The organism is Micromonospora sp. NBRC 110037, assembly GCF_001652995.1.
In the GTDB taxonomy this organism is placed as follows: Bacteria; Actinomycetota; Actinomycetes; order Mycobacteriales; family Micromonosporaceae; genus Micromonospora; species Micromonospora chalcea.
The window spans coordinates 228802-284772 of sequence record NZ_BBVA01000005.1 but is presented as its reverse complement, the minus strand read 5'-3'; the positions used below and the strand labels follow the sequence as shown (position 1 = coordinate 284772).

Annotated in this window: 53 protein-coding genes (2 of these 53 cut by a window edge); 18 read left to right on the top strand and 35 right to left on the bottom strand. The window is 72.8% G+C overall.

Annotated elements, in window-relative coordinates:
- Positions 1–606, bottom strand: partial view of a VOC family protein gene (locus tag A4R25_RS17565; protein WP_064447433.1) — the 5' portion only. It extends 132 nt beyond the left edge of the window; the window shows 606 of its 738 coding nt (coding positions 1–606); its start codon is at positions 604–606; its stop codon lies off the left edge, out of view.
- A 144-nt stretch (positions 607–750) separates the two neighbouring features.
- Here A4R25_RS17565 and A4R25_RS17560 point away from each other — a divergent pair, with 144 nt between their 5' ends.
- Complete coding sequence (locus tag A4R25_RS17560) at positions 751–1176, top strand: iron chaperone (protein ID WP_043325168.1); 426 nt, start codon at positions 751–753, stop codon at positions 1174–1176.
- Positions 1177–1184: 8 nt separating this feature from the next.
- Here the strand turns inward: A4R25_RS17560 and A4R25_RS17555 are convergent, their stop codons facing one another.
- The gene (locus A4R25_RS17555; RefSeq protein WP_043325169.1) at positions 1185–2138 is read right to left on the bottom strand and encodes an FAD-dependent oxidoreductase; all 954 of its coding nucleotides are present in this window, start codon (positions 2136–2138) and stop codon (positions 1185–1187) included.
- A gap of 92 nt (positions 2139–2230) precedes the next feature.
- On the bottom strand, positions 2231–2941 hold the full coding sequence (locus tag A4R25_RS17550) for a hypothetical protein (RefSeq protein ID WP_064447432.1): 711 nt from the start codon (positions 2939–2941) through the stop codon (positions 2231–2233).
- 196 nt (positions 2942–3137) lie between these two features.
- Between A4R25_RS17550 and A4R25_RS17545 the strand changes: the two genes are divergently transcribed.
- The 5 genes from A4R25_RS17545 to A4R25_RS17525 all read left to right on the top strand — a co-directional run bounded on the left by A4R25_RS17545 (position 3138) and on the right by A4R25_RS17525 (position 5607).
- Entirely contained in the window at positions 3138–3587 is a 450-nt protein-coding gene (locus A4R25_RS17545) for a MarR family winged helix-turn-helix transcriptional regulator (protein WP_043325171.1), read from the top strand.
- Positions 3584–4399: an NAD(P)-dependent oxidoreductase gene (locus A4R25_RS17540; RefSeq protein WP_064447431.1), complete on the top strand. Its 816-nt coding sequence runs from the start codon at positions 3584–3586 to the stop codon at positions 4397–4399. The genes A4R25_RS17545 and A4R25_RS17540 overlap by 4 nt, the downstream gene beginning before the upstream one ends.
- A 62-nt stretch (positions 4400–4461) precedes the next feature.
- Positions 4462–4794, top strand: a complete 333-nt coding sequence (locus A4R25_RS17535) for a helix-turn-helix transcriptional regulator (RefSeq protein WP_064447430.1) — start codon at positions 4462–4464, stop codon at positions 4792–4794.
- Positions 4791–5267, top strand: a complete 477-nt coding sequence (locus A4R25_RS17530) for an SRPBCC domain-containing protein (RefSeq protein ID WP_064447429.1) — start codon at positions 4791–4793, stop codon at positions 5265–5267. Before A4R25_RS17535 ends, A4R25_RS17530 begins: the two co-directional genes overlap by 4 nt.
- The gene (locus A4R25_RS17525; RefSeq protein ID WP_043325175.1) at positions 5245–5607 is read left to right on the top strand and encodes a nuclear transport factor 2 family protein; all 363 of its coding nucleotides are present in this window, start codon (positions 5245–5247) and stop codon (positions 5605–5607) included. The genes A4R25_RS17530 and A4R25_RS17525 overlap by 23 nt, the downstream gene beginning before the upstream one ends.
- On the opposite strand, the gene ftrA is transcribed toward A4R25_RS17525, so the two are convergent.
- On the bottom strand, positions 5580–6572 hold the full coding sequence (gene ftrA, locus A4R25_RS17520) for a transcriptional regulator FtrA (protein ID WP_064447428.1): 993 nt from the start codon (positions 6570–6572) through the stop codon (positions 5580–5582). The two genes, A4R25_RS17525 and ftrA, sit on opposite strands and share 28 nt — an antisense overlap.
- 62 nt (positions 6573–6634) lie before the next feature.
- On the opposite strand from ftrA, the gene A4R25_RS17515 reads away from it, so the two are divergent.
- Together A4R25_RS17515 and A4R25_RS17510 are read left to right on the top strand one after the other, a co-directional pair.
- On the top strand, positions 6635–7099 hold the full coding sequence (locus A4R25_RS17515) for a rhodanese-like domain-containing protein (RefSeq protein ID WP_064447427.1): 465 nt from the start codon (positions 6635–6637) through the stop codon (positions 7097–7099).
- A 55-nt stretch (positions 7100–7154) separates the two neighbouring features.
- Positions 7155–7733: a dihydrofolate reductase family protein gene (locus A4R25_RS17510; RefSeq protein WP_064447426.1), complete on the top strand. Its 579-nt coding sequence runs from the start codon at positions 7155–7157 to the stop codon at positions 7731–7733.
- Here the strand turns inward: A4R25_RS17510 and A4R25_RS17505 are convergent.
- Positions 7715–8425 carry a helix-turn-helix domain-containing protein gene (locus A4R25_RS17505; protein ID WP_064447425.1) on the bottom strand — a complete coding sequence of 237 codons (711 nt, stop codon included), beginning with the start codon at positions 8423–8425 and terminating at the stop codon, positions 7715–7717. The two genes, A4R25_RS17510 and A4R25_RS17505, sit on opposite strands and share 19 nt — an antisense overlap.
- 84 nt (positions 8426–8509) lie before the next feature.
- Here A4R25_RS17505 and A4R25_RS17500 point away from each other — a divergent pair, with 84 nt between their 5' ends.
- The gene (locus tag A4R25_RS17500; RefSeq protein WP_064447424.1) at positions 8510–8974 is read left to right on the top strand and encodes a glyoxalase/bleomycin resistance/extradiol dioxygenase family protein; all 465 of its coding nucleotides are present in this window, start codon (positions 8510–8512) and stop codon (positions 8972–8974) included.
- A 46-nt stretch (positions 8975–9020) separates the two neighbouring features.
- Here the strand turns inward: A4R25_RS17500 and A4R25_RS17495 are convergent, their stop codons facing one another.
- Positions 9021–9914, bottom strand: coding sequence for a sulfotransferase domain-containing protein (locus A4R25_RS17495; RefSeq protein ID WP_064447423.1), 894 nt, complete (start codon positions 9912–9914; stop codon positions 9021–9023).
- Positions 9915–10157: 243 nt separating this feature from the next.
- On the opposite strand from A4R25_RS17495, the gene A4R25_RS17490 reads away from it, so the two are divergent.
- The gene (locus A4R25_RS17490; RefSeq protein ID WP_064447534.1) at positions 10158–13430 is read left to right on the top strand and encodes a hypothetical protein; all 3273 of its coding nucleotides are present in this window, start codon (positions 10158–10160) and stop codon (positions 13428–13430) included.
- Between the two features lie 45 nt (positions 13431–13475).
- On the top strand, positions 13476–13901 hold the full coding sequence (locus tag A4R25_RS17485) for a VOC family protein (protein WP_064447422.1): 426 nt from the start codon (positions 13476–13478) through the stop codon (positions 13899–13901).
- A 3-nt stretch (positions 13902–13904) separates the two neighbouring features.
- Here A4R25_RS17485 and A4R25_RS17480 read toward each other — a convergent pair whose 3' ends face one another.
- Together A4R25_RS17480 and A4R25_RS17475 are read right to left on the bottom strand one after the other, a co-directional pair.
- On the bottom strand, positions 13905–14894 hold the full coding sequence (locus A4R25_RS17480; protein ID WP_064447421.1) for a BtrH N-terminal domain-containing protein: 990 nt from the start codon (positions 14892–14894) through the stop codon (positions 13905–13907).
- Positions 14891–16018 (bottom strand): DUF3800 domain-containing protein, encoded by a 1128-nt coding sequence (locus tag A4R25_RS17475; RefSeq protein ID WP_231915564.1) that lies wholly within the window; start codon positions 16016–16018, stop codon positions 14891–14893. Before A4R25_RS17475 ends, A4R25_RS17480 begins: the two co-directional genes overlap by 4 nt.
- Before the next feature lie 93 nt (positions 16019–16111).
- Here A4R25_RS17475 and A4R25_RS17470 point away from each other — a divergent pair, with 93 nt between their 5' ends.
- A complete protein-coding gene (locus tag A4R25_RS17470) occupies positions 16112–17053 on the top strand; it encodes an ATP-binding cassette domain-containing protein (RefSeq protein WP_064447420.1) in 942 nt (313 codons plus the stop codon).
- Entirely contained in the window at positions 17050–17796 is a 747-nt protein-coding gene (locus A4R25_RS17465) for an ABC transporter permease (protein ID WP_064447419.1), read from the top strand. The genes A4R25_RS17470 and A4R25_RS17465 overlap by 4 nt, the downstream gene beginning before the upstream one ends.
- Here the strand turns inward: A4R25_RS17465 and A4R25_RS17460 are convergent.
- The 6 genes from A4R25_RS17460 to A4R25_RS17435 form a co-directional block, all read right to left on the bottom strand.
- Positions 17780–20905: a BTAD domain-containing putative transcriptional regulator gene (locus A4R25_RS17460; protein ID WP_064447418.1), complete on the bottom strand. Its 3126-nt coding sequence runs from the start codon at positions 20903–20905 to the stop codon at positions 17780–17782. The two genes, A4R25_RS17465 and A4R25_RS17460, sit on opposite strands and share 17 nt — an antisense overlap.
- 120 nt (positions 20906–21025) lie before the next feature.
- The gene (locus A4R25_RS17455; RefSeq protein WP_373888009.1) at positions 21026–22162 is read right to left on the bottom strand and encodes an acyl-CoA dehydrogenase family protein; all 1137 of its coding nucleotides are present in this window, start codon (positions 22160–22162) and stop codon (positions 21026–21028) included.
- A 38-nt stretch (positions 22163–22200) separates the two neighbouring features.
- Complete coding sequence (locus A4R25_RS17450) at positions 22201–23148, bottom strand: hydroxyacid dehydrogenase (protein ID WP_064447416.1); 948 nt, start codon at positions 23146–23148, stop codon at positions 22201–22203.
- Positions 23149–23156: 8 nt separating this feature from the next.
- Positions 23157–24584 (bottom strand): aldehyde dehydrogenase family protein, encoded by a 1428-nt coding sequence (locus tag A4R25_RS17445; RefSeq protein WP_064447415.1) that lies wholly within the window; start codon positions 24582–24584, stop codon positions 23157–23159.
- Between the two features lie 2 nt (positions 24585–24586).
- Positions 24587–25624 (bottom strand): ABC transporter ATP-binding protein, encoded by a 1038-nt coding sequence (locus A4R25_RS17440; RefSeq protein ID WP_064447414.1) that lies wholly within the window; start codon positions 25622–25624, stop codon positions 24587–24589.
- The gene (locus A4R25_RS17435; protein WP_043325188.1) at positions 25624–26658 is read right to left on the bottom strand and encodes an ABC transporter ATP-binding protein; all 1035 of its coding nucleotides are present in this window, start codon (positions 26656–26658) and stop codon (positions 25624–25626) included. Before A4R25_RS17435 ends, A4R25_RS17440 begins: the two co-directional genes overlap by 1 nt.
- A 120-nt stretch (positions 26659–26778) precedes the next feature.
- Between A4R25_RS17435 and A4R25_RS17430 the strand changes: the two genes are divergently transcribed.
- From A4R25_RS17430 to A4R25_RS17415, 4 genes are read left to right on the top strand one after another with little or no spacing between them, the layout of a single operon-like run.
- Positions 26779–27309: an Lrp/AsnC family transcriptional regulator gene (locus tag A4R25_RS17430; RefSeq protein WP_030499629.1), complete on the top strand. Its 531-nt coding sequence runs from the start codon at positions 26779–26781 to the stop codon at positions 27307–27309.
- 19 nt (positions 27310–27328) lie between these two features.
- On the top strand, positions 27329–28276 hold the full coding sequence (gene nikB, locus A4R25_RS17425; RefSeq protein ID WP_030499628.1) for a nickel ABC transporter permease: 948 nt from the start codon (positions 27329–27331) through the stop codon (positions 28274–28276).
- Positions 28266–29171: an ABC transporter permease gene (locus A4R25_RS17420; RefSeq protein ID WP_231915563.1), complete on the top strand. Its 906-nt coding sequence runs from the start codon at positions 28266–28268 to the stop codon at positions 29169–29171. The genes nikB and A4R25_RS17420 overlap by 11 nt, the downstream gene beginning before the upstream one ends.
- 36 nt (positions 29172–29207) lie before the next feature.
- Positions 29208–31394, top strand: coding sequence for a thiamine pyrophosphate-dependent enzyme (locus A4R25_RS17415; RefSeq protein WP_373888008.1), 2187 nt, complete (start codon positions 29208–29210; stop codon positions 31392–31394).
- Positions 31395–31457: 63 nt separating this feature from the next.
- Here A4R25_RS17415 and A4R25_RS17410 read toward each other — a convergent pair whose 3' ends face one another.
- From A4R25_RS17410 to A4R25_RS17390, 5 genes are all read right to left on the bottom strand, one after another.
- Positions 31458–32438, bottom strand: coding sequence for a D-2-hydroxyacid dehydrogenase (locus A4R25_RS17410; RefSeq protein ID WP_064447412.1), 981 nt, complete (start codon positions 32436–32438; stop codon positions 31458–31460).
- Positions 32435–32635, bottom strand: coding sequence for a tautomerase family protein (locus A4R25_RS17405; protein ID WP_018786431.1), 201 nt, complete (start codon positions 32633–32635; stop codon positions 32435–32437). Before A4R25_RS17405 ends, A4R25_RS17410 begins: the two co-directional genes overlap by 4 nt.
- A 1-nt stretch (position 32636) precedes the next feature.
- A complete protein-coding gene (locus tag A4R25_RS17400) occupies positions 32637–33503 on the bottom strand; it encodes a tetratricopeptide repeat protein (protein WP_043325191.1) in 867 nt (288 codons plus the stop codon).
- A gap of 64 nt (positions 33504–33567) precedes the next feature.
- Positions 33568–35181: an ABC transporter substrate-binding protein gene (locus A4R25_RS17395; protein ID WP_158559980.1), complete on the bottom strand. Its 1614-nt coding sequence runs from the start codon at positions 35179–35181 to the stop codon at positions 33568–33570.
- 31 nt (positions 35182–35212) lie between these two features.
- Positions 35213–36268 carry a dipeptidase gene (locus tag A4R25_RS17390; RefSeq protein WP_043325193.1) on the bottom strand — a complete coding sequence of 352 codons (1056 nt, stop codon included), beginning with the start codon at positions 36266–36268 and terminating at the stop codon, positions 35213–35215.
- Positions 36269–36704: 436 nt separating this feature from the next.
- On the opposite strand from A4R25_RS17390, the gene A4R25_RS17385 reads away from it, so the two are divergent.
- Positions 36705–37340: a helix-turn-helix domain-containing protein gene (locus A4R25_RS17385; RefSeq protein WP_205798699.1), complete on the top strand. Its 636-nt coding sequence runs from the start codon at positions 36705–36707 to the stop codon at positions 37338–37340.
- A gap of 70 nt (positions 37341–37410) precedes the next feature.
- Here A4R25_RS17385 and A4R25_RS17380 read toward each other — a convergent pair whose 3' ends face one another.
- The 16 genes from A4R25_RS17380 to A4R25_RS17305 all read right to left on the bottom strand — a co-directional run.
- Positions 37411–38502, bottom strand: a complete 1092-nt coding sequence (locus tag A4R25_RS17380; protein WP_231915562.1) for an alpha/beta hydrolase — start codon at positions 38500–38502, stop codon at positions 37411–37413.
- A 5-nt stretch (positions 38503–38507) separates the two neighbouring features.
- Positions 38508–39506, bottom strand: a complete 999-nt coding sequence (locus A4R25_RS17375) for an LLM class flavin-dependent oxidoreductase (protein WP_043325196.1) — start codon at positions 39504–39506, stop codon at positions 38508–38510.
- Complete coding sequence (locus A4R25_RS17370) at positions 39503–39832, bottom strand: TIGR04076 family protein (protein ID WP_043325197.1); 330 nt, start codon at positions 39830–39832, stop codon at positions 39503–39505. Before A4R25_RS17370 ends, A4R25_RS17375 begins: the two co-directional genes overlap by 4 nt.
- Positions 39829–40833 carry a zinc-binding dehydrogenase gene (locus tag A4R25_RS17365; protein ID WP_064447408.1) on the bottom strand — a complete coding sequence of 335 codons (1005 nt, stop codon included), beginning with the start codon at positions 40831–40833 and terminating at the stop codon, positions 39829–39831. The genes A4R25_RS17370 and A4R25_RS17365 overlap by 4 nt, the downstream gene beginning before the upstream one ends.
- Positions 40830–41243: a nuclear transport factor 2 family protein gene (locus A4R25_RS17360; RefSeq protein WP_064447407.1), complete on the bottom strand. Its 414-nt coding sequence runs from the start codon at positions 41241–41243 to the stop codon at positions 40830–40832. Before A4R25_RS17360 ends, A4R25_RS17365 begins: the two co-directional genes overlap by 4 nt.
- Complete coding sequence (locus A4R25_RS17355) at positions 41240–42505, bottom strand: amidohydrolase family protein (RefSeq protein WP_043325200.1); 1266 nt, start codon at positions 42503–42505, stop codon at positions 41240–41242. The genes A4R25_RS17360 and A4R25_RS17355 overlap by 4 nt, the downstream gene beginning before the upstream one ends.
- Complete coding sequence (locus tag A4R25_RS17350) at positions 42502–44172, bottom strand: hydantoinase B/oxoprolinase family protein (RefSeq protein ID WP_064447406.1); 1671 nt, start codon at positions 44170–44172, stop codon at positions 42502–42504. The genes A4R25_RS17355 and A4R25_RS17350 overlap by 4 nt, the downstream gene beginning before the upstream one ends.
- On the bottom strand, positions 44165–45853 hold the full coding sequence (locus tag A4R25_RS17345; protein ID WP_043325202.1) for a hydantoinase B/oxoprolinase family protein: 1689 nt from the start codon (positions 45851–45853) through the stop codon (positions 44165–44167). The genes A4R25_RS17350 and A4R25_RS17345 overlap by 8 nt, the downstream gene beginning before the upstream one ends.
- Positions 45850–47901 (bottom strand): hydantoinase/oxoprolinase family protein, encoded by a 2052-nt coding sequence (locus tag A4R25_RS17340; protein ID WP_064447405.1) that lies wholly within the window; start codon positions 47899–47901, stop codon positions 45850–45852. Before A4R25_RS17340 ends, A4R25_RS17345 begins: the two co-directional genes overlap by 4 nt.
- Positions 47898–49931 carry a dipeptide ABC transporter ATP-binding protein gene (locus A4R25_RS17335; RefSeq protein ID WP_064447404.1) on the bottom strand — a complete coding sequence of 678 codons (2034 nt, stop codon included), beginning with the start codon at positions 49929–49931 and terminating at the stop codon, positions 47898–47900. The genes A4R25_RS17340 and A4R25_RS17335 overlap by 4 nt, the downstream gene beginning before the upstream one ends.
- A 2-nt stretch (positions 49932–49933) precedes the next feature.
- Positions 49934–50821, bottom strand: a complete 888-nt coding sequence (locus A4R25_RS17330; protein ID WP_064447403.1) for an ABC transporter permease — start codon at positions 50819–50821, stop codon at positions 49934–49936.
- Positions 50821–51831, bottom strand: coding sequence for an ABC transporter permease (locus A4R25_RS17325; RefSeq protein ID WP_064447402.1), 1011 nt, complete (start codon positions 51829–51831; stop codon positions 50821–50823). Before A4R25_RS17325 ends, A4R25_RS17330 begins: the two co-directional genes overlap by 1 nt.
- Before the next feature lie 15 nt (positions 51832–51846).
- Positions 51847–53502 (bottom strand): ABC transporter substrate-binding protein, encoded by a 1656-nt coding sequence (locus tag A4R25_RS17320; protein ID WP_043325206.1) that lies wholly within the window; start codon positions 53500–53502, stop codon positions 51847–51849.
- A gap of 310 nt (positions 53503–53812) precedes the next feature.
- Positions 53813–54601, bottom strand: a complete 789-nt coding sequence (locus A4R25_RS17315) for an ATP-binding cassette domain-containing protein (RefSeq protein ID WP_043325207.1) — start codon at positions 54599–54601, stop codon at positions 53813–53815.
- Positions 54601–55857, bottom strand: coding sequence for an alanine racemase (locus tag A4R25_RS17310; protein ID WP_064447401.1), 1257 nt, complete (start codon positions 55855–55857; stop codon positions 54601–54603). Before A4R25_RS17310 ends, A4R25_RS17315 begins: the two co-directional genes overlap by 1 nt.
- 19 nt (positions 55858–55876) lie before the next feature.
- Positions 55877–55971, bottom strand: partial view of an ABC transporter permease gene (locus A4R25_RS17305; RefSeq protein WP_064447400.1) — the 3' portion only. Its footprint extends 886 nt past the window's final position; the window shows 95 of its 981 coding nt (coding positions 887–981); the start codon falls outside the window, past its right edge — the gene reads right to left on this strand; its stop codon occupies positions 55877–55879.

Here is a 55971-nt window from a genome sequence, read left to right as displayed (position 1 = left end):
GTCCGACGGGTACGGGCGGACGTCGAGGTGGACGCGGTTCCATCCGGTCTTCGCGTCGGCGCTGCGGGCGAACCGCACGTACGGGCCGACGCCCTGAGCGGAGCGCAGCACCGCCTGCTGGTCGGTCACCTCGTGCACGGTCCAGTCGGTAGCCCGGCCCCAGAAGTCCGCCATGGCGCGCGGGTCGGCGCAGTCGACCACCACCTCGGCGATCGGCCCGGTGTCCGCGCGCCGCGGGTCCGGCTCCCGTACGCAGAACTCGTTGCCCTCCGGGTCCGCCAGGACCGTCCACGGCACGTCGCCCTGGCCCACGTCTGCGGGGGTGGCGCCGAGCGCGGTCAGGCGCGCGACCAGCTCCGCGTGGTGCGCGGGCGAGGTGGTCGCGAGGTCGACGTGGACGCGGTTCTTCGCCGTCTTGGGCTCGGTGGAGACGACGAGGTCGACGTAGAGGGCGCGGGGGTCCGGGTAGGTGAGGCCCGCGGGTTCGAGGTTCGTCACGCCGGGTTCCTCGCTGGACATCTCCCAGCCGAGCACCTCCGCCCAGAAGCCGCCAAGCGCCACCTCGTCGTGTGCCTTCATGTTGATCTGTACGAGCCGGGTTGCCATGGCCGCGATGGTAGGTGCCGCGCCGGGTCGCCGTGGTCCCGGCAGGTGGTCAGGAATCGAGAAGCGGGCGCCCACCGCCGGGCCATAGCGTTGCTGCCAGGCGGTCGGCACCACGCGGACCGCGAGTCACGAGGGGGGATCGAGATGTCCGACGGGTTCACTGCCGAGGAACGCGCCGCGATGAAGGAGCGCGCGGCCGAGCTGCGCGCCGAGGGCAGGAAGGGCGCGAAGAAGGCCGACGACCTGCAGGCGGTGCTCGACCGGATCGCGCAGATGGCGCCGGAGGACCGCGAGCTGGCCGAGCGCGTGCACATGACGATCATGTCCGCCGCGCCGGAGCTGGCGCCGAAGACCTGGTACGGCATGCCCGCGTACGCCAACGCCGCCGGCAAGATCGTCGTGTTCTTCCAGGACGCGGGGAAGTTCAAGTACCGCTACTCGACGGTGGGCTTCCAGGAGGCGGCGAACCTCGACGACGGCGACATGTGGCCGGCGTCGTTCGCGCTGGTGCGGTGGAGCCCGGAGGTGGAGAAGAAGCTCGCCGAGCTGGTGCGTACCGCCGTGTCCTGACCGTGCCGTCAGGCGGACGGCGCGGCGCCGAGGGCGAGCGCGGCGGCGTCACGGGCGCAGCCCCAGGACAGCATCACGCCGTTGCCCGCGTGGCCGTAGTTGTGCACGACGAGCGCGTCGCCGCGCCGCTGCGCCGCCACGCGCGGCGCCGCCCGGCCGGGACGCAGCCCGACTGTGTGTTCGAGGACCTCGGCGGCGGCCAGGGCGGGTTCGATCGCGACGCACCGGGCGAGGACGTCGGCCTCCTCGGCCGGATCGGGGGTGGTGTCGTCGCTGCGTCGCTGGCCGCCGCCGAGCACCACGTGGTCGCCGTGCGGGAAGATCGACGCCCAGGCCGGCGCCATCGGCGCCTCCATGAAGAACCGTTCCAGGCCGGGGTTGCGCACCACGATCCGGGGGCCGCGCACCGGGTACAGGCCGGTGTCGCCGGTCAGGGCCCGCGCCGCCAACCCGGCGCAGTTGACCACCACCGGGGCCAGCGTCGCCGCCTCGTCCAGCGAGCCGACCGGCTCCTGGCGCACCTCGCCGCCGCCGTCGCGGAGTCGCTCCAGGAGGTACGCGAGGTAGACCGGCATGTCGACCAGCGGCAGGCGGACGGTGAACGCGGTGCCGAAGCCGGCCGGCCGCTCGTCGTCGCCGAGCTGCCGGAAGCCCGGCGTCTGCTCGGCGTACGGGGGCGTCGCCCCGGCCGGCCGGGCGGCGAGCGTGCCGTCGCGCCACACCACGCCCGGCATGGGCTCGGCGCCGAGCACCCGCAGCGTCTCGTCGGTCCAGGCGCGTTGCGGGTCGCCGGGTGGCGACAGGTTCGGGCCGACGAGCGCCGACGCCAGCGCCGAGGTGGTGCGGGCGGGCGGCACCGCCGTGCGGACGAGCACCCGGGCGCCGCTCTCGGCCAGCCGGATGCCGGTGCTGAGCCCGCTCACGCCGGCTCCGAGGACGACGACGTGCGGATGTGCGGTCATGGCGGGCCCCCATCGCGTCGCGGCTGCGGTCGCCCGCCCATTCTGCCCGGCGATCCCGCTCCCGTTTGCCCCGTCCGGCCGCCGTCAGTCGCTCAGCGCTGCCAGGAGTCGAGGCCGCGGACCGCGGCGGCGGCGATGTCGTCGGACAGGCCGGGGTCGTTGCTGGCGCCCTCCCAGCCCTGGTCGTGCACGACGGTGACCGCGTCGGCGACCCGGATCACGATGATCTGGCTGGTGGCCTGCCCTTCGGCCGGGCTGCCGTCGAGGCCGGTAGCCGGTCGCGTCACCGTCACCAGCAGGGCTTCGTCGCCGGTCCGGGCCATCGGCTCGGACCGGACGGTGACGGTGCCGCCCGACTCCTGGAACGACCGGCAGGACTCCATCGCCCCGCGGACCCGGCGCAGGTAGTCGGCGGCGCCGGTGCCCTCGAACGCGAAGACGGTCTGGTGCAGCGTGCCGAAGGGGACGTTCTCCGGCGGGTCCGTCGGCTTCTTGTAGGCGCTCGTCATGGCGGCGCTCGCGGTGACCGACCGTCCGCCGCTGCGGAACTCCTGGTCGCACAACTCGGGCAGCGCGTCGGTGACCTCCATCGGCTGCGCCTCGGTCTTGCGCAGCTCCGGCGGCAGGTCGGCGAAGGCGGACGTCGGGATCGTCACGCGCCCGCCGGACGACTGCGACGTCTCCGGCGTCGCGGGGGCGGTGGCCGAGGTCGCGCTCGGGTCCGCGGCGCCGCCGTCGTCCCCACCGCCGTCGCCGCACGCGCTGGCCAGCAGCGCGGTGACGAGCAGGGGTACGCCAAGCATCCGCCTACGGCGACTCGGTGTCCTCATGTCGACCTCCGTCCCGTGCCCGTCCCGACGACGTTCCCGATGCCACGCCGCCCGAAACGGCGTCAGTCCCCTGCTCCCCCAACTGCCGGGCGCCCCGTGGCGTTCCGGCGCGCAGCCACCTCTTGACATGTCGTTAGGCACCTGACAATGTTGTCAGGTGCCTAACGACATGAACGCCTACGAGCTGGCCGCTCCGGGCGTCTGGGCGAAGAAATACTTCCTCGCCAGCCGGGCCCTGATGGAGTCCGTGCTGCGCCCCTACGATCTCGGAAACACCCAGTGGTACGTGTTGTACCGGCTGAGTGAGGGCCGGCCGGTCGGCCAGCGCACCCTCACCCGCGAACTGGAGGTCGAACGGGCGACCCTCAGCGCGGTGATCGCGGCGCTCGTCCGCAAAGGCCTGATCGAACAGGTGCCCGACCCGGACGACCAGCGTCAGAAACAGCTGCACATCACGCCGGCCGGCGTGAACCTGTGGAACTCGCTCCCCGATCCGATGGCGTTGATCGCGGAGGTCGCCTTCGGCGGGGTCGACCCCGCGGACATCGAGACCATGAATCGCGTCCTCAGCGGCGCGACCAGACGACTGATCGACTACCGGAAGGAGCACGGGTCATGACCGTTCTCGTGACCGGCGGAACGGGCCTGGTCGGCCCCCGCCTGCTCGGGCGACTCACCGCGGCGGGTGTCGAGTGCCGCGCCCTCGTCCGTCCCGGAAGAGCAGTGCCCGACGGCGTACGGCGCGTCGAGGGTGACGTCCTCAGCCCCGAATCCCTGCCGGCAGCCGTGGAAGCCGTCACCGCGGTCATCCACCTGGCCGCCGTCTTCCGCACCCCCGACGACGAGCAGATCTGGGCCGTCAACCGTGACGGCACCCGCAACCTGATCGCCGCCGTCGAGAAGCACGCGCCGCAGGCCCGGTTCCTGCTGGCCAGCACCTCCCACGTCTACGGCGCCGACAGCACGCACCCCGGGCGTGAGGACGACCCCGTCGCGCCGACGCTGGCCTACCCCGCCAGCAAGATCGAAGCCGAGCAGCTGCTTCGCGCCAGCGGGCTCACCTGGGGCATCCTGCGCCTTCCCTTCATCTACGGCGACCGGGACGGGCACCTCGAATCGTTGCCCGAACTCGCGGCCGGCATGGGGTGGCACCCGGCACAGAGGCTGAGCGTCTGCCACCACGCCGACATCGCCACGGCGTTCGCACTGGCCCTCACGGGCGCGTTCGACAACCGCACCGTCAACATCGCCGACGAGTCGCCCCTGAGCATCTACGAGATGTCCCAGCTCGTCGGCTACTCCTACGGCTCCTCCGCCGAACCGCTCCGTCAGCCGTGGCGGGGGCAGATGGACGTCAGCCTCGCCCGCAGCCTCGGCTTCACACCGACGATCAGCACCATCTACGAGGCCGTCCGCAGCGGCGCGCTCTGACCCGGCGCCAGCATAAACAAAGGGTTGTTTGCGCAAACGTGTATTTGCGCTAGCGTGAGGGCATGCGCTCCGATCCGGACCTCGATCTCGCCTTCGCCGCGCTCGGCGACCCGGTCCGCCGCGCCCTGGTGACCCGCCTCGCGCGCGGGGAGGCCACCGTGGGCGAGCTGGGTGAGCCGTTCGACCTGACGCCGCAGGCGATCTCCCACCACGTCGGCGTGCTGCGCCGGTGCGGCCTGGTCGAGCAGCGGCGGGAGGGCACCCGGCGACCCTGCCGGCTGCGCGTCGACCAGCTCACCCGGCTCGGCTCGTGGATCGACGAGCAACGCCGCGCCTGGGACGACCGTCTCGACGCGCTGGAGACGCACCTCTCCGACCCGGAGGCGACCCGGTGACGACGCGCGTCGAACGGCACGGCGACGAGCTGATCGCCCGGCGGCACCTGCCCGCCGTGCCGGACCGGGTCTGGGCGGCCTTCACCTCGCCGGCGAGCATCGCCGCGTTCTGGGGCGGGTCGCACGCCGACGTGCCGCCGGGCTCGGTGACCGTCGACCTGCGGCCGGGCGGGGAGTTCGCCCTCGACACACGCGCGCCGGACGGCCGGACCGGGCGGCTCCGGTTCGTCTACGTCAGCGTGGACCCGCCACGGGAGCTGGTCTTCGACGAGCCGGTTACCGGCCTGCGTACGACCGTCACGCTCCGGCCCGCGCGCGACGGCACCGACCTGACGGTGCACCAGCGCAAGCTTCCGCCCGAGTTGCGTACCGACCAGGCCGCGGACGGGCTCGCCTCGATCCTCGACGCGCTCGCCGCCCACCTCCGACATCACGACGATGGAGACGACAGTGCCCCGAGCAACCCAGCGTGACCTGGTCGCGGAATACTTCGCCGGCTTCCGGGCGAGCGACCACGAGCGCATCCTCGCCACCCTCACCGACGACGTGGAGTGGGTCATCCACGGCCACCGCACCACCCGCGGCCGGGCCGAGTTCGACGGCGAGATCGAGAACCCCGCGTTCACCGGCAGTCCACGGCTCGACGTCGAGCGCGTGATCGAGGACGGGCCGGTCGTCGTGGTCACCGGCGAGGGCCGGGGCGCCACCGTCGCGCACGGGCCGTTCCGCTTCGCCTTCAACGACCTGTTCACGTTCCGGGACGGGCTCATCGCCCGCGTCGACTCCTACGTCGTACCGCTGCCCGGGGCGTGAGCGCCGCCTGACGCCCCGGTGAAGGCCCGCCGGTACGCCGACGGCGAGGTCCGCATCGCGGCGGTGAAGTGGTGCCGGAACGTCACCGCCGTCTCGAACCCCACAGTGGCGGCGACCTCCTCGATCGGCGCGCTCGTCGTCTCCAGCAGCGGCAGGCTGGCCTGGACGCGCCGGTCGATCAGCCAGCGTATCGGCGTGGTGCCGGTGGCCCGCGCGAAGTGCCGCAGGTACGTGCGGGGCGACATGTGCGCCTGCCCGGCCAGCCGGGCCACGGTGATCTCGGCGGTCAGGTTCGCCAGCGCCCACGACATGCTCGCGGCAAGCCGGTCGTCGCCGGGGTCGGCCGGGACCGGCGCCTCGACGAACTGCGCCTGGCCGCCGTCGCGGTGCGGCGGCACGACCAGCCGGCGGGCGACCGCGTTGGCGATCGTCGGGCCGTGGTCGCGGCGTACCAGGTGGACGCAGAGGTCGAGACCAGCCGCGCTGCCGGCGCCGGTGAGGACGTCCCCGTGGTCCACGTACAGCACGTCCGGGTCGACGCGTACCGCCGGGTGCCGCCGGGCGAGCAGGTCGGCGTACCGCCAGTGGGTGGTGGCCCGGCGGCCGTCGAGCAGGCCCGCGCCGGCCAGGGCGAACGCGCCCGAGCAGATCGACACGATCCGGGCGCCGCGCCGGTGCGCGGCACGCAACGCGGCGGTCAGCCGGGGCGACGGGTCGGCGTGCACGTCGGCGACGCCGGGCACGATCAGCGTGCCGGCGCCGGCGAACACGTCGAGGCCGTGGTCGGTGTGCAGCGTGGCGCCGCCGACCAGCCGCACCGCGCCGGGTGTCTCCGCGCAGACGGTCAGCTCGTACCAGGGCACGTCGAACTCCGGGCGGGGCAGGCCGAAGACCTCGGTGACGATCCCGGTCTCGAACACCGACATGCCCTCGTACGCCAGCACCGACACGGTGGCACGGTTCATGGCGGGATGTTAGCGAAGGGCGGCGCTCGCGCCACTGGGGCGGTCGCACGCCGCTCGGCACGATGGGTTCCATGTCGAACGTCCTGCGCATTCCCGCCGCCCGCCCCGCCGACGCCGTCGCCCACTACGCGGCCCGGCTCTCCTTCCAGGCCGACGTCAGCGACGTGCACGCCGATCTGGAAGCGGGCGTGACCGGTCTGGTCGTGGTCGACTCGCGCCCGGTTGCGGCGTGGCGGCAGGGGCACATCCCCGGCGCCGTCCACCTGCCCACCGCGCAGATCGCCGACCGGGCCGCCGAGCTGATCCCGGCGGACGCCACAGTGGTCACCTACTGCTGGGGGCCGGGCTGCGACGGCGCCACCCGCGCGGCGCTGGAGTTCGCCCGGCTCGGCCGGCCGGTCAAGGAGATGATCGGCGGATACGAGTACTGGGTGCGGGAGGGCTTCCCGGTACGCACCGACGCGGGGCTCGTCCGCCGGCCCGCCGACGACCTCACCTCGCCGGCCGGGGCGTCATGCGGCTGCTGAGCGCGTGTCGGTTCCGTACAAGACACCAGGCGGCGGGCGTTCCTAGCATGGCCGCATGCGTGATCTTGTCTACACCGGATTCATGTCGCTCGACGGCGTGGTGGACTCCCCCGGCGGCGGCCCGGGCGAGGACCACCGCAGCGGCGGCTGGGTCGTCAAGGACGTCGAGTTCCTGCCCGAGGCGTTCTCCCTCAAGGGCGAGGAACTGGCGCAGACCACGGCGCTGATGTTCGGCCGGCGCAGCTACGAGGCGTTCGCGCCCACCTGGCGCGACTCCGAGGACCACGCCGCCTACCGGGACCTGCCGAAGTACGTGGTGTCGTCCAGCCTGCCCGACGACGCGCTGGTCGACGGCTGGGGACCGACGACGATCCTGCGCTCCACCGCCGACGTGGCCGCGCTCAAGCAGGGCGACGGCGGCGACATCTTCATCCACGGCAGCGCGGAACTCGCCCGCCGTCTCGCCGAGGCGGACCTGATCGAGCGGTACCACCTGCTCGTCTTCCCGGTGCTGCTCGGCGCCGGCAAGGGCCTGTTCACCCGGGCGGACCGGGACCGGCAGACGCTGCGGCTGCGCGACAGCGCCGCCTACCCCAACGGCGTCGTCAAGCTGATCTACGACGTGACCCGCTGAGCCGGGTCCAGCGCGATCGCGCCACCGGCACCCGCGCGCAGCTCACCGGCCGTCCGTCCGACGTACCGGCGCAGCGCGCGGGCCAGGTGCGGCTCGTCCACGTACCCGAAGGTGGTGACCGCGTCGGCGGGCGGGCGGCCGGCGGCCAGCAGCACGGCGGCGCGGCGCGCGCGGTCGATCTGCCGCACCGCGCCCCGGGTCAGCCCGGTCGCCGCCCGGAAGCGGCGTTCGAGGGTACGCGGTGACGCCGGTGGACGGCCGCCGCGCAGGGTCTCGGTGACGAGCGGGTCGCGGACCACCACGCCGGCCCGGACCAGCCGCTCGACCAGGGCCTCGGCGTCGTCCGGGCCGGGTGTCTCCCACCAACCGCCGTCGAGGCGGAACGTCCGGCGGCTCACGTCGGGCAGCTCGGCGCCGCTGTCCACAAGCTCAGGCGTGGGTACGAGCCGCAGCGAGGTGCCGACCGCGAACTCGATACCGACGAAGCTCGCGCCCTCGGGCACCGGCGCGGTGCCGGTGGCGGTCTCGGGGCCGGAGACGGCCGCGTAGGAGCGCCCGTCGCGCTGCCAGAACACGAGCCCCCAGCACGGCGTCGCCACCGAGGTCATCTCGTCGACCCGGTCGCTGGCGCAGGTCCACACGGTGTCGATCCAGGCCGAGTCGGACGCCCGGGTGGTGAACCGCAGCTCCACGGCAGGAGCATACGGCGACCCAGGTGCGGAATGGACGGTTGAGTGAGCGTTGCGCCCAGTGTGCCGAATCGATAGCGTCGCGGGATGACCGACGAGCCACCGGTACGGGTCGCGCTGCGGGTCAGTGACGTCGCGGCGGCCTCGACGTTGTATCAGAGCTTCGGTTTCGTCCCGGTGGGCACGGTGCCTGGCGCTGCTGGTGGCCCCGTCATGGCGATCCTCCGGCGGGGTCCGTTGCAGTTGCTGGTCGACGCACTGGTCGGCATCCCGTTTCCGGACAGCGCCCGGGAACGTCTGACGAAGTCCGGCCCGCGCGGGCTCGGCGTCGTCATCGGGATCGAGGTCGACGACATCGACGAGGCGGCCCTGCGGTGTGAGGCTGCCGGCTGCGTCATCAGTGCCGGTCCGGCGGACGCACCGTGGGGAGAGAGGTACGTCGAGTTCGAGGACCCGTTCGGCTATGCGTGGAAGTTCTTCCGGGTGACCGACTCGACGGACGACGGCTTGCAGTCCGTCCACGAACTGTGGTTCGGGCAGGAGGGCTCGTGATGCGCCCTCTTCCGGGCAGTACGAACACCGTACCGCCGTCACCGCTCTACCGGGCGGCGGACTCCTGCCCGTTCCGCTCGTCGTCCCGGGCGGGGTAGCCGAGGATCTCGGCGAGGTCACCGGCGGCGGCCGTGTACGCGGCGTAGATGTCGTCGTCGAAGTGGTTGCGCCAGTCGCCGGACGCGCCCTTGCGGTAGTGGGAGATCCGCCCGGGGGTCTCCTTCGACTTCTTCATCTTGGTGAAGCTGTAGCGGGCCAGCAGGGCCTCCAGCTCGGCCGGCGGCAGCGTGATCCCACAGTGCCGCAGAAGCTGGTCGACCTCTTCGGCCTGCCGCTCGCCGGTCAGGTCCTCGTAGCGGAACAGCCGGAACGTCTCGTCGCTCGGCGCGACCGCCCAGGACCGCATCTGCCCGAACTGCTTCTTGTCGCGCAGCCGGTCGATGACGTAGAGCATTCCCTCCTTCTTCGGCAGTTCCTGGAGGGCCTTGCGCGCCTGGGGGATGTCGCCCATCGGGGCGTGCGAGTTGCGCAGCGAGAAGTAGCTGGACACGACCACGTCGCGCGGGTCGCGGATCACGAAGAACGCGCGGTAGCTGCCGGCCTTGGGCACCGCCTCGAACCGCTTGTGGGAGAGGAAGATGGCCAGGCCGATGCGGCCGGCGGGCACCGGCGCGGTCGCGCCGCCGGAGTAGAAGCGCGGGTCGTAGGGCAGCAGCCCGCAGTGGCGGTAGACGGCCGGATCGCTGAACAGCGCCTTGATCCACTGGCTGCCGGTCTTGCGGACGGTGCAGTGGAAGATGTTGGCGAACTCGCTGCGGGCCGCCACCGGAACGGTGAGTCGCATACGGGCGTTGCGCGCTTCCATCTGCGCCCGCCGGGCCTTGACGCGCAGAGAATTCGGCGAATTGTGCTTGGCGAATTCAACGGCCCGATTAATCATTTCCCAACCTCATCCGGACCCCGCGGAGCAGGGGCAGCACGAACACCTTTCCGCACGCCACGCAGGTGAAATCCGCAGACCTCGCCTGCTCCGCCCCGCGCCCCGACGCGCCGCTAGGAATATCCCCGACGGTCCGATTAATGTCAATCCCGGTCACCTGGGAGAACGCTGAAAATCTACAATTTCCATAGGAATTGCGGAATGGGCGTGACGGGCCCCCACGGCGACTCGCGCACCGGCACAATGAGCGCCGTGCTCACCCCCGCCCGCGACCTGCTGACCGCCCTCGATCCGCTGTCCCACCGCGACCGGACGCGGCGCCTCGTGGCGTGGGCACGCACCGCGCCCAACCGGGCACAGGTCTGTGCCGACCTGCGCCGGCACGGACCCTACGAGCGGCGTCTCGCGCTGCTCGCCGCGCTGGCGACCCGGGACACCGCGGCCGTCCTGGCCGCGACGTCCGACAGGGATCCGTCGACCGCCGCCACCGCGCTGACCGCCGCCGTGCGGGCCGGCGTGACGCCCGCCGACCTGACCGACCGGCCGGCGGCCACCCGCCGGCGGGTCTACCGGGCGCTGCGCCGCCGCCCGGCGCCGGTCCTCGCCGACGCGCTGATCACCACGGTCCGCGACCGGTTCGGCGACCACGAGGCCGCCGCGCTGCTGCCGGCCTGCGGCGCCGAGACGGTACGCGCCCTGCTGCCCGACCTGGAACACGCGCTGAACCCGGAACGGCTGATGCGCCGGCACGCCGACATCGTGCTCGCACGGGCCGGCGAGCGGCTGGCCACTGCCCCGCCCGAGTCGCGCGGGCGGATCTGGGGCGAGGTCGCCGGCGCGGTGCTGCGGGCTGATCCGGCGCGGGCGCTGGACCTGCTCGACCGGTACGCGCCCGAGGATTCACTGCCCGGCCCGCTCATCGCGTACGGGCGGCTCGCCGCGCACGACGCGAGCCGGGTCGTACGCCTGCTCACGCCGCCGGCCCGGGCGGCCTGGCTGGCCCGGACCGCGCTGCCCCGGGCGCTGCTACGCCGCCTCGCCGCGCTGCCCACCGGCGACCTGGTCCCGCTGGCCGCCCGGCTGCGGGAGCACGACCATGCGCTGGCCGCGTTGCTGCGCGCGGTCGCGCCGAGCCGCCGCGCCGAGCTGTACGACGCCGCGCTCGCCGACACCGACACCACCGCGCTGCTGCCCGGCGCCCAGGTGATGGAGGCGCTGCCGGCCGCGGTGCGGGCGCGCGAGGCGGCCCGGGTGCTGACCCTGCCGGCCGTCCGCGAGCGGGAGGAGCAGGTGCGGTTCTGGAGCGCGTACCTGCCGTGGCCGGCGGCGTCCGCGTCGGCGAGCGCGGCGCTGCGCTCGGGCGACGCGGACGAACGGGCGGACGGCTGGCGGCTGCTGGTGGCGGCCGCGCGACGCTCCCGCGACCCGCGCACGGTGGCCCAGGTGGTGGTCCGGCTCGGCCGGCTGCGCAACGAGCAGGACCCGGTACGCGCGGCCGCGCTCACCGCGCTCGCCACTGTGGCGCCGCTGCTCACCGCCACGACCGCGGGCGGGCTGACCGGGCTCACCACCGACGTGGTCGACGCCCGGGACACCTCGGCGGCCACCACAAACGCGTTGAGCCGCCTCGCCGCCGAAACGCTCACGTACCACGTCGACGTGCCGGAACTGGCCGAGTGGGCGCTGCTCACCATCGACCTGGTGAGCAGCGACGCGAACGTGCCGATCCTGCACCGGCTCGACACGGTGCTGCGGCGCGGCCAGGAGACTGTGGTGTTCGGCCGGCTGCGCGACCGGCTCGAGTCCGGCATGACACGCGCGCGGTACGGGCTGCTGTTCGCGCTCACCCACGCGCTCGGCCGCCGCGCCTGGCGCCTGCCCGAGCTCCAGGACCTGCTGCGCCGGGCGATCGGGCCGGACACGCTGCCCCCGGTGGCCCGGACGGCGGTCGCGCTCTGGCTCGCCGACCCGCATACCCGCGCACGGCGCGTCGAGGAGGTCCTCGACGTCGATGCCTCGGCGGTGGCGATCCACGAGGTGTGGACGACGATCTGCACGTCCCGCACCGACCTGCTCGACCGGGTGCTGGACCGGCCCCCGCGCGGCCGGTTCGTGGAGAAGGGAAAGCGGTGGGTGCCCGACACCGCGCCGCACGCCCGGCGATGGCTCCCCCGCCAGCAGGAACGCTTCGTGTCGCTGCAGGCGCGCGTCGTCGCCGACTCCGGTCACCGGGTGTGGCAGCGGGCGGCGGCGGTCCACGCCGCCGCCGTGGTCGGCCCGGCCGGACGGGAGCTGGTGCTGCGCCACCTCGACGCACCCGAGGTGCCGGTTGCCGAGGCGGCGCTCGGCGCGCTGGTCCGGACCGACCGGCCGGACGAGGCGTTCCCGGTGCTGCTCCGGTACGCCGACAGCGACCGGGCGCGCGTCGCGCTGTACGCCGCGGGGCGGGCCGCACGGCACGTCCCGCCGGCCCGGCTCGCCGAACTGCTGGGCGGGGTGCTGACCGGCGCCGCGAAGGTCACCAGCCGCAAGGAGGCCGCCCGGCTCCTGGCCCGCTACGCGCCGGTGGACATGCTGGCGACGCTCGCCGACACGTACGCCGACCCGGAGACGCACCGCGACGTGCGGGCGGCGATCGTCTCCGCCGCCCGGCAGCGGCTCGGGCCCGAGGCGAGCTGGACCGTGCTGCGGGCGGCGGTGCACGCCGGCCGCGAGGAGCGGCGGGCGGTGCTCGGCGCGTACCCGTCCGGGATCTCGGAGCGTCACCGCCGCGCCTACGCGGCGTTGCTCGTGGCGGCGTGCCGGGCCGAGGACCGGGAGGTCCGGCGGGCCGCGTTCGCCGCGCTCGGGGAATGGTGGCCGTGGCTGACCGGCGTCACCGAACTGGTCGTGGACCGGCTCACCGACCCGGACGAGACGACGCCGAGCATCAGGGTGGCGAACCTGCTGCGAGCCGGTGGTGACACGGTCTTCCGGGCCGCGCTGGAGCGGCTGGTCCAGCGGGACGCGGCCGACGACGATCCGGGCGGTCCGGTGACCGACCGGCCCGCCCGGCGGCGGATCGAGCTGCTCGCGGTCGGTGCGGCTCTGTGGTCCGCCAGCCGGCCCGCCGGCGCCGACCGGGCCGGGCTGGTCGCGGCCGCGCGGTGGCTCGCCGGCCGGGAGGGCTTCATGGGTACGGCCACCCGGCTGCTCGTCGACCTCGGCCGGCTGGACAACCTGGACGAGGTCGCCGCGCTCTGCGCCGGCCGCCCGGTGGTAGCGGTCCGCACCGCCGAACACGTCGGCCACCGGCTGCGCGACCTGCGGCAGCGGCCCGACCCGGCGGTACTCGCCGACACGGTGGCCCACCTCGGCGGGCGCGGCGACCTCGCCGGTGGGCTGTTCGCGGTGGCGCTCGTCGCACACGGGTCGGAGTTCGGCTGGAAGACGCCGTGGCGGGACCTGCTGATCGGGTTGCGCCGCCATCCGGACACCGACGTGCGGGAGGCGGCGTACACGCTCGACATGAGCTGACCAGGCCGGACGTCGCCCTATGCTCGGGGCGTGACGCTTCAGCGGATGGACCACGTCAGCGTCGTGGTGGACGACCTGCCGGCCGCGATCGCCTTCTTCACCGAACTCGGGATGGAGGTCGAGGGCGAGATGCCGGTCGAGGGGCAGTGGGTGGACCGGGTCAACGGCATCGACGGCGTGCGGGTCGACATCGCGATGATGCGGACGCCGGACGGCCACGGCAAGCTCGAACTGACGCGGTTCCGGGCGCCGGCGCTCGTCGCCGCCGAACCGTCGGACGCGCCGCCGAACACGCTCGGCCTGCGGTCGGTCATGTTCGCCGTGGACGACGTCGACGACACGGTGGCCCGGCTGCGGGCCCACGGCGGCGAGCTGATCGGTGAGGTGGCGGACTACGGGGACGTCTACCGGCTCTGCTACCTGCGCGGCCCGGCGGGCGTCATCGTGGCGCTGGCCGAGCAGCTGAGCTGACGCCTACCGCGCGTCGACGGCGGCCAGCACCGTCATCGCCTCGCGTTCACGGACGGCCAGGTCGGTGAGGACCGCCGAGGCGCGGGTCAGGTGGACCGCGTTGCCGGTCCGCCCGGCGGTGGCGATGTGGTCGGCGACGGCGGTCCACAGCGGCGCGATGTCGGCGTACATCAGCTGCGCCCGGCGCAGGTGGGCGTCGCCGGTGACGGTGGCGGCCTCGGCGAGGAAGTCCCGGTACATGGCGCGGAACAGCGCGCCGCCGGTGCCGCCGCGTTCTATCAGCGTCGCGGCGAGCGGCAGGTCGCGGGCCGGGTCGGCGGCGCGGTCCAGCCAGCGGGTCACCCGGGCGGCGGCGGTGGCGATCCCCCGGTGGCTGAGGTTGGCGATCGGCGGGTCGAGGAACGCTGCGGCGTTGGCGCGTACCGCCGCGCGGATCGCCGTGCCCAGGTCCGGCGGGCCGCCGGGCGCGGTGAGCGTGTACGACAGGTGGCGCGCGGTCATCGGCCCCCGCGCGGCACGGGCCCGGGCCAGGCTGTCCAGCGTGGTGGTCACCGCGCCGCCCTGCTGGGCGGTGTCGACCAGGTGGGCGTGGGTGTCGTCGTAGCCGTAGATGGCGACGGTGTGCCCGCCGAAGTGGACCCGGGTGGTGAAGTAGTCCAAGTGGTACGAGTCCAGTTGCAGGCCGACCGGCTGCCCCGCGTCCAGCGCCTCGGTGACGTTGCGCCACGCCCTGGCCGCCGACGTCGTCTCCCGTACCCGAAGGTCCAGGCCGAGGCGGTGGGCGGCGGCGCGGGTCACGCACAGCGGCTTGGTGCGCCCGCCGAGGAACGGCACGTCCATGCTCTTGGCGTCCCAGTAGACGAAGCCGAGCCCCTCGCCGAGGCCGAACAGCATGGGCTCGGAGAGGTCCAGGCCCGCGTGCCGGGTCAGCACGCCGAGCGTGGTGGTCTCGCAGTGCAGTCCGGGGCGCGGCGTCACGTCGTCGAGGATCATGTCGCCTCCTGTTCCGTCGGCTCGGCTGCGGCGTTCGGGGCGGGCGGGGACAGCAGCGGGCGCAGCGGTCCGTCGCCGGGCATCCGGCGGGCCACCCCGGCGAGCAGGTCGGCGGCCTGGACGCGCGGGTCGTCGCGCGAGTCGGTCATCACCAGCCCGGCCAGCGGCGACGGGCCGGCCGGGTCGCTGGCGGCCAGCGCCGCCTGGAGTCGGCGCAGCCGGTCCTCGGTGAGCGCGCTCTGCTCGTCGTGGATCACCAGCACCCGCCGCCGGCCGGCGCTCCAGTGCAGGACGGTCTCGGCCAGCGCCGGCAGCAGCGGCTCCAGCGGTGGCGGAATCGTCCGGTCACCCGCGTACAACCGGGCCTGCACCGCTGCCACGCGGGCCGGGTCGAGCGCGTCGAGGACCGCGCCGGCCCGCGTGTCGCCGACGTGGCGCCGCAGCACGTCGCGCGCGGCGAAGAACCGCTCGACGCTCCGGTCGTCCGCGCGGTCCCGCCGCTTGGTGCGCAGCATCTCGACCACTGCGGCGAGGAAGGCCGCCCAGTCGGGCCCGGCCGCCCGCCCGGCCCGGTGCAGCGCCGCCGCGGCCGGACGCCGGTCACCGGCGAGGCGGGTGCCCGCCGCGTACGAGGGCTCGGCCAGCAGCAGGTCGACGACCCGGGTGGCGAGGAAGAACTCCTTGTCGACCAGGTGCACGTGGGCCCGGCCGCGTAGCGCCGCCAGGAACCACTGCACCGCCTCGGCGGCTTCGCGGCGGCGCAGGAACTGCCGGGACTTGACCTCGTCGGGCGAGAACCGGAACCCGGACCGCAGCGTACGGATCAGCTCGGCGGCCTCGTCGCGGCCCAGGTCGACACTGGCGTGGACGATCACCGGGGTGGCCGGGTCGAGCAGGTTGGTGCCGGAGAAGCCGGACTCGTCGCAGGCGATCTCCCGCACCGTGCCGGTCAGCGCCTCGCCGGGTGGCAGCCCGCCCTGAAGCGGCAGCCTCGCACCCGTCGAACCGGCCATGCCGACATGCTCGCCGACCGGGCGTGCCGGGGCCAGCCGATTCGGCGACGCCGGGACGGGAGCAGCGCGGTCGGCGGCGTCGAGCGCCTCCCGGAACGTCTCCCGATCCACGGCGGGACCGTACGCCGGCCCACCGACAAGCTGTCAGCGGCCGTGTCAGCGCCGTGTCAGGGCGGTGGCGGTACGGCCGCCCATGGTGGTCGCATGACGAGTTCAGCGATAGCGGTCTCCGGGCTGCGCAAGGCGTACAAGGACAAGGTGGTGCTCGACGGCATCGACCTGGACGTCCCCGCCGGCACGGTCTTCTCCCTCCTCGGCCCGAACGGTGCCGGCAAGACCACGACCGTGAACATCCTGACCACGCTGATCCGCGCCGACGCCGGATCGGTGCGGGTCGCCGGGCACGACGTGGTCACCGAGGCCACGGCGGTACGCGCGGCGATCGGCGTGACCGGGCAGTTCGCGGCGGTGGACGAACTGCTCACCGGGCGGGAGAACCTGCAACTGATGGTCGACCTCGGGCCGCGCAACCGGGTGACCGGCAAGCGGGTCGTCGCCGAACTGCTGGAACGGTTCGACCTGGTCGAGGCCGCCGACAAGCTGGTGTCGACGTACTCCGGGGGCATGCGCCGCAAACTGGACCTCGCGATGACGCTGGTCGGCGAGCCGCGGATCATCTTCCTGGACGAGCCGACGACCGGACTGGACCCGCGCAGCCGCCGCACCATGTGGTCGATCATCAGGGAGCTGGTCGCCGGCGGCGTGACAGTCTTCCTCACCACCCAGTACCTCGACGAGGCCGACCGCCTCGCCGACCGGATCGCGGTGCTCGACCAGGGCCGGCTGGTCGCCCAGGGCACGCCGGAGGAGCTGAAGCGCCGGATCCCCGGCACGCACGTGCGGTTGCGGTTCGGCACCGGCGCCGAACTGGACGCGGCGGCGCTGGTGCTGCCCGAGGCGGTACGCGACGAGGAGGCGCTGGCCCTGCGCGTGCCCACCGACGGCGGAACGGCGGCGCTGCGCGCCCTGCTCGACCGGCTCGACGCGCACGCGATCAGCGCCGACGACCTGTCCGTGCAGTCTCCCGACCTCGACGACGTCTTCCTGGCCCTGACCGGCCGTACCCCGGAGGTGGCCGCCAAATGAGCCGCAACCATTCGGTCGTCATGCTGCGCCGCAACCTGACGCACCTGCGCCGCAACCCGACCTCGGTGTTCAACGCCGTGCTGATGCCGATCATCGTGATGCTGATGTTCGTGTACATGCTCGGCGACGCGTTCTCCGTCGGCGTCGACTACGTCGACTACGCGACGCCGGGCCTGATGCTGCTGGCGGTCTGCTACGGCCTCGGCGGCACCGCGACGTCGGTGAACTCCGACATGACGAAGGGCATCATCAACCGGTTCAAGGTCATGCACGTCTCTCGGGGCGCGGTGCTGACCGGCCACGTCGTCGCCACCGTGCTGACGAACGTCCTCGCGGTAGCGGCCCTGGTCGGGGTGGCGTTCCTGCTCGGCTTCCGCCCGGCCGGCGAGCCGCTGCACTGGCTCGGCGCGGCCGGCGTGGTGGTGCTGCTCAGCGTCGCGGTCAGCTGGTTCACCGTCGCGCTGGGCCTGTTCGCCAAGTCGCCGGAGTCGGCGGGCATGGCCTCCGTGCCGCTGATCCTGCTGCCGTTCTTCAGCAGCGCGATCGTGCCCGCCGACAAGATGGGGCCGGGCCTGCGGCAGTTCGCCGAGTACCAGCCGTTCACGCCGATCATCGAGACGCTGCGCGGCCTGCTCGAGGGCGCGCCGTCGGCCGGTGACGTGATCCCCGCGCTCGCCTGGTGCGCCGGCATCGCGGTGGTCGGCTACCTGTGGGCGCGGTCCACGTTCACGAAGCGAGCGTGACCTCGACCAAGTGCTCCCAGCCGGTCTCCCGGCCCTGTGCGACCGCCTCGGCGAACCCCGCGTCGCCGAGGCGGTCGCGCGCCGCCGCCTCGATCCGGGGCACGTCGGGGTGGGTGCGGTCGGGCTGGCCGCGTACCGCGGTGGCGGCGCCGAGCAGCCGCGCCGCCTGGTCCGGCCGGTCCAGCCGCACCGCCAGGTCCGCGACACCGACGAGCACCTGCGCGGTCAGCGGCGCGTAGCCCCCCTCGCGCGCCGCGCGGCACGCCGCCGCCCGATGGGTACGCGACAGCTCGACGTCCTCGGCCAGGTAACCCAGCAGATCCTGGGTGCCCGCCCGGACACTGGCCAGGTCCGCCTCGTCGCCGAGCAGCGCCGACACGGACCGCAGCTGCGCGTACGCCTCGTCCGCGTCACCGTCGTGGCGGGCCAGGTACGCCCGGACCAGCGCCAGTTCGGCCAGCGCCCCCGGCCAGGCGACCCCGGCGGCGAGCCGGTACGCCTCGGCCAGCGCGTCGGCGCTCGCCGCCTCGTCGCCGCCCAGCCGGTACAGCCAGGACAGCCGTGCCCGCATCCGGATCACGTCCTCGACGGCGCCGACCTCGGTGACCGCCGTGACCGCCTGCTCGTAGTAGTCGCAGGCGGCGGCGACGTCACCGCGCACGGCGATCAGCTCGGCCAGCTCACTGAGCGCGAACGAGATCCCGAAGCGTTCGCCCACCGCCCGGAACTCGGCGAGCGCCTGCCGCAGGCACGCCTCCGCCTGCGCCGCCTCCATGCCGAGGATGACCCGCAGCTTGCCCAGGTGCAGCCGGGCCAGCGCGCGTACCCACGGATCCTCGTGGTCGAGCAGCGACTCCCAGGCGGGCAGCAGCGCGTCCGGTTCCCGCAGCATCCGCTCCATCGGCACGACCAGGGCCAGCTCCGGGTGGCCGCCGCGACCCTCCCCGCTCAGCCGGTACGCCTTGTGGATCCACTCGGCCGCGTGCTGCGCGTCGCCCGGCCCGGAACTGAGGAACAGCACCACCAGTCCGTACACCACGGCCTGGGTGTCGTCGGGCACCTCACCGGGCGCCTCGGTGGCCGCGATGATCAGTTCCATGCCCTCGGTGCGGTGTCCGCCGAGCCACCAGTACCAGCCGGCGCCGGCCGCGAGCCGCATCGCCTCGGGTCCCTCACCTGCGGCGAGCGCGCCACGCATCGCGGCGGTGATGTTGTCGTGCTCGGCTTCCAGCCGGGCGAGCCAGGTGAGCTGGTCGGCGCGGCGCAGCCGCGGCTCGGCGGTCTCGGCCAGCGCGGTGAAGTACGCCAGGTGCGCGCGGCGCGCGGTGTCCGCCTCCCCCGCCTCGGCGAGCCGCTGCGCGGCGTACTCCTTGATCGTGCCGAGCATCCGGTAGCGCGGCGCGACGTCGCCGGCGGCGACCAGCAGCGACTTCTCGGTCAGCGCGGTGAGCAGGTCGAGCACGTCGCCCGGCGCGACGGCACCGCCGGCGCAGACCCGCTCGGCCGCGTCCAGGCCCGCCCCGCCGGAGAACACCGACAGCCGGCGCAGCACCGCGCGTTCGGCGTCGCTGAGCAGTTCCCAGCTCCAGTCGACCATCGCGCGCAACGTCCGGTGCCGGGGCAGGGCGGTCCGGCTGCCGCCGGTGAGCAGCCGGAACCGATCGTCGAGCCGGGTGGCGAGCTGGTCGACGGACATGGCGCGCAACCGTGCCGCCGCCAGCTCGATGGCCAGCGGCATGCCGTCGAGCGCGCGGCAGATCCGCGCCATGGTCGCCGACGTGTGGCCGTCGTACGCCAGGTCGCGGCGGACGGCGGCGGCCCGGTCCCGCAGCAGGCGCACGGCGGGCGACGACTCGACCTCGGCGGCAGTGGCGTCGCCGCCGGGCAGGCCCAGCGGCGCGACCGGCCACAACGCCTCCCCGGTGATGCCCAGCGGCTCCCGGCTGGTGGACAGGATCCGCAGCCGCCGGCACTCGCCGAGCAGCCGGTACGCCAGCGTCGCCGCCGCCTCGACGACGTGTTCGCAGTTGTCCAGGATCAGCAGCATCTCCCGGTCCCGGATCGCCGCCACCAGCCGGTCGACCGGTTCCGCGCTGCCCGCGTCGCCGAGCAGCGCGTCCCGCAGGCCGAGCCCGGAGATCGTCGCCTGCACCACGTCCCCGTCGGCGCTGACGGCCGCGAACTCCACCAGCCACACGCCGTCCGGCAGGTCGCCGGTCAACCGGCGCCCGGTCTCGGTGGCCAGCCTGGTCTTCCCGGAGCCGCCCGGGCCGGTGAGCGTGGTGAGCCGGTGCTCGGCCACCAGCGCACCGACCGCGGCGAGATCGGCGTCCCGCCCGACGAAGCTGGTCAGCTCGGCGCGCAGGTTGGTCCGGCGGGTGTCCTCCCGGCGTACCGTCTCGCCGCGCAGCAGCGCGACGTGCAGCGCCGACAGTTCCGGGGACGGGTCGGCGCCCAAGGCGTCGGCGAGCGCGTCGGCGGTGCGCCGGTAGACGAGCAGCGCCTCGGTGTCCCGGCCGGCCGCGACGAGCGCGCGCATCAGCGCCATGGCGAGCCGCTCGCGCACCGGATGGGCGGCCACCAGGTCGGTCAGCTCCGGGATCAGGTCGGGCCCGGTCTCCGCGTCGTACCGGTCCTCGGTTGCGGTCAGGCGCAGCCGTTCCAGCCGGGTGGCCGCCGCGTCGAGCGCCGGGCTGTCGGGCAGGCCGATGTCGCGCAGCGCGTCGCCGCGCCACAGCCCGAGCGCCTCGCGCAGCAGCCGTACCCGCTGCGGCCCGTCGCCGTCGCGGGCCCGCAGCAGCAGGCGTTCGAACCGTACGGCGTCGACGGCGTCGGGCTCGACGGCGAGCCGGTAGCCGTCGGGCAACCCGTCGACGACGCCCGCCGGCAGCGCCTTGCGCAGCCGGGAGACGAGGCGTTGCAGCGCGTTGGCGGCGTCGGCGGGCGGGTGCTCGCCCCAGATCCAGTCGACGAGCGTCGCCTTCGGAACCACCCGGCCGGGCTGGAGCGCGAGGGCGGCCAGCAGCCCGCGCAGTCGCGCGCCCGGCACGTCGGCCGGGACGCCGGCGTCCGTGGTGACCTGGAACGGCCCGAGCAACCCGATCTGCACCCGCCGATCCTGCCACGCCCTGCGATTCGATCCGGTCCGCCGGGCGCGGGGGTCAGGTGGCCAGGCGCAGGGCCGGACCCGGCCCGGATCGCCGATCCGGGCCGGGACCACGCTCGCCGGTCAGCGGAAGGCCGCGTGACCGGTGAGCGTCTGCCCGATGATGAGCTGGTGCACCTCGGAGGTGCCCTCGTAGGTGAGCACCGACTCCAGGTTGTTCGCGTGCCGCAGCACCGGGTAGTCGAGCGTGATGCCGGCCGCGCCGAGGATCGTCCGGCACTCGCGGGCGATGGCGATGGCCTCCCGCACGCTGTTGAGCTTGCCCAGGCTGATCTGCCGGTGGTCCAGCGTGCCGGCGTCCTTCAGCGTGCCGATCTGCATCGCCAGCAGCATGCCCTTGCCCAGTTCCAGGGCCATGTCGGCGAGCTTGAGCTGGGTGGCCTGGTACGCGGCGAGCGGCTTGTCGAAGATCTGCCGGCTGCGGGCGTACGCCACAGTGGTCTGCAGGCAGTCGTGCGCGGCGCCGAGCGCGCCGAAGACGATGCCGAAGCGGGCCTCGTTGAGGCAGGTCAGCGGCCCGGACAGGCCGGCCGCGCCGGGCAGCATCGCGTCGGCGGGCAGCCGGACGTCGTCGAGGACCAGCTCTGAGGTCACCGACGCGCGCAGGGAGAGTTTGCGGGTGATCTCCGGCGCGGTGAACCCGGGCGTGCCGGCCGGTACGACGAAGCCGCGGATGCCCTCGTCGGTACGCGCCCAGACGACGGCGACGTCCGCGACCGAACCGTTGGTGATCCACATCTTGGTGCCGTTGAGCACCCAGTCGCCGCCGTCGCGGCGGGCCCGGGTGAGCATGCCGGCCGGGTCCGAGCCGAAGTCCGGTTCGGTCAGCCCGAAGCAGCCGATCGCCTCGCCGGCGGCCATCCGGGGCAGCCACTCGCGCTTCTGCTCCTCGGAGCCGAACCGCCAGATCGCGTACATGGCCAGCGAGCCCTGCACCGAGACCAGGGACCGCAGGCCCGAGTCGCCCGCCTCCAGTTCGAAACAGGCCAGGCCGTACGCGACGGCCGAGGTGCCGGCGCAGCCGTAGCCCTCCAGGTGCATCCCGAGCACGCCGAGCTCACCCAGTTCCCGGGCCAGTTCCCGTACCGGCAGCCGGCCCGCCTCGTACCAGCCGGCGATCTCCGGCCGGATCCGCCGGTCCACGAAGCCGCGCACGGCGGCCTGGAGTTCCCGGGTGTCGTCGTCGACGAGCGTGTCCACACCGAAGTAGTCGAGGGCGGACGCGGGGACGGTCAGTGTCACGTACGGGTTCCTTCCAGGTGGGCGAGGACGCCGCGCGCCACGGCGACGGCCATCGCGTCGAGCGCGTCGGTGGTCATCGCCGCCATGTGCGGGGTGGCGAGGACGCGGGGGTGGTGCAGCATCGGGTCGTCGGCGGCGGGCGGTTCGGGCGCGAACACGTCGACCGCGTAGCCGCGCAGCCGGCCGGCGTCGAGCGCGGCGAGCACCGCCGCGCCGTCGACCACGCCGGCCCGCGCGGTGTTGACGAGCAGCGCGTGCGGCCGCATCCGGGCCAGCGCGGCGGCGCCGATCAGGCCGGTGGTCTGCGGCGTCTGGGGCACGTGCAGGCTGACCACGTCCGATTCGGCGAGGAGCCGGTCCAGGTCCACCAGGTGTACGCCGTCCGGCGGCTCGGTGACCGCCACGTCGTACCCGAGGACCGTCATGCCCATCCCGCGGGCGCGGGCGGCGACGCCCCGGCCGATCGCGCCGAGGCCGACGAGTCCCAGCGTGCGGCCGGTGAGCATGGTGCCGGTCAGTCCGGCGGCGACGACCGACCCGGGCAGTGACCGGCCGGGCGGGAAGCCGCCGGCGGCAAGCGTGGTCACGGCGGGGGTGAGCTGCCGGGCGAGCGCGAGCGCGGCCAGCACGACGAACTCGGCCACCGACTCGGCGTTGGCGCCGGGCGTGCCGACGACGGGGACGCCGAGCCGTTGCGCGGCGGCCAGGTCGATGCCGTCCAGCCCGGCGCCGTGCCGGCCGACGACCTTGAGCCGGGGCGCGGCCTCCAGCATCGCGGCGGTCACCGGTGAGGAGCGCACCACGAGCGCGTCGGCGGTGGCGAGCGGCCCGGCGGCGAGCGCGGCGGGGTCGGTGAGGTGGGCGACGCGTACCTCACCGGCGGCGTGCAGCAGCCGCATCCCGGCCTCGGCGATGGGCTCGGTGAGCAGGATCTGAGGGGACATTGCCGTCCTTACCAGCCGGTGTAGCAGGTCACCGGCACGCTGTAGAAGTCGCGGGCGTAGCCGCCCTGCTCGCGGGGGCCGTGGTTGGAGGCCCCGGTGCCGCCGAACGGCAGGTGCAGTTCGGTGCCGGCGGTGGGCAGGTTGACGGTGACGATGCCGGCGCGGGCGTCGCGCTTGAACCGTTCGGCAGCAGACAGGGAGGTGGTGACGATCCCGGCGGACAGCCCGTAGTCGGTGTCGTTCGCCAGCTCGATCGCCTCGTCGAGGTTCTCGGCGCGGATCACGCAGGACACCGGGCCGAAGATCTCCTCCCGGGCCACCCGCATGTCGTTGTGCGCGCCGACGAGCAGGGTGGGCCGCATGAACTGCCCGTCGTGCGTACCGCCGGCCGCCACGGCCGCGCCCTCGTCGCGTCCGATCCGGACGTAGTCGAGGTTCTGGTCGAGCTGGTCGGCGCTGACCACCGGGCCGAGCTGGCTGTCCGGGTCGAGCGGGTCGCCGACCCGCAGCGCCTGCGTCGCCTCGGCCAGCGCCGCGACGAACCGGTCGTGGATGCCGGCCGTCACGATCAGCCGGCTGGACGCGGTGCAGCGCTGGCCGGTGCTGAAGAAGCTGCCGTCCAGCGCGCAGCGCACCGCCACGTCCAGGTCGGCGTCGTCGCAGACCACGAGCGGGTTCTTGCCGCCCATCTCCAGCTGGAACCGCTTGTTGCCGTGGGCGATGCAGCGCTGGGCGACGTGCGCGCCGGTGCGGGTGCCGCCGGTGAACGAGATGCCGTCGAGGCCGTCGCTGGTGAGCAGTTCCTCCCCGACCACCGAGCCGGCGCCGACGACAAGGTTGAACACGCCGGGCGGGACACCGGCGTCGGCGATGATCCGGGCGAGCTCCCCGGCGCTGGCGGGTACCAGCTCGGCGGGTTTGAGCACGACGGTGTTGCCGTACGCGAGCGCCGGCGCGACCTTCCACGCCGGAATCGCCAGCGGGTAGTTCCACGGCGTGATGATCCCGACCGCGCCCAGTGGACGGCGGCGGACCTCGGCGTGCACGTTCGGGCGGGTGGAGGCGTAGACCTCACCGGTGGGCTGGAGCAGCTGGTGGGCGTAGTAGCGGAACGTCTGGCCGGCGCGGACGACCTCGCCGCGTGCCTCGGCGAGCAGCTTGCCCTCCTCGCGGGCGAGCAGCGTGGCGAGGTCGTCGGCGCGGTCCAGGATGGTGGCGCCGATCCGGTCCAGCATCCGCATCCGGTCGCCGACGGGCAGCTTCGCCCATCCGGGACCGGCCCGGCGGGCCGCATCGACAGCCGCGCGGGCGGTGTCCCGGTCGGCGACCGCGTACTCGCTGACGACCTCGCCGGGGCGGGCCGGGTTGAGGTTCGGCCGGCGTTCGCCGTCGACCCACTCGCCGTCGACCAGGTTGCGGTGGTACGGAACGGACACGTCTACCGCCCCGCGCCGGCGGCGGCGAGCGGCTCGCCCCGCGGGTCGGTGTTCTCCGGGAAGTGGCAGGCGACCTGGTGCCCGGCGCCGGTGAGCTTCGGCGTCTCGGTCGCGCAGATGTCCTGCGCCTTCCAGCAGCGGGTCCGGAAGCGGCAGCCGGACGGCGGGTTCAGCGGGCTGGGCACGTCACCGCTGAGGATCACCCGCCGGCGCTCGGTCTCGACCAGGGGGTCGGGGATCGGCACCGCCGAAAGCAGGGCCTGGGTGTACGGGTGGCGCGGCCGGTCGTACATGTCCTCGCACTCCCCCACCTCCACGACCGAGCCGAGGTACATCACCGCGATGCGGTCGCAGAGGTGCCGGACGACGGCCAGGTCGTGGGCGATGAACATCATGGTCAGGCCCAGTTCCTCCTGGAGTTCCTCCAGGAGGTTGACGATCTGCGCCTGCACCGAGACGTCGAGCGCGGAGACCGGCTCGTCGGCGACGATGAACTGCGGGTTGCTGACCAGGGCGCGCGCGATGCCCACGCGCTGGCGCTGGCCACCGGAGAACTCGTGCGGGTACCTGTCGTGCCACTTCTCGCTGAGCCCGACCATCTGCATGGTCTGCAGCGCCTTGGCCCGCCGCCCGGCCGCCGGCAGGTCGGAGTGCACGAGCAGCGGCTCCTCGATCAGCTCGCCGACGGTCATCCGGGGGTTCAGCGAGGCGAACGGGTCCTGGAAGATCATCTGCATCTGCCGGCGCATGGCCCGCATCCGCCGCCGGTCCAGCGTGGTCAGTTCGGTGCCGTCGAACGTGACGGTGCCCTGGCTGGGCTTGAGCAGCTGGAGAATGGCGCGGCCGGTGGTGGACTTGCCGCAGCCGGACTCACCGACCACGCCGATGATCTCGCCGCGCCGGACGTCGAGGTCCACGCCGGAGACCGCGCGCAGCCGGGCCGGCAGCATCGAGCCGCGTACCGGCACCTTGAAGTCGACGGCCAGGTCACGCACGCGCAGCAGCGGGTCCGGGGCGGCGTCGGGGGCAGGGGTCGTCATCAGCGCACCTCCGCGCTCTGGTCGGCGAAGCGGTCCTCGGTGGTCAGCCAGCCGCCCTGGTCCGCCGGGCGCATGCCCCAGCAGCGGGTGAGCTGGTCGCGGGCCGGGACGGTGGTCAGGCCGGGCGCCTTGTCCTGGCAGACGTCGCGGGCGTGGACGCAGCGCGGCGCGAAGCGGCAGCCGGGTGGGATCTCCGACAGCTCCGGCGGGCGGCCGGCGATCGGGCGCAGCTTGCCGCCGCGGGCCTGGTCGAGGCGGGGCACCGAGCCGAGCAGACCCCAGGTGTACGGCATCTGCGGCTGGTGGAACAGGTCGACGGTCCCGGCGCGCTCGACGATCTGGCCGGCGTACATGACGTTGACGCGTTCGGCCATGCCGGCGACCACGCCGAGGTCGTGCGTGATGAACAGGACCGCGGTGCGCGTCTCCAGGGCCAGTTCCCGCAGCAGGTCCAGCACCTGCGCCTGGATGGTGACGTCGAGCGCGGTGGTGATCTCGTCGGCGAGGATCAGCCGCGGCCGGCAGGAGAGCGCCATGGCGATCATGACGCGCTGGCGCATGCCGCCGGAGAGCTGGTGCGGGTACGAGCTGAGCCGGGTCTCCGCCGCCGGGATCCGCACCATGTCCAGCAGCTCGACCGCCCGCTTGCGCGCGGCCCGGCGGCTCATCCCGAGGTGCAGTTCCAGCGCCTCGGTCATCTGCCGCCCCACGGTCAGCACCGGGTTCAGCGAGGTCATCGGATCCTGGAAGATCATCGAGATGCCCTTGCCGCGCACCGCGCGCAGGTCCCGTGCGGACAGTTTCAGCAGGTCCCGCCCCTCGAAGAGCACCTGGCCACCGGTCACCTGGCCGGCCGGCGGCACGATCAGCCCCATGATGGACTGAGCGGTCGCCGACTTCCCGCAGCCGGACTCGCCGACGAGGGCGACCATCTCCCCTGCGTCGACAGTGAACGACACCCCGTCCACCGCCGTCACCGAGCCCCGCGCGCCGCGGAATTCGGTGCGCAGGTCCCGGACCTCCAACAAGGCCATCGATCCCCCTGAGTTAGACTCCCGAACGCCACCATTCGTCATCCGGGAGTGTTGCACAGACGATGTTCGTCGTCTAGGCTCCCGGCAGCGACGAATTCCGTCACTAAGAGTTGGAGCGAGATGGCATCCAAGAGCTCGATCGAGAAAGATCGCAGCATCATCCGGGAGCTCGTTCAGGATCCACGGCAGACGAACGTCGCGCTGGCGGCGAAGGTCGGCCTCTCCGAGGGATCCGTACGACGCCGGGTGGAACGGCTTGTCACCGAGGGTCAGCTGCAGTTCGCCGCGATTCCCAGCGCCGCCTTCATGGGGCGGCCGGTGCACACGCTGTTCGAGATCCAGAGCGCTCCGGGTGCCACAGAAAGGCTCATCGACAAGCTCGCCGGGATGCCGGAGATCGCGTACGTCTACCACGTGACCGGCCAGTTCGACATCATCGCCGTCGGCTACTTCGCCTCCAGCAACGCCATGCGGCGGTTCTGGACGGAGCGGCTGGGCAACCTCGACGGGGTGATGGAGAGCCGGTCGGTGATGGTGCTACGGGTCGCCAAGCGCGCGCACGAATGGGCGCGCGACATCGCCGTCACGGGGGACGAGGAAGCCGGCTGGGACGCGGAAGCCGACCCCGGCACACCCGGCGCTGACACCTGACCGACCGGAGAAACCCGCAATGCTGCGCATCACGTTGACCCGTCTCTTATCGGTTATTCCAGTCCTTTTCGGGATCTCGGTGATCTCATTCCTGGTCATCCGCATGATCCCCGGCGACGTGATCAGCTCGATCATGGGTCAGGACTTCGGCGACCCCGCGATCGAGGCGGAGATGCGCCGCTACTTCGGGCTCGACATGCCCGTGTACGAGCAGTTCCTGAGGTGGCTCGGCGCCCTGGTCCAGGGCGACTTCGGCACCTCGATGCGCACCGGTCAGCCGGTGCTCGAAGAGATCATGCAGCGCCTTCCGTCCACGCTGCTGCTGGCCGTGTCGGCGCTGCTGGTCTCGATCCTCATCTCCATCCCGCTCGGCGTGCTCAGCGCCACCAAGCGCAACGGGCTGCTGGACGCCACCACCCGGGTCGGCTCGCTGGTCGGGCTGTCGCTGCCGAACTTCTGGCTCGGCATCCTGCTGGTGTACGTCTTCTCGGTGTCGCTGGGCTGGCTGCCGTCCCAGGGCGCGGGTGAGGGTGAGGGCTTCTGGGGCACCCTGAAGCACCTCATCCTCCCCGCCGTGACGCTCGGCTCCAGCCTCGCCGCGATCAGCATGCGGATGACCCGCTCCAGCATGCTGGAGGTGCTCAACCAGGACTACGTACGCACCGCCCGGTCCAAGGGCCTCGGCGAGCGCGTGGTCATGACCCGGCACGCGCTGCGCAACTCGCTGATCCCGGTCGTGACGGTGCTGGGCATCCAGGCCGGCGCGCTGCTGGGCGGCACCGTCATCGTCGAGCAGGTGTTCGCCTGGCCGGGCCTGGGGACGATGGTCATCCGCGGCATCTCCCAGCGCGACTACCCGGTCGTCCAGGGCACCCTGCTCTTCCTGGCCTTCTTCTACGTCGTCGTCAACTTCCTCGTAGACCTCATCTACACCTACCTGGATCCGAGGTTGCGCAGTGGTCACTGACACCGCCCCCGACCGCCGCCCCGCCGAGGCGGCGTCCACTCGCCGGACCCCCCGCAGCCTGGAGTTGCTACGCCTGATCTGGCGCGACCGGGTGGGCGCCATCGGCCTGGTCATCGTGGTGCTGATGGTCGGCGCGGCGGCGCTGGCCCCGCTCATCGCCCCGTACGACCCGACCGCCATGTCCAACCAGCGGCTCGCCGCGCCCGGCGGCGACTTCCTGCTCGGCGCCGACGAGGCCGGCCGCGACCTGCTCAGCCGCGCCCTGTACGGCGCACGCACCTCGCTGACGGTCAGCCTGATCGTGGTGACCTGCGCGGGCGCGATCGGCGTCCTGCTCGGACTGCTCGCCGGCTTCTACCGGGGCTTCCTCGACGCGGTCATCACCCCGGCCACCGACATCATGTTCGCCTTCCCCACGCTGCTGCTCGCGCTGGCGGTCGTCGCCGCCCGGGGCCCCGGCACCGAGAACCTGATCCTGGCCCTGATCCTCGTGTTCATCCCGAGCTTCGCCCGGGTCGTACGCGGCACGGCGATGTCGGTGCGCCGCGAGCCGTACGTGGAGTCCGGCCAGGCGGTCGGGCTCACCAACGCCCGGCTGATCTTCAAGTACATCCTGCCCAACTCGGTCGCCCCGATCGCGGTGCAGTTCACCACGAGCCTGGCCACCGCCATCCTGGTCGAGGCGTCCCTGGGCTACCTCGGGCTCGGCGTGCAGCCGCCCCAGCCGTCCTGGGGGTCGATGCTCTCCAGCGGCAAGGCGTTCATGGAGATGTCGATCTGGCCGTCGGTCGTCCCCGGCGTCTGCATCATGATCGCGGTGCTGGGCTTCAACCTGCTGGGCGACACCCTCCGCGACGTGCTCGACCCGCGACTGCGCGGCCGTTCCAGCCGCTGACCCCTCGCACCCCCGGCAAGGAGCAACGTGGAAACCATCGACGAACACCTGGTTCGTCAACTGTCGGAATGGTCGGCGGGCGCCGCGGCGCCCGCCGACCCGTCGCCGGACGTCGAGATCGACGCCGGCCTGCTGCTCGACTACTTCGACGCCCAGATCCAGAGCCGCCACCTCGACCTCGCGTTGCGCTGGCTGCAGTCGAAACGGGAGGGCTTCTACACGATCGGATCCAGCGGCCACGAGAGCAACGCCGCCGTCGCGCTGGCGCTGCGACCGACCGATCCGGCGCTGCTGCACTACCGGTCCGGCGGCTTCTACGCCGCCCGGGCCGGGCAGGTCCCCGGCTCCACCCCGATCACCGACGTGCTGCACTCCGCCGCCGCGTCCCGGCGGGACCCGATCTCCGGCGGCCGGCACAAGGTGTTCGGGCACCGGGCGCTGAACGTCATCCCGCAGACCTCGACGATCGCCTCGCACCTGCCCCGCGCGATGGGCATGGCGTTCGCGCTGGAGCGGGGCGTCGGCGACACCGGTTACCCGGCCGACGCGGTGGTGGTGTGCAGCTTCGGCGACGCCTCGGCCAACCACTCCACCGCGGCGGGCGCGCTGAACGCCGTCGGCTGGGCCGCCCACCAGGGGCTCGGGATGCCGGTGCTGTTCGTCTGCGAGGACAACGGCATCGGCATCAGCACCCGGTCCCCGCACGGCTGGGTGGACCGGATGCTGTCCGCGCTACCAGCCCTGGACTACACCGCCGTCGACGGCGCCGATCCCGCGCGGCTGCTCGCCGTCGCGCGCGAGGTGGCCGATCGGGTACGCGCCGGACGCCGCCCTGCCGTGCTGCACCTGCGCACGGTCCGGTTCATGGGCCACGCCGGCTCCGACGCGGAGCTGGCGTACCGGTCCCGGTCGGAGATCCTCGCCGACTACGCCCGCGACCCGCTGCTGGCCACGGCGGCGGTGCTGGCCCGGCGCGGCATCCTCGCCCCGGCCGAGAGCCTGGCCCGCTACGAGCAGACCCGCAAGCTGGTCATGGACCAGGCCGAGGCGATGCTCGGGCGGGTCGAGCGGCTGCCCGACGCGGCTGCGGTGACCGCTCCGCTGACCGAACGCCGGACCGACCGGGTCGGCGCGGCCGCCGGACGGGCCGGCGACGGGCGGGACAAGGTGTTCGGCGGCAGGCTCCCCGAGTCGCGCGGACCGCTCACGCTCGCCCAGTCGGTCAACGCCGCGCTGCACGACGCGCTGCTCACCTGGCCGCAGGCGCAGGTCTTCGGCGAGGACGTGGCCCGCAAGGGCGGCGTCTACGGCGCCACCCGCGGGCTGCGCAAGGCGTTCGGCGCGAACCGCGTGTTCGACACGCTGCTGGACGAGCAGACCATCCTCGGGGTGGCGCTCGGCGGCGCGCTGGCCGGCACGCTGCCGATCCCGGAGATCCAGTACCTCGCCTACCTGCACAACGCCGAGGACCAGCTGCGCGGCGAGGCCGCCTCGCTGCGGTTCTTCTCCGACGGGCAGTACGGCAACGGCATGGTGGTCCGGATCGCCGGGCTGGCGTACCAGAAGGGGTTCGGCGGGCACTTCCACAACGACAACTCGGTGTCTGTGCTGCGGGACATCCCCGGCCTGGCGCTGGCTGTCGCCTCCCACCCGGCCACCGCGCCGGCGCTGCTGCGGCAGTGCCTCGCGCTGGCCGAGCAGGAGCAGCGGGTCTGCGTGTTCCTGGAGCCGATCGCGCTCTACCACACCCGTGACCTGCACACCGACGGCGACGGCGGCTGGCTGGCCCGGTACGCCCCGCCGGACGAGTGGGCGGCCACCGAGGCGCCGCTCGGACAGGTCCGGACCGTACGCGACGGCGACGACCTGGCGCTCGTCACGTTCGGCAACGGCGTGCCGATGAGCCTGCGGGTGGCCGAGACGCTGGCCGCCGAGCGGGGCGCCGGCACCCGCGTCGTGGACCTGCAGTGGCTCGCGCCGCTGCCGGCCGCGAGCATGCTCGCCGCGCTCGACGGCGTACCCCGGGTGCTGGTGGTGGACGAGACCCGGGCCGGCGGCGGCGTCTCCGAGGCGGTGGTGGCCGCCCTGGTCGACGCCGGTTACCCGGGGCGGATCTCCCGCGTCAACAGCGTCGACAGCTACGTCCCGCTGGGCCCGGCGGCCGACCACGTCCTGCTCGGTGAGCACGACGTGCTGACTGCGGCCCGCGCGCTGCTCGACTGACGTGCGGCACGACGAAGGCGGCCCACCGGATCGATCCGGTGGGCCGCCTCTCGTTCGGCCGCCTCAGTACCCCAGGTCGGGCTGCCGCTTCAGGCCGGCCAGCTGCTCGCCGGCCAGGTAACGCTCCAGGTTGACGCAGAAGTCGGCGTAGAGCCGCTGGAGGTTGCCGGTGCCGCGGAACGACGTGTGCGGGGTGATGGTGGTGTTCGGCAGGTCCCACAGCCGGTGGTCGGCCGGCAGCGGCTCCTCCTCGAACACGTCCAGCACCGCGCCGGCGATCCGGCCGGACCGCATCGCGTCGACCAGGGCGTCCTCCACCACGAGAGCGCCCCGCCCGACGTTCACCAGCACCGCCGACTCCTTCATCGCCGCGAAGTGCTCGGCGTCGAAGAAGTAGCGGTTCTCGGTGGTCAGCGGCATGGCCAGGACCACCGAGTCGGCCTCCGGCAGCACGGCCATGTGCTCGGCGTACGGGATCACCCGGTCGAAGCCCTCGGCCGGAGTGCCGGAGCGGTTCACCCCGATCACGTCGACGCCGAGCGCGCGGGCCCGCCAGGCCACCTCGCCGCCGATGCCGCCGGTGCCGAAGACGAGCATCGTGCTGCCGATGAAGTCCCGGCCGGTGATCCGCACCCACTCCCGGCGCTCCTGCGCCTCCCGGTGCTCCGGGAACGCGCGGAAGCGCATCAGCACCGCGCCGATGGCGTACTCGGCGATCGGCACGTTGTAGGAGTTGGGCGACCGGGTGTAGAGCAGCCCCTCGGCGAGGCGGCGCTGCATCAGCTCGCCGCCCACCCAGTCGAACCCGGCCGCGGTGATCTGCACCCACCGCAGCCGGTCGCACTTGGCCAGCAGCTCGTCGAAGGTGTCCTCGTTCATCGCGCTGCGCAGGATCACCTCGGCGTCGAGCCACTCGTCGCGTACCGGCTCACCGTCCGGTACCGGGCTGAACCGGCACTGCGGGAACCGCTCCCGCAGCTGCGGGAGCAGGTCCGACAGGTTGGGCGTGAGCAGGATGTGCGGTCCCGCGGCGGCGCCGGTCACGAGGACTCCTGCGCACGCTTCCGGTTGTTGTACGTCACGCCGCCCTTGGCCCAGTTGTCGTACGACACCTCGTAGAGCAGGACGTGGGTGTTCTCGCGCGGCGAGCCGTACTTGACCAGCACGTCGGTCAGGTCGGCGATCATCGCTTCCTTGGTGGCCTGGTCCCGCTTGCCGATCTCGGCACGGATGATTGCCATCTCAGTTCTCCTTGCTCGTGGTCGCGAAGTCCGGGTTGCGCTCGTACTCGGCCTTGACGGCCAGGTACGCGAAGGCGTGCGTGACGCGGGTCTTCAGCACCCCGTCGAACACCTCACGCGCCTTGTCGACGTCACCGTTGTAGTAGTGCCAGTTACCGAGGCCGTACCCCTGGGTGACGGTCTTGAGGCTGTTGCCGTCGCACATCGCCCACAGCTCGTCCGGGCCGATCTCGCCGGTGTAGAGCTTCATCCGGCCCTCGTAGCCGACCAGGTGCGGCTCGTCGACCAGGTCGACAGTGCGGAACCGGTCGAGCACCTCCTCGGCCTCGGCGGTCCGGCCGAGGCGCCGCAGCGCCATGTACTGCCAGTCCTGCGACGCGACCAGGCCCTCCTGGTGCCGGGACGCCTTCTCCGACTCGGCGAAGCTGGGCAGGCAGCCCTCCAGGTCACCGGCGAGGTACTGGGCGACGCCCAGGTGGTACCAGACGGAGGCGTGCAGCGTGGTGTTGTAGCGGCCGAGGATCTCCGGGTTCGCGGCGGCGTCGGTGTCGCTGAGGTGCTGCGGGCGCACGTCCTCGGGCCGGCCGAGGATCAGGCTGACGACGTCCTTCTCCACCTCCGGCTGGTACATCTCGTACTCGTCCTCGACGCCGGCGAGCTGGTCGGCGGCGGCGCGCAGGTCCGCGATCGCGCCGGCGTAGTCACTGATGGAGATCCGCCGGTGGCCGCGGAAGCGCAGCAGGCGAGGGCTGTCCGGTTCCAGTTCGAGCGCCTCGGTGAGCAGCGCCACGGACTCCTCGTGCTTGCCGAGGTAGCCCTTCAGCCGGGCGGCGATGACGTAGCGATGGGTCAGGGGTACGGCCGTCATGGATTGCCTTTCGTCGCGGTGCGGCGGAGGGGACGCCGTGGGCCGGCGTCCCCTCCGCGACTCGTCAGCGGTCGAGCCAGAGGTGCCGGTAGAAGCGGTAGGTCGGCGTGGGGTCACCCCGGTAACCCATGACGTCCTTCTGCACGACGTCGAAGTCGGCGTTCAGGAAGGTCATGGCCACCGGGCCCCGCTCGGCCAGGATCTTCTCGGCCTGCTGGTAGAGCTGGGCGCGCTTGTCCTTGTCCAGCTCGGAGCGGGCCTTGACGATCAGGTCCTCGTACTCCGGGTCGGACCAGTTGCCGTAGTTCAGGCCGCCGCCCTTGAGGAAGCTGGCGGTGAACCGCTCGTCCGGGTCGTAGGTCAGGCCGAAGCCGGACTGGTACATGTCGAAGTCCCCGGACTTCGTCTTGGTGTCGGCGATGGTGGACTCGACCGACTCCAGCGTCACCTTGATGCCGATCTTGGCGAGCTGCTGCTGCTCCACCTCCGCCGAGCGCACCTGGAACGCCGAGGTGGCGATCACCATGAGCTTGGCGTCGAAGCCGTTCGGGTAACCCGCCTCGGCCAGCAGCGCCTTGGCCTTCTCGATGTCGGGCTTGCCGTACACCGGCTCCTTCAGCGCGCCGAAGCGGTCCGGCGGCAGGTAGCCGGCGTTGAGCGCGGTGCCGAAGCCGGAGTTGGCGACGTTCAGGATCTCCTGCCGGTCCAGCGCCAGGTAGATGGCCTGCCGGACCTTGACGTTGTCGTACGGCGCCTTCGAGGTGTTCAGCCGCAGGTGCAGCGACAGCGAGCCGGAGCCGCCGTACCACTTGAGCTTCTCGTCGCGCTTGAGCGCGTCGATGAACTCGGGCGCGGGCCGCCACAGGAAGTCGACGGTGCCGCTGCGCACGGCGGCGGCGCGGGCGTTGTCGTCCGGGTTGAACGTGAAGTCCAGCCCGTCCAGGTACGGAACCCCGGACTCCCAGTACTTGTCGTGCTTGTCCAGCTTGATGGCCTGGCCGGTGGTCCGGGCGGCGAGCTTGAACGGCCCGCTGCCGCCGTCGACGCTGCCGTTGAGGTCGCCCTGCTTCTCGACCACGGTCCGGTCGACGATCGACGACGCGGCGGTGGACAGCAGGGTCAGGATGGCGGCGTTGGGCTTGGCCAGCTTCATCACGACGGTACGCTCGTCGGGCGCCTCGACCGAGGTGATGCCCTCGTAGCTGCGGGCGCGCGGCGCCCGGGTGGCCGGGTCCTTGATCCGCTCGATCGAGTACTTCACGTCGGCAGCGGTCACCTTGCGGCCGCTGTGGAAGTACGCGTTGTCGCGCAGCTTGAACGTCACGGTCTGGCCGTCCGCGCTCAGCTCCCACGACTCGGCGATCGCCGGCTTGATCTCGCCCCGGTACGACTGCACGAGCGACTCGTAGATCTGCTCGTTGATGACGAAGGCCGAGGTCTCCGACATCCGGTGCGGGTCGAGTTCGTTGGCGTCCAGCCGGATCATGATCCGCAGGCGGCCACCGGACTTCGGCGTGCCGGCTGCCTGCGTCTCGTCCTCGAGCTTGACGTTGCTGGTGAGGCCGTCGCTGGCGTTGCCACCGGACTTGCCCGACGGCGGCTCGCCGCCTCCGCAGCCGGCCGCGAGCGTCGTCACGACGCCCACCGCCAGCGCTCTCATCAGAATTCGGGTACGCATCAGTCTCCTTGGCAGTGTCACGATTAGCGCTTCATCGCGCGGCCGGCTTCCATGCCTCCCCATAGACCCGAAGCCAGTTGCCGCCGAGGATCTTGATCACGTCCTCCGGCGAGAATCCGCCGGCCAGAAGCGCCTCGGTGATGTTGGGGAAGTCCGCGGCGTCGTCCATGCCGATCGCCCGGCGCTCCTCCCATCCGAAGTCACCGAGCAGGTTCTGGTGCTCCTTCGAGTTCGCCTGCGCGATGCTCTTGAGCTGCGCGATCCGCATCTCCTCGGTCCACGTCTCGTCGTAGTCGGTGGCGACGGCGACGTGGTCGACGCCGGCCACCTCCACCACACGGCAGACGTGCTCCACGAAGCGGGTCAGGTCCGGACGACGGGACGGGTCCTCCGGGTGGTACAGGAACCCCGACAGGGTGGTGATGCCCATGACGCCGCCCTGCTCGGCGAGGCGCCGCAGGTATCCGTCCGACTTGGCGCGGATGTGCGGCGACAGCGCGTCGCAGAAGGCGTGCGTGACGACGACCGGCTTGTCCGAGGCGTCCATCGCGTCCAGGCCGGTGCGCTCGCCGCTGTGCGAGACGTCGACCAGCACGCCCAGCTCGTTCATCGCCTTGACGAAGGCGCGGCCCCGGTGCGTCAGCCCCGAGTCGGTGTCCTCGCCGCAGCCCGCGCCGAGCAGGTTCTGCCGCTGGTAGGTCAGCTGAAGGATGCGGACGCCCAGGTCGTGGAACGTGCCGAGCAGGTCGAGGTCACCCCCGATCATCTCGGTGTCCTGCGGGCCGAGGATGACGGCCTCCTTGCCCTCGGCCTTGGCCCGGTGGATGTCGTCCACGGTCAGGGCGAGCAGCACCTCGTCCGGGTGTGCGTCGATCCACCTGCGGCAGCGGTTGACCTCGCGCAGGGCGGTGACGGTGTCCGCGTACGGCCGGGTGACCGTGTGGTTGACCGCGGTGACGCCTCCTCGCCGGATCCGGTCGAGGTGGGCGTCGCTCAGCTCGATGACCGTGCTTCCGTCCACCACTGTTGCGGCGGCGTGCAGGTCGGCGGCGGAACGAACGGGTTGGGCGGTGGCGGCAGTCTTCACGTCATCTCCAGATCATCGGAAGATGCCGAGACTCTACGAGCCACGCCAGTTATTGTCCATGAAATCTCAGCAACTCGTCGGTAGACAGCTTTGAAGCGACGAATTTCGTCGTTATAGCTCTAGCAAACCGATCGAGGGCGCCCGTCCGGCGCGAATCCGCCATAGCGCGAGAAGACCCTTATGGACGACAAGTAGGCACAGTCGCGACGGGCACTCGTGCCGGAGCGCGCACAGTGGACCGCAGCGGATGGCCGGCCGTACGACTGCGAACAGACGATCGCGCTGGACGCGACGGTGCCGGCACCACGGCTTCGCCGCCGCGGCGGACCGGAAATGCCGGCGCTCCACCCCTCGCACAAGTGCGGGCATGTTCGATAGGATCGAACATCCCGGGCGGATCCCCCCGCCACCGCAACAGGAGGTCCCCGTGCGGTCCATGGACAGTCAGCCGCCGTCGGAGCAGGCCACCCCCGGCGGCCCCGCGGACGAGAGCACCCCGGCGGGGGTGGTCGGCGCCCGGATCCGGCGCTACCGCAAGGAGCGCGGGCTCACCCTGCGCGGCCTCGCCTCCCGCTCCGGCCTGTCGATCGGCTTCCTGTCCCAGGTCGAGCGCGGCATCTCCTCGATCGGCCTGACCGCGCTGGGCAGCGTCGCCAAGGCCCTCGACAAGTCGGTGGCCGACTTCTTCGACGCCGGCAACGGCACGTCCGACAGCAACGTCTCCCAGCTTCCCCGGCACTTCACGCTGACCAGGGCGGAGACGTCGGCAACGCAGTACGTGTCGGGGCAGCAGACCTACCGCATGCTCTCCGACCGGGGGCCGGACCTGGTGCTGGAGCCGATGCTCGTGCACATCGCGCCGGGCGGGCGGCGGGAGAACGCGTACGGCCACCGGGGCGAGGAGTTCGCCTACGTCATCTCCGGCGAGCTGCTCTACGAGGTCGAGGGCGTGGAGCACCGACTGTGCCCGGGCGACAGCGTGCACCTGCGCTCGTCGGTGCCGCACCAGATGTACAACGACACCGACTCGGTCACCACAGTGGTCTCGGTGGTCACGCCCCGGCTGTTCTGACCGGCGCCACCAACCGCCCTCCGTGTTCACCTACGTGAACTCGGAGGGCGATTCGGTTGCGGGCGCGACGTCACCTACCGAGGCGGGCGTCCACCGCCGTCATGGTGTCCCGCCAGATGTCCGACGCCGGGTCGATGACGGCGAAGTGGTCCCCCGGCTGTTCCAGGTGGCGGATCTCGTCGCCCGCGGCTGCCGCCGCCGCGGCGTAACGCCGGTTGGCGTCGACGAGGTCGAGACTGTCCGCGGTCCCCTGCACGAGCAGCGTGGGCACCCCTGTCGGCAGCCGCAGCATCGGGTCGCTCTCGGCGTACCGGCGCGGGGCCGTGGCCGGTGAGCCGCCCAGCGCCGCGGCGATCGCGCCGTCACCGAGGTAGCGCCGCTCGCCCTCGGTGAGGTCGAGCACCCCGGCCAGCGACACCGCGAGCGCGACACGTGGCCCGCCCGTTCGCGCGGCGAGGTCCGCCGCGGCGCGCAGCGCGAGCTGCCCGCCGGCCGAATGGCCGAAGACGACGATCCGGTCCAGGTCCAGCGGCCGGTCGGCGGCGATGTCCCGCAGCGCGGTGAGGCCGGCTTCGACGTCCTCCGTGGTGGCGTCCCAGCCGTGCCGGTCCGGACGCCGGTACTCCACGTTCCAGGACGCGTAGCCTCGGGCGGCCAGATCGACGGCGAGCGCGTCCATCAGGTCCGCGCCCCAGACCGACCGCCAGAATCCGCCGTGCAGCAGCACCGCGACCGGCGCCGGCCCGGTGTGCGGGCCCGACGGCAGCCGCAGGTCACCCCACTGCTCCGGGCCGGGACCGTAGGCGATCCGATCGGCCGGCGCGCGGAAGCGGTGCACGGCGTGCCGGATCGCCCAGGTCACGCCCCACAGTCCCCGGCCGGCCAGGTGGACCGCGCCGGGGACCGGCGTCTCGACGGTGAGGTCGTACCAGACCGCGTGCGGCGGCTGCGCGCCGATCAGGGCGCGGGCCGGTGTGGTGGGGCCGGGCAGCACCACAGTCGGGCCCTGCGCCGCGGCGAGCAGCGAGCGCAGCTCGTCGGCCGAGGCGACGGTGACGACCGTGCCGGTGCTGTCCAGCTCGGCGCTGCTGGTGGCGACGAGCGACGCCAGCAGTTCGGTGTCGGCCACCAGGCCGGGGCCGACCACGACGGTGAGCCGCACCGCGCTCACCTACGCAGCAGGGGCAGGACGGCGGAGCCGAGCAGGTCCACACCGCGCTCGTCGGTCAGGCCGTGCGGCGTACCGAACTCGACCCGGCGCACGCCCGCGTCGATGAGCGCCTGGGCCTGCGCGGCGACCTGCTCCGGGGTGCCGGAGAAGGCGAACCGGTCCAGCACGTCGTCCGGGATCAACCGGCCCGCCGCCTCGTCCTCGCCCGCGTCGACCAGGTCGCCGACGCGCTTCACCAGGTCGTCGGGGAGCACGACGGTCGGGTCCAGCTCCGCCACCACGGCCAGGTACATGGCCACCTCGGTACGGGCCTTGGCGCGGGCGGCCGCGCCGTCGGTGTCGACGACTGTCACCGCGCCGAGCACGATGCCGACGTCCGCGACGTCGCGCCCGGCCTTCTCCGCGCCGGTCCGCAGCCGCTCGCGGATCACCGGGACCATGTCCGGGTTGGCGCTGCCGCCCACCTTGATCTCGTCGGCGATCCGGCCGGCCAGCGCCGCGCCCTGCGGACCCCACGCGCCCAGCAGCAGCGGCGGGTCGGGCCGCTGCACGTCGTAGCGCAGCGCGGTGCCGGCCTCCAGCGAGAAGACCTTTCCGGTGAAGCCGCTGCGGTCGCCGCGCAGCAGGCGGTAGACGACCTGGACGGCCTCCTCGATGGTGGTCAGCGGCCGCGGCTGCGGCAGGCCGACCGAACCCAGCCAGGTCCCCCGGGCCAGGCCGAGGTAGGCCCGCCCGTGCGAGGCCAGGTCCAGGGCGGCGAGCTGACCGGCGATCTCGTACGGGGCCATCGAGTACGGGTTCAGGCAGGCCGCGCCGAGGCGTACCCGTTCGGTCGCCTGCGCCATCTCCAGCAGCGGGAAGATCGGCGGCTGGTACATCAGGTCGCCGAAGACGGTGAGCACGTCGAAGCCGTGCGCCTCGGCGGCGCGGGCCAGCCGGGCGTACGCGCCGGCCGGCTTGTCGCTCTGCAGGCCGAGTCCGATCTCGACGGTCATGTCAGGTCCGCCGAGTTCATCGTGCGCCGGCAGGTCCGTTCCACCTTCATGACGAGCCGCTCCTCCGGGTCGGGGCAGATGAAGTGGGAGTCCTGGGCCAGCCAGTCCCCCGGCGCCAGGTCACGCTGCTTGGCGGCGAGGAAGGGCAGCACGGACGCGAGCGCGTACACGCAGAAGTGCTTGCCCTCGGGCAGCCGCAGGTGGGCGCTGTTGGTCAGCTCGAAGGAGTCACCCACGGCCATGCCGCACACCGACCGGCCCTCGATCCGGTCGACTGTCACCTTCAGGTCGTAGATCTCCATGTCGCCGTCGGCGGTGTCGCTCACGGCCCCTCCCCTTCGTCGATCCGTACGATGATCTTGCCGGTGGTCCGGCGTTCGGCCAGCTCGGTGAGCGCCGCGGGCGTCTCGTCCAGCGACACGACGCGGCTGACCGGCGGCCGGACCGCGCCGGAGGCGCACATGTCGAACAGTTCCTGGTAGGCGGCCTCGACCGCGGACGGGCGCTGCCACGGGTACTGCGAGCCCCAGGACAGGCCGACCAGCGTCGCGTTCGCCGCCATCAGCCGCAGCGGATCGACGGGCGGCGGCGCGCCACCGGCAGCGCCCACCGCGACCAGGCGGCCCTCGAAGGCGAGGCACTCCCAGGAGCGGGCGAACACGTCGCCGCCCACCGGGTCCACCACGACGTCCACGCCCCGCCCGCCGGTGGCCTCCCGCACGGCGGCCACGAAGTCCTCCGCCGTGTAGTCGATCGCCACCTCGGCGCCCTGGTCGCGGCAGATCGCCGTCTTGACCGGGCCGCCGGCGGTGGCGAGGACCCGGGCGCCGCGGGCGACCGCGAGCTGGATGACGGAGATGCCGACACCGCCCGCGCCGGCGTGCACCAGCACCGTCTGCCCGGCGGTGACGCCCGCCCGTTCCAGCGCGAACCAGGCGGTCTGGTAGGTGACCGGCAACGCCGCCGCGGTGACCGGGTCGACGGTGGACGGTCGCGGCACCACCACCGCGGCGTCCACTGTGACTGTGGTGCCCAGCGCGCCGCGCGGCAGCGCCGGGCAGGCCAGCACCTCCTGACCCAGCAGGTGCCCGGCCCCGTCGCCGGCGGCGACGACCCGCCCGGCCGCCTCCACCCCCGGCGTCATCGGCGGATCCGGCCGCACCGGGTACTCGCCCCGGCAGAGCATGACGTCCAGGAAGTTCAGCCCGACCGTACGGACGGCGAGCCGCACCTGGCCGGGGCCGGGCGGCGGGTCGTCGGGCAGCTCGGCGACCGACAGCACGTCCGCCGGTTCACCGGTCCGCCCGGCGACCAGCCGCCGGATCATGCCGCGCCCACCGGTTCCCGGACCAGCTCGGCGTGGTGGTGCACGATCACCCAGCGGCCGTCGACCCGGCGCACCACGTCGGTGACCCGGGTGATCTCCGGCTCGTCGTCCGGGCCGAGCTGCGCGACCAGCTCGTACCGGGCCACGCCGAAGTCGTCCCACACGTCGATGCGCTTGCCCCGCGCGGCGAGCACCGCCAGCCGGGGCCGCTGACCGGCGGCGTCCCGCTGGGCGCGGTACTCGTCCAGCTCGGCCCGGGTCCGCAGCGGTCCCGGCAGGTGCGTCTCCCAGGTGGTCACCTCGGGGTCCAGGTGCGTGTCGAACCGCTGCTGGTCCCCGGCGAGGAACGCGTCGTACATGTCGTCGATGCCGGCGGCGATCTCCGCCGCGCCTGCCTGCGCGAAGGTCATCGCGTCTCCTCCTGGTTGCGGTCGTCGCGGGCGATCTGCCCGCCCTTCATCACCCACCGCACGTCCCGGAAGGCCGAGGTGTCGGCCAGCGGGTCGGCGTCCGTCGCGATCAGGTCGGCCAGCTTGCCGACCTCGACGGTGCCGAGGTCGGACTCCGCGCCGAGCCACCGGATCGGGCCGAGCGTGCCGGCGTGGATGGCCCGCGCGGCGCCGATCCGCTCGGACATGTACTCCAGCTCCCGGATCGAGGCGGTGGTGCCCTCGAACTCCCAGAACGGGGGCATGTCGCTACCGAGCAGGACCTCCACCCCGGCGGCGATCGCCATGTCGAAGCTCTCCAGGTGCCGGGGGCCGGCGCCGAGCGAGCGGCACTGCATCCACTCCGGCACGCCCAGCTCGTCGAAGAACTCCTTGCAGCGGGTCACCAGCAGCGTCGGCACGAGCGCCGTGCCGCGCTCGGCCATCCGCGCCGCGACCTGCGGGGTGAGCTGGTAGCCGTGCTCCACGCAGTCCAGTCCCAGCTCGACCGCCGCGCCGATCACGTCGGCGGGCCCGGCGTGCGCGGTCACCTTGCGGCCCCACGCGTGCGCCGTCTCGATCACCGCCGTCATCTCGTCGGCGAACAACTGGGGCGTGTGGATGCTCTCGTGCTCACCGGCGATGCCGCCCGAGATCATCACCTTGATCAGGTCCGCGCCGGCCTTGATCTGGCTGCGCACGCCGTGGCGGAAGCCCACCGGGCCGTCGCACTCGAGCGTGTCGTTGCTCTCGTGCCCGTGCCCGCCGGTGCACACCAGCGCCCGGCCCGCGGTGTAGATGCGCGGACCGGGGACCCGCCCGGCGTTGATCGCCCGCCGCAGCGCGAAGTCCGCGTGGTCCTTCTCCGCGACGCAGCGCACGGTGGTCACGCCGGAGTGCAGCGTGCGCCGCGCCCCGTCGGCCATGTAGTGGGCGAGGTCGTACGCGCCCATCCCCTTGACGCCCTCGCCGGCGGAGCCGGGCAGCGACAACGAGAAGTGGGTGTGCATGTTGACCAGGCCGGGCGTCACGTAGGCACCGTCGAGGTCCACCTCGGTCAACCGGCCGGCGGCCCGCGCCTGCTCGGCCACCTCGGCGTACGGCCCGACGGCGGCGATCCGGTCACCCCGGACCCACACCCCGGCGCCGGTCACCGGCGCCATGCCGTCCACCACGCGGGCGTCGAGCACTGTGCAGTTGCCGAGCAGCGTGCTCGGCTGCTCGGGCGAATAGGCGGCACTCACGCGATCACTCCATAAACGTCTCGGGCGGCCCGCGCGGAGACGTAGCCCTCGGCCACGTCCCGTCGCACCGCCTCCGGATCCCGACTCCCCGGGTCGCCGTGCCCGCCGCCACCGGCGGTCAGCAACGTCACCCGATCCCCCACCGCCACCGCGGTACGCCGTGTGCTCACCCGGTGCTCCCGGTCCGTGCCCGGGAAGACGATCACCTGGTTCGGCTCCGGCTGCTCGCCGCCGGCCAGCGCCCACGGCGCGCTCTTCGTCTTCTTGATCACCGTCAGGAACTCGCCGGGCGTCACGAACCGGATGTCCCGCCGCAGGCCGCAGCCGCCCCGGAACCGGCCCGCGCCACCGGAGTCGGTACGGATCTCCACCCGCTCGAAGAACATTCCCGTCTTCGACTCCAGCACCTCGACGGGCGTGTTGCGCGCCTGGGTCTGGCACAGGTGGTTCGCCGGCCCGATCCCGTCGTGCCGGGGCGTGCCGCCCCAGCCGACCGGGTCGTTGTTGCTGACCGCGAACATGTCGCCGGTGTCCGGATGCCGGCCGACCATCATGAACCCGGGCACGTCGCCGCCGGAGGAGGCGGCCAGCCGGTCCGGCATGCCCTGGGCCAGCGCCTTGAGGATCAGCTCCAGCGCGACGGTGCCGGTCCACTGGGTGAACGTGGCGGCCGGGTACTGCGCGTGGAACAGCGTGCCGGGCTCGGCGCGTACCCGAAGGGGCGCGAAGTGCCCGGCGTTCGTCTGCTCGTGCGGCGTGGTGACGCCCTTGAACGCGACCCGGCAGGTGGCGATGGTGGCGCCCAGCGGCAGGTTCACCGGCCCGGGCACCGCCGGCGACGAGCCGGCGAAGTCCACTGTGAACTCGCCGTCGGCGACGGTGACGGTGACCCGCATGAGGATGGGATCGTCGCTGACGCCGTCGTCGTCGAGCCAGTCCTCGGCGGTCCAGCTGCCCTGCGGCAGCGCGGCCACCGCCTCCCCGGCGCGCTGCGCGGCGACGTCGATCACCCGGTCGATCACCGCGTCGACCACTGCGGGGCCGTAGTCGCGGTACAGCTCGGTCACCCGCCGCTCGCCGGTACGCAGCGCGGCGATCTGCGCGTTGAGGTCACCGATGACCAGTTCCGGCATCCGCGAGTTGAAGCGGATCAGCTCGTGGATCTCGCGCACCGGCTCGCCCCGGTCGTACACCTTCGTGCCGGGGAAGATGATCCCCTCCTGGTGCATGTCCGTGGAGTCGAGCACGTACCCGGGGTCCTTGGCGCCCAGGTCCATCCAGTGCGCCCGGATGCACAGGAAACCGATCAGCTCCTCGCTGTCCGGCAGGACGACCGGCGCGAACATCGTCGCGTCGTACGTGTGCGCCGCGTTCCAGTACGGGTAGTTCAGCAGCACCACGTCGCCGCGGCGCAGGTTCTCCCGGCCGACGTACTCCACGCCCTTGCGCAGCGAGTAGTCGTTGGCGCCGAGGAAGCGGGACAGCCCCGTGGACTCCGCGACCAGCCGCAGCTGCCGGTCGTAGATGGAGATGCCGAAGTCGTACACCTCGTAGATCACCGGGTTGAACGCGGTGCGCACGAGCGCGGCCCGCATCTCCTCGGCGGCCGAGACGAGGTGGCTGCGGACGACCTCGACGGTTGCCCCGTCGACCGTCGGCTCACCCATCGACGTCCACTCCGTAGACGTCCCGGGCCGCCTCCCGGGAGACGTAGCCCTCGGCCACGTCCCGCCGTACCGCCTCCGGGTCGCGGCTGCGCGGGTCGCCGTGCCCGCCGCCACCGGCGGTCAGCAGCGTGACCCGGTCGCCCGCGGCCACCACGGTGCGCTTGGTGCTCACCCGGTGCTCGCGGTCGGTGCCCGGGAAGACGACCACCTGGTTCGGCTCCGGCTGCTCGCCGCCGGCCAGCGCCCACGGCGCGCTCTTGGTCTTCTTGATCACGGTCAGGAACTCACCGGGCGTCACGAACCGGATGTCGCGGCGCAGGCCGCAGCCGCCCCGGAACCGGCCCGCGCCACCGGAGTCGGCGCGGATCTCCCAGCGCTCGAAGAACATCCCGGTCTTGGCCTCCATGACCTCGATCGGGGTACCCCGGCCGGTGCTGCCGGAGACGTGCGTGGCGGCGTCCATGCCGTCGTGCGTCGCGGTGCCGCCCCAGCCCACCAGGTCGTTGTTGCTGACCGCGAACATCTTCCCGGTGTCCGGGTGCAGGCCGACCATCATGAAGCCGGGCACGTCGCCGCCGGAGGAGGCGGGCAGCAGGTCCGGCATGCCCTGGGCCAGCGCCTTGAGGATCAGCTCCACCGCGACGATGCCGGTCCAGAGCGTGAACGTGGGCTGCGGGTAGACGGCGTGGAACAGGCTGCCCGGCTCGGCCCGCACCTCCAGCGGAGCCACGGTGCCGGCGTTCGACGGCTCGTCCCGCGACGTCAGCGACTTCAGCACGACCTTGCAGATCGCCTCGGTCGCGCCGAACGGCATGTTGATCGGGCCGCGGGTGGCCGGGGCCGAGCCGGCGAAGTCGACGATGAAGCGCCCGTCGTCGATGGTGACGGTGACGCGCATCTTCACCGGGTCGTCGGTGATGCCGTCGTCGTCCACCCAGTCCTCGGCGGTCCAGGTGCCCTGCGGCAGCGTAGCCAGCGCCGCGCGGGCGCGGGCCTCACCGTCGGCGATGATCCGGTCGATCGCCTGGTCCACGGTGTCCCGGCCGAACTTCTCGATGATCTCCAGCATCCGGCGCTCGCCGGTGCGCAGCGCGGCGATCTGCGCGTGCAGGTCACCGAGCACCGCGTCGGGCATCCGCGAGTTGAAGCGGATCAGCTCGTGGATCTCGCGCACCGGCTCGCCCCGGGACACGACCTTGGTGCCCGGGAAGATCAGCCCCTCCTGGTGCATGTCGGTCGAGTCGAGCACGTAGCCCGGGTCCTTGGCGCCCAGGTCCATCCAGTGCGCGCGGACGCAGAGGAAGCCGACCAGGTCGCCGTCCGCGTCCGGGTCCGCCTCGTCCGGCCGGAACACCGGGGCGAACAGCGTCGCGTCGTACGCGTGCGCCGCGTTCCAGTACGGGTAGTTGAGCAGCACCACGTCGCCGCGGTGCAGGTTCTCCCGGCCCACGTACTCCACGCCCTTGCGCAGCGAGAAGTCGTTCGCGCCGAGGAAGAACGTCAGGCCGGTGGCCTCGGCGACCAGCCGCAGGTCGGCGTCGTACATCGACAGGCCGAAGTCGTGCACCTCGTAGATGACCGGGTTGAACGAGGTACGGATGAGGGTGGCCCGCATCTCCTCCGCGGCCGACAGCAGATAGCTGCGGACGACCTCGACCTGGGCTCCGTCCAGCGTGGTCATGCGGCTTCCTCCAGGGTGACGAGCAGGTATCCGTGGTCGTCGACGGTGACCCGCTGGCCGCTGGGCACCACAGTGGTGGAGGTGCCCTCGTCGATCAGCGCCGGTCCGTCGAAGGTGTCGCCCGGCTCCAGGCGGGCCCGGTCGTAGACCGCGAACGGCACCACCGCGTGCTGCCCGAAGTCGTAGGCGTCGCGGTGCGTCAGCAGCGCCTGCGACGGGTCGCCGTCGCCGCGCGGCAGGGTCTGCAGCTCGGGCCGGTCGGTGCGCCCGATGCCGCGCACCCGCAGGTTGAGGATCTGCAGCGGGTTGCCCATGGTGTGGCCGTACCGGGCGCGGTGCGTCTCGTCGAACGCGGCGCGGATCGCGTCGCGGTCCAGCTCGCGCCCGACGGTGACCATCAGGCTGTGCTCCTGGCCCAGGTAGCGCAGCTCGAACTGCCGCTCCAGCACCGCCTCGCCGGCCGGCACGCCCTGCGCCACCAGCGACGCGACCGCCTCGGCCTCGACGGCCTTGAACAGCTGCTCCAGCTCCGCCAGGTCGGCGTCGTCGAGCGTGGCCATCACGGTACGGCTGAAGTCGTTGACGATGTCGGCGGAGAGCATGCCCCAGGCGGAGAAGCCGGACGGCGCGAACGGCACGATGACCTCGCCGATGCCCATCTCGCGGGCCAGCAGCGGGGCCAGCAGCGGCCCGGCGCCGCCGAACGCGAGCAGCGCGAACTGCCGGGGGTCGTGACCCCGCTCGACGGTGATCTGGCGGACCGCGCCGACGGTGCGGGCCAGCAGCACGTCGAACACGCCGGCGGCCGCGTTCTCCACGGTGAGTCCGAGCGGCTCGGCGAGTTGCTCCTGGATTGCGGCGCGCGCCTCGGCGTCGCGCAGCCCCATGGTGCCGGCGAGGAAGCGCTCCGGGTCCATGTAGCCGAGCACCACAGCGGCGTCGGTGACAGTCGGCTTGGTGCCGCCCCGGCCGTAGCAGACCGGGCCGGGGTCGGCGCCGGCGCTCTGCGGGCCGACCTTGAGCAGGCCGTGGTCGAGCCAGGCGATCGAGCCGCCGCCGGCGCCGATGGTGCGGATGTCGTACGTGGGGATGAGCAGCGGGAAGTGCTCCAGCTGGGCCTCGTACGCGGCGACCGGGTTGCCGCGCTCGATCACGCAGGCGTCCAGCGAGGTGCCGCCGATGTCGAACGTGAGTACGTTGTCCCGGCCCAGCTCGGAGGCGACGTACGCGGCGCCGACGATGCCGCCGGCCGGTCCGGACAGCACGGTGTGGGTGGGGGCGGTCTTGGCGACCGCGCTGGTCATCGAGCCGCCGCCGGACCGCATGATCAGGAAGCGCCCGGCGAAGCCGCGCTCGGCCAGGCCGGACTCCAGCTCGTCGACGTACCGCTCGAAGATCGGCCGGATGTACGCCTCCAGCACCGTGGTGCTGGTCCGCTCGTACTCCCGGTACTCGCGCACGATGTCCGTCGACAGCGACAGGCTGACGTCGGGGAACTCCTCGTGGATGAGGCGCGCGGCCTCCCGCTCGTGGCTCGGGTCGAGGAACGAGTGCAGGAAGCAGATGGCGATCGAGGTGACCTGCTGGTCCACCACGAGCGTGCGCGCGGCCGCCCGGACGCTGTCCGGGTCCAGCGGCTCCACCACCCGGCCGCGGTAGTCGAGCCGGCCCCGCACCCCGGCGGTGAAGCGGCGCTGCACCAGGCTCTCCGGCCGCTGGTACTGGAAGTCGTACATGTGGTCGGACGGCACGTTGCCGCGCCCGATCAGGAAGATGTCCCGGAAGCCCTCGTTGGTGATGATTCCGGTACGGCCACCGCGACGCTCCAGCACCGCGTTGAGGCCGAGCGTGGTGCCGTGGATGAACAGCTCCACCTCGGACAGGTCGGTGCCGAGCGCGCTGATCGCGTTGAGGACACCGTCCGCGGGCCGGGCCGGGGTCGTCGCCGCCTTGCGGAAGCGGACCCGGTTGGTGCGCGTGTCGAGTTCCATGGCGTCCACGAAGGTCCCGCCGATGTCGACGGCGAGCCGGATGGGGCGACGGGTCATGGCGTGACAGCCTGCCTTCCGATGAGGGCGGGAAGCTCGGGAACGCGCCAGCAGGCGGCCCGGCTCTCGCCGTACGACTGAAGCTCCTGCTGCTCCGATCGGCACCGGTCGGTGACGAACGGGCACCGGGCGGCCAACGGGCACCCGGTTGCGGCGTCGGCTTCCTCCAGGTCCTTGACCAGCTCGACGGCCTCGCCGTCGGACCCGGCCGTCCCGCCGAGGCGGGGGGCGCTGCCCAGCAGCGCGCGGGTGTACGGGTGCCGGGGCGTGTCGAAGACGACGTCCACCGGACCCTCCTCGACCACCCGGCCGAGGTAGAGCACCACGACGCGGTCGGCGAAACCGCGCACCGTGGCCAGGTCGTGGGAGATGAACACCGAGGCGCGGTCGGCGTCGGCGGCCACGTCGGCGATCACGTCGAGGATCTGCGCCTGGACGGTGACGTCCAGGGCCGAGGTGGGCTCGTCGAAGACGATCAGGTCCGGCTCGCCGACCAGCGCGCGGGCGATGCCGATGCGCTGGGCCTGGCCGCCGGACAGCTCGTGCGGGTACCGCTGGAGGATCGAGCGGTCCAGCTCCATCCGGTCCAGCACGGCGGTGACGCGCTCCTCCCGCTGGGCCGGGGACAGGCCCGCGGCGCGCAGCGGCTCGGCGATGGAGTCGCCGACGGTGCGGCGCGGGCTGAGTGAGCCGATCGGGTCCTGGAACACCAGCTGGGCGCGGGTCCGGGCCCGGCGCAGCGCCCGGCCGCGTGGGCGGGGCCGGCCCGGCTGCTTGACCAGGGCCTGTCCGGCGACTGTGACGGTGCCGGAGGTGGGCGCGACCAGGCCCATGACGAGCTTCGCGAGGGTGCTCTTGCCGCAGCCGCTCTCGCCCACCACGCCCAGCGTCTCACCCGGTGCGAGCCGCAGCGTGACGCCACGCAGCGCGTGGTGACCGCCGGAGCCGAACCGGCTGCGGTAGACGACGTGGGCGTCCTCGATCTCCAGCACGGCGGGCTTCGGGTCCGCAGCCGCCGGCTGGGCGTCGCCCGCGTCCGGTGTGTGCGACGTGGACGGCAGGTCGGCGTCGAGCGGCCGGGTCTGCGGGTGGAAGCAGGCCAGCGACCATTCGCGGCCGCCGGGGATCGGCTGGGTGCCGGGCCGCCGGGACGAGCAGGTGCGGTCGGCGTGCGCGCAGCGGGCGACGAACGGGCAGTTCTCCGGCGCCTCGGTGAGCAGGGGCATGGCGCCGGGGGTGGCGACGACCGGCCGGCCGCCGACGTCCGGCACCGACCGCAGCAGCGCCCGGGTGTACGGGTGCGCGGGCTCCCGCAGCACCTGCGCGGCCGGGCCGCTCTCCACCACCGTGCCGGCGTAGAGCACCACCACCCGGTCGCAGACCTCGGCGATCGAGGCGAGGTCGTGGGAGATCAGCAGCACGCCCCGGCCGTCGGTGTCGGCGGCGTGCCGGAACTGGCGCAGGATCTCCCGGGTCAGCGTCACGTCCAGGCCGGTGGTCGGCTCGTCGGCGATCAGCAGGTCCGGCGCGCAGCCGGTGGCCAGCGAGATCATCACCCGCTGGGCCATGCCGCCGGACAGCTCGTGGGCGTACGCGTCGAGCCGCCGCTGCGGGCTGCGGATGCCGACCGCCTCGAACAGCTCGCGCGCCGCCTCCCGGGCCCGGTCGCCGGACATGTCCTGGTGGGTGGCGAGCCGGTCGACGAGCTGCTTGCCGATGGTGCGGGTGGGGCTGAGCGCGCCGCGCGGGTTCTGGAAGCAGATCGCCACGCCGCGTCCGCGGTGCGCGGCGAGCGCGGCGTCGTCCATGCGCAGCACGTCCGAGTCGCCGAAGCGCACCCGGCCGGTGGCGTGCGAGCCGCCGGGCAGCAGCCCGACGATGGCGCGGGCCACCATGCTCTTGCCGCCGCCGCTCTCCCCGACCAGGCCGACGACCTCACCGGGGCGTACCGCGAAGGTGACGCCGCTGAGCGCGGCCACCTGCCGGCCGGGTCGCCGGATGGTCACCGAGAGGTTCTCGATCGACAGCATGGTCACCGCCGCTTCGCGTTGGCGCGGTCCTGCAGGCCTTCGCCGAGCAGGCTGAACCCGAGGACGCAGACGAACAGGGCCAGGCCGGGTGGGACCGAGGTCCACCAGCGGCCACCGACCACGTCCGCGGCGCCCAGGCTGATCATGGCCCCCCACTCCGCCTCGGGGATGCTCACGCCCAGGCCGAGGAAGGAGAGCCCGGCCAGGGTGAGCATCGCCCAGCCGCAGTTCAGCGGCGCGATCACCCGTACCGGGGTGAGGCTGTTGGGCAGCAGGTGCCGCCAGAGCACGCCCACCGGCGACGCCCCGGAGGTGATGGCGGCGTCCACGAACGGCAGTTCCCGCAGCGACCGCACCTCGGCGCGGACCAGCCGGGCGTACGCCGGCGCGTTCACCGCCGCGATCGTGATGATCAGGTTGATCGTGCCGTTGCCGAGCAGGGCGGCGACCGCCAGCGCCAGGATGAACGTGGGGAACGACTGGAAGATGTCGACCACCCGCATCAGCACGTCGTCGAGCCAGCCGCCGAAGTAGCCGGCGACCAGGCCGAGCAGCGTGCCCACGACCACCGCGAGCGCCACCGCGGCCAGGGCGATGCCCAGGTCGAGCCGGGCGGCGTAGAGCACCCGGCTCCAGATGTCCATGCCGTTGCCGTCGGTGCCGAGCAGGTGGTTGCCGCCCGGCGCCACCAGGGTGTTCGCCGGGTCGATCTCGGTCTCGCCCCACGGGCTCAGCAGCGGCGCGAACACCGCCACCAGCGCCACCACCGACAGGATGGTCGCACCGACGATGATCATGCGGCGGGCGAACCGGCTGTCCCGGTCGCCGCCGGCGACGACCACCGGCGTCTGTGCGGAGTCGCCGCTGACGGCGGCGCGCAACTCGGCCATCAGAGCCTCACTCTCGGGTCGAGGATCGCGTGGACCACGTCGGCGATGAGGAACACCAGCACGTAGCACAACGCGATGACCAGCACCGACGCCTGAACCACCGGGTAGTCCCGGTAGAGCAGGCCGCGCAGGGCCCACTGGCCGAAGCCCTGCCACGAGTACACGTACTCGACGAGCACGGTGGAGCCGATCGCCGTGCCGAAGACCAGCGCCGCCAGCGACGGCAGCCGGACCAGCGTCGCCCGCAGCAGGTAGCCGTAGTGCAGGGTGCGGTCGCGCAGCCCGTGCGCCTTCGCCGCGGCGTACGACTCGGAGTGCAGCACCTCCAGCGCGGAGGCCCGGACGCTGCGCAGCAGCGGCGCGACCACGCCGACCACCAGGGTCAGCACGGGCAGCACCAGGTACGCCGCGGCGGAGGCGATCGCCGGGCCGTTGGCGGTGAGCACGGCGTCGACGAGATCGGCCCCGGTGAGCGGGGTCAGGTTCGTGTCCGGGTCGACCCGCCCGTTCGGCGCCGGGAACCAGCCGAGGATGCTGTAGCCGACCAGCACCAGCACCAGGCCGAGCCAGAACTCGGGGATCGAGTTGCCGACCAGTGCGAACATCCGCACGCTGTGGTCACCGACCCGGTTGGCCCGTTTGGCCGACCAGATGCCCAGGACCGTCGCCACGACGAGCGCGATGCTCACGGAGATGACGACGAGTTCCAGGGTGGGCCCCACCCGGAGCGCCATCTCCGATCCCACGGAGTTGCCGCTCTGGATGGAGGTCCCGAAGTCACCGGTGACCAGTCCCCTGAGGTAGTCGAGGAACTGCTGCCACAGCGACTGGTCCAGCCCGAAGCGGGCCCGGGCGGCGGCGGCGTCCTCCTCGGTGGCGTTCTGCCCCAGGATGCTGCGGACGGGGTCGCCCGGCAGCACCCGGACCAGGAGGAACGCCAGGACGACCACTCCGAGCAGAACGGGGATCAGCTGGAGCAGTCGCCTGACGACGAAGCGGAAGATTCGCATGGGCGGTTGACGTTCCTAGGCCGACGCGCTCAGGTAGCGCAGGCGGGCGAGGCCGTCCATCGGCTGCACCCAGCCGGCGACGGACTCCCGGACGGGCAGGTTGAAGTTGGGCTGGCAGATGACCACCCACGGCACGTCGGCGGCGAGGATCTCCTGGACCCGCTTCCAGAGCGCGTTGCGGGCGGCCGTGTCGACGGTGGTGTGCGACTTCTCGTAGATCTGCTCGATCTCCGGGTTGCTGTAGTTGGAGTAGTTGAGGTTGGCGCCCTTGACGAAGCTCGTCGCCAGCATGTACTCGACGTCGTCCACCCAGAGCTGCCCGGAGGTGATCTGCAGCGGGATGTTCTTCTTGGTCCGCCGCTCACCCAGGGTGGCCGGGTCCAGCGGGGTCAGCTTGAGCCGGATGCCCGCCTTCGCCGCCTCGCTCTGCACCTGGACGGCGATCTTCTGCTGCTCCTCGTTGTCGGCCTCGAAGACCAGCTCGGAGTCGAGCGACGACCGGCCGGCGGCGGCCATGGCGGCCTTCGCCTTGTCCAGGTCGTAGGTGAACGGGTAGCCGCTCTCGTCGTAGCCGGGCATGTCCAGCGGGACCGGGCTCTTGGCCGCGCGGGCGTCGCCGCCGTACACGTTGTTGATGATCTGCTCGTAGGGCACCGCGTACGCGAGCGCCTTGCGCACGTTCACGTCGTTGAACGGCGCGGCGGTCACCGACATCTGGATCGCGACCTGGCGGTTGCTGGCGGCCGAGATGACCTTGATGCCCGGGGCCTTCTTGAGGTCCTGGATGTCGCGCTGGCTGATGCCCAGCGCGATGTCGATGTCGCCGGCCTGCAGCTGCAGCCGCTGGTTGGACGCGGCCGGCACGACCGAGATCCGGATGGTCGGCGTCTTGGCCGGGTCCGGGCCCGGGTAGTCGGTGTTCGCGCTGAGTTCGATCTCCTGGCCCTGGGTGGCCTTGGCGACGTTGAAGTAGCCGCCGGTCGGCGGGTTCTTCGCGAACCACTCCTTGGCCCAGGGGTCGCTGGAGCTGGCGCGCTTCTTCGCCTCGACCGAGTCGAAGACGTACAGCGAGATCGCCTGGATCTGCCGGGTGAGCGCGCTGGGGAAGGCCTGGTGGAACTCCACCGTGTAGTCGTCGACGACCTTGACCTGGTCGGCGCTGGTCAGGCCGATGGTGCGGTAGACGCCGGCGACGTTGGCCTGGGCGGCGAACGCGCGGTCCTTCGACCACTTCACGTCCGCGGCCTTCATCTCGTTGCCGCTGGCGAACTTCACGCCGCGGCGCAGCTTGAGCGTCCACACCTTCTGTTCGGCGTCGGGCTCGAAGGACTCGGCGAACGTGGGGGTGATGTTCTGGGTGTCGAGGATCTGGCTGCCGCCGGCGTTGGTGACGCCGTAGTCGATCAGGTATGGGAAGACGTTCTTGTAGAGCATCAGCGCGGTCAGGTCGAAGCCGACGAAGTCCTGGTCCCAGCTCGACAGGTAGCTGGAGACGGCGATGCGCAACGTCTTGGCGGCGGCGCCGCCGGACTTGCCGTCGGTGGACTTGTTGCCGCTGTCCGCGGCGCAGGCGCTGGTGGCGAGCAGGAGCGCGACGCCACCCCCAAGCTGCAGGACGCCGCGGCGGGAGAGCGCGGGCGAGGAGGCGCCCGGACGGGGTGAACGAGCCATGAGAAGTCCTCCTAGAAGCACGAGGCAGATGGCCCGAGCAGCGGACCTATCAGGAGTTCTACCGGATTTAGCAGCAGTGAACAATAGGGTGAACGGCGTTCACTGAGCCCTCATGGACTCGGCTTGATAACGCTCCCGAACTGCGAGACAACGCACGAAGCCGCGTTCACACAAGTTCACACGACCGTTACGCACGAGCCGTCCGCCATCGGCGTTGATCATGGAGTGCCGCCCCGCGAACCGGACGCGGAACGCCGATGACCCCGGGAGGGACACCCGGGGTCATCGTGCGCGCGGTCGGCCGCGCGGTTCAGGGGCGGGCGGTCTCCTCGGAGGCGCCGGTGATCATCGAGACGATCTCGTTGCGGCTGGTCCCGGTGATGCCGCGGACGCCGACCTGGCGTCCCCGGCGCAGCACCGCCACCCGGTCCGCGATCCGGAACACCTGGTCCAGGTTGTGGCTGACGACGAGCACGGCGGCGCCCCGCTCCCGCAGCTTCAGGATCAGCTCCTCCACCTTGGCGGTCTCGGCCACGCCCAGCGCCGCTGTCGGCTCGTCCATCAGCACCAGGCCGCTGGCCCAGTGGGTGGCGCGGCAGATCGCCACCGCCTGCCGCTGGCCGCCGGACAGGTCCCGGATCGTCGCCTTCGCGCTGGGGATGCGTACGTCCAGCGCGTCCACCAGATCCTGGGTCTCCCGGGCCATCCGGCGCCGGTCGAGCAGGCGCAGCGGGCCACGGGTGAGTTCCCGGCCCAGGAACATGTTCATGTAGACCGGCTGCGAGTCGGCCAGGGCCAGGTCCTGGTAGACCACCTCGACCCCCTGCCGGCGGGCGTCGGAGGCGTCCCGGAACGTCACCGGCCGCCCGTGCATCTCCAGCTCACCCTCGGTCGGCTGGTACACGCCGGAGATGATCTTCACGAGGGTGGACTTGCCGGCGCCGTTGTCGCCGACCAGGGCGGTGATCTCCCCGGCGGCCAGTTCCAGGTCGAAACGCTCGATCGCGACGACGCCGCCGAACTGCTTGCGGATGCCGCGCAACCGCAGCGCCGGGGCGCCCGCCCGGGTCGCGTCGTCCTTGTGGGTGACGGTGCTCATCATGCCCTCCCTGTGCGGCGAGCCGCCTGGATGCCGGGGCCGTCGCCCGCGGCGGTGTCCTCCAACCCGATCGGCGCCGAGCCGTCGGCGGCGTACACCCCGGCCACGGCCGGCGCGCCGGACCGGATGCCGGTCACGCCGGCGGTCAGCGCCCGGGTGACGAACGCCTGCGGCCGGAAACCGAACAGGACCGTGTCACCCGGGGCGCACCCCGGCGCCGCGCTGACGTCGGCCATCGCGTAGTAGTCGATCGCCTCCGGCGCGGGCATCTCCACGTCGACCAGGTACGCGTCGTCGAGACCACCGCCCCGGGGCACGATCAGCGCCCGGGTGCCGCCCAGGCCGAGCACCGGGTCGACGTAGAGGCCGCCACCGAAGACGTACGCCCGACCGTCCCACAGGTGCGACACCTCGCTGACGTAGAGCACGGCGGGCTCCTCGACCAGGTCGGTCACCGCGTGCCAGGGCGTCGTGCCGGTGAGCCCGTGGCCGGGCTCGACCTGCGTCACGCCGGCCTCGGCCAGCGTGGCCAGGATCGCCGCCGACGTCGTACCCGGGGCGTTGATCTCGACGTGCGACCGCCCGGCGGCGCGCAGCGCGGCGGCGGCGCGTCGCAGGGTGCCGAGGTTGGGCGTCGGCACGACCCGTCCGGCGGCCGGGTCGAACAACTGGGTCGGGAAGCTGGTGACACCCGCGAACCGGGCGCCGGGAAGGGCGTCGAGCCGGTCGGCGACCGCGACGATCTCGTCGGCCGCCCAGCCGCCCTCATGGCCCCGGTAGAAGCGGTCGCCGGGCGCGGCGATCCGGGCGAGCAGCGCCTGCTCCCGCCCGGCCGCCGCGCTCGCGCCCGCCGCCTCGGCGGCCTTGGCGTCGTTGAAGACCGTCCAGTACGCGGGCGCGAGCGCGGCGGCGACGGCCGCCTCGTGCCGGGGGATCTGCACCAGGTGACCGAGGTGACCGATGCCGAGCCCGCCGTGCCGGTCGGCGAGCGCGCACTGGAGGTCGACGCCGACCGCCTCGGTGATGCCCGCGTCGCGGACCGTCCGGCAGAAGTCGGGGTTGCGCCCGACCTGCTTGGTCATCGCGTAGACCGACAGACCGAAGCGGTCGGCCTCGCGGCGGATGGCGGCGGCGTTCGCCGCGACCGTGTCGAGGTCCAGCGCGTAGGAGTTCGCCGGCAGGTCACCGCTGTCGTGCAGGTGCGCGGCGGCGGCGAGCAGGCCCGGATTGCGGCGTCGCAGCAGGTCCAGAAACATGCGGTTGCTTCCTTCCGGGTCAGCTTCGCCGCTCGCGCAGCGAGAGGGAGACGGCCACCAGGATGATCGCGCCGCGCGCCATCATCTGCTGGGACACGGACAGGCCGGCCAGGA

Coding starts and splice junctions, on each gene's coding strand:
- A4R25_RS17560 (WP_043325168.1), top strand. CDS start 751: ATGTCCGACGGGTTCACTGCCGAGGAACGCGCCGCGATGAAGGAGCGC.
- A4R25_RS17555 (WP_043325169.1), bottom strand. CDS start 2,138: ATGACCGCACATCCGCACGTCGTCGTCCTCGGAGCCGGCGTGAGCGGG.
- A4R25_RS17550 (WP_064447432.1), bottom strand. CDS start 2,941: ATGCTTGGCGTACCCCTGCTCGTCACCGCGCTGCTGGCCAGCGCGTGC.
- A4R25_RS17545 (WP_043325171.1), top strand. CDS start 3,138: ATGAACGCCTACGAGCTGGCCGCTCCGGGCGTCTGGGCGAAGAAATAC.
- A4R25_RS17540 (WP_064447431.1), top strand. CDS start 3,584: ATGACCGTTCTCGTGACCGGCGGAACGGGCCTGGTCGGCCCCCGCCTG.
- A4R25_RS17535 (WP_064447430.1), top strand. CDS start 4,462: ATGCGCTCCGATCCGGACCTCGATCTCGCCTTCGCCGCGCTCGGCGAC.
- ftrA (WP_064447428.1), bottom strand. CDS start 6,572: ATGAACCGTGCCACCGTGTCGGTGCTGGCGTACGAGGGCATGTCGGTG.
- A4R25_RS17515 (WP_064447427.1), top strand. CDS start 6,635: ATGGGTTCCATGTCGAACGTCCTGCGCATTCCCGCCGCCCGCCCCGCC.
- A4R25_RS17510 (WP_064447426.1), top strand. CDS start 7,155: ATGCGTGATCTTGTCTACACCGGATTCATGTCGCTCGACGGCGTGGTG.
- A4R25_RS17500 (WP_064447424.1), top strand. CDS start 8,510: ATGACCGACGAGCCACCGGTACGGGTCGCGCTGCGGGTCAGTGACGTC.
- A4R25_RS17495 (WP_064447423.1), bottom strand. CDS start 9,914: ATGATTAATCGGGCCGTTGAATTCGCCAAGCACAATTCGCCGAATTCT.
- A4R25_RS17490 (WP_064447534.1), top strand. CDS start 10,158: ATGAGCGCCGTGCTCACCCCCGCCCGCGACCTGCTGACCGCCCTCGAT.
- A4R25_RS17485 (WP_064447422.1), top strand. CDS start 13,476: ATGGACCACGTCAGCGTCGTGGTGGACGACCTGCCGGCCGCGATCGCC.
- A4R25_RS17480 (WP_064447421.1), bottom strand. CDS start 14,894: ATGATCCTCGACGACGTGACGCCGCGCCCCGGACTGCACTGCGAGACC.
- A4R25_RS17470 (WP_064447420.1), top strand. CDS start 16,112: ATGACGAGTTCAGCGATAGCGGTCTCCGGGCTGCGCAAGGCGTACAAG.
- A4R25_RS17465 (WP_064447419.1), top strand. CDS start 17,050: ATGAGCCGCAACCATTCGGTCGTCATGCTGCGCCGCAACCTGACGCAC.
- A4R25_RS17450 (WP_064447416.1), bottom strand. CDS start 23,148: ATGTCCCCTCAGATCCTGCTCACCGAGCCCATCGCCGAGGCCGGGATG.
- A4R25_RS17440 (WP_064447414.1), bottom strand. CDS start 25,624: ATGACGACCCCTGCCCCCGACGCCGCCCCGGACCCGCTGCTGCGCGTG.
- A4R25_RS17435 (WP_043325188.1), bottom strand. CDS start 26,658: ATGGCCTTGTTGGAGGTCCGGGACCTGCGCACCGAATTCCGCGGCGCG.
- A4R25_RS17430 (WP_030499629.1), top strand. CDS start 26,779: ATGGCATCCAAGAGCTCGATCGAGAAAGATCGCAGCATCATCCGGGAG.
- nikB (WP_030499628.1), top strand. CDS start 27,329: ATGCTGCGCATCACGTTGACCCGTCTCTTATCGGTTATTCCAGTCCTT.
- A4R25_RS17405 (WP_018786431.1), bottom strand. CDS start 32,635: ATGGCAATCATCCGTGCCGAGATCGGCAAGCGGGACCAGGCCACCAAG.
- A4R25_RS17400 (WP_043325191.1), bottom strand. CDS start 33,503: ATGACGGCCGTACCCCTGACCCATCGCTACGTCATCGCCGCCCGGCTG.
- A4R25_RS17395 (WP_158559980.1), bottom strand. CDS start 35,181: ATGCGTACCCGAATTCTGATGAGAGCGCTGGCGGTGGGCGTCGTGACG.
- A4R25_RS17385 (WP_205798699.1), top strand. CDS start 36,705: ATGGACAGTCAGCCGCCGTCGGAGCAGGCCACCCCCGGCGGCCCCGCG.
- A4R25_RS17375 (WP_043325196.1), bottom strand. CDS start 39,506: ATGACCGTCGAGATCGGACTCGGCCTGCAGAGCGACAAGCCGGCCGGC.
- A4R25_RS17365 (WP_064447408.1), bottom strand. CDS start 40,833: ATGATCCGGCGGCTGGTCGCCGGGCGGACCGGTGAACCGGCGGACGTG.
- A4R25_RS17360 (WP_064447407.1), bottom strand. CDS start 41,243: ATGACCTTCGCGCAGGCAGGCGCGGCGGAGATCGCCGCCGGCATCGAC.
- A4R25_RS17350 (WP_064447406.1), bottom strand. CDS start 44,172: ATGGGTGAGCCGACGGTCGACGGGGCAACCGTCGAGGTCGTCCGCAGC.
- A4R25_RS17345 (WP_043325202.1), bottom strand. CDS start 45,853: ATGACCACGCTGGACGGAGCCCAGGTCGAGGTCGTCCGCAGCTATCTG.
- A4R25_RS17340 (WP_064447405.1), bottom strand. CDS start 47,901: ATGACCCGTCGCCCCATCCGGCTCGCCGTCGACATCGGCGGGACCTTC.
- A4R25_RS17335 (WP_064447404.1), bottom strand. CDS start 49,931: ATGCTGTCGATCGAGAACCTCTCGGTGACCATCCGGCGACCCGGCCGG.
- A4R25_RS17330 (WP_064447403.1), bottom strand. CDS start 50,821: ATGGCCGAGTTGCGCGCCGCCGTCAGCGGCGACTCCGCACAGACGCCG.
- A4R25_RS17325 (WP_064447402.1), bottom strand. CDS start 51,831: ATGCGAATCTTCCGCTTCGTCGTCAGGCGACTGCTCCAGCTGATCCCC.
- A4R25_RS17320 (WP_043325206.1), bottom strand. CDS start 53,502: ATGGCTCGTTCACCCCGTCCGGGCGCCTCCTCGCCCGCGCTCTCCCGC.
- A4R25_RS17315 (WP_043325207.1), bottom strand. CDS start 54,601: ATGAGCACCGTCACCCACAAGGACGACGCGACCCGGGCGGGCGCCCCG.
- A4R25_RS17310 (WP_064447401.1), bottom strand. CDS start 55,857: ATGTTTCTGGACCTGCTGCGACGCCGCAATCCGGGCCTGCTCGCCGCC.